At 63.8% G+C, this 57,671-nt stretch carries 35 protein-coding genes (1 of these 35 running past the window's edge); 13 read left to right on the top strand and 22 right to left on the bottom strand.

The genetic code is table 11. From position 1 onward, the window contains the following. The 16 genes from IGS55_RS22165 to IGS55_RS22090 all read right to left on the bottom strand — a co-directional run. Positions 1–3,843, bottom strand: the 5' portion of a protein-coding gene (locus IGS55_RS22165) for a glutamate synthase-related protein (protein WP_230518938.1). It extends 858 nt beyond the left edge of the window; 3,843 of the gene's 4,701 nt are visible here — the first part of the coding sequence; it begins with the start codon at positions 3,841–3,843; its stop codon lies off the left edge, out of view. Positions 3,844–4,037: 194 nt separating this feature from the next. Next, a complete protein-coding gene (locus IGS55_RS22160; protein ID WP_230518939.1) occupies positions 4,038–4,745 on the bottom strand; it encodes a transposase in 708 nt (235 codons plus the stop codon). A gap of 301 nt (positions 4,746–5,046) precedes the next feature. Next, on the bottom strand, positions 5,047–5,727 hold the full coding sequence (locus tag IGS55_RS22155) for a response regulator transcription factor (RefSeq protein WP_034753797.1): 681 nt from the start codon (positions 5,725–5,727) through the stop codon (positions 5,047–5,049). Positions 5,728–5,863: 136 nt separating this feature from the next. Continuing rightward, entirely contained in the window at positions 5,864–6,991 is a 1,128-nt protein-coding gene (locus IGS55_RS22150) for a PAS domain-containing sensor histidine kinase (RefSeq protein ID WP_230518940.1), read from the bottom strand. A gap of 49 nt (positions 6,992–7,040) precedes the next feature. Further along, positions 7,041–10,145 (bottom strand): DEAD/DEAH box helicase, encoded by a 3,105-nt coding sequence (locus IGS55_RS22145; RefSeq protein WP_230518941.1) that lies wholly within the window; start codon positions 10,143–10,145, stop codon positions 7,041–7,043. A gap of 208 nt (positions 10,146–10,353) precedes the next feature. Continuing rightward, the gene (locus tag IGS55_RS22140) at positions 10,354–10,842 is read right to left on the bottom strand and encodes a YbjN domain-containing protein (protein ID WP_230518942.1); all 489 of its coding nucleotides are present in this window, start codon (positions 10,840–10,842) and stop codon (positions 10,354–10,356) included. A 25-nt stretch (positions 10,843–10,867) separates the two neighbouring features. Continuing rightward, positions 10,868–11,545, bottom strand: a complete 678-nt coding sequence (locus tag IGS55_RS22135; protein ID WP_230537283.1) for a hypothetical protein — start codon at positions 11,543–11,545, stop codon at positions 10,868–10,870. A 6-nt stretch (positions 11,546–11,551) separates the two neighbouring features. After that, positions 11,552–13,258, bottom strand: a complete 1,707-nt coding sequence (locus tag IGS55_RS22130) for a putative porin (RefSeq protein ID WP_230518944.1) — start codon at positions 13,256–13,258, stop codon at positions 11,552–11,554. Positions 13,259–13,326: 68 nt separating this feature from the next. Next, on the bottom strand, positions 13,327–14,043 hold the full coding sequence (locus IGS55_RS22125) for an energy transducer TonB family protein (protein ID WP_230518945.1): 717 nt from the start codon (positions 14,041–14,043) through the stop codon (positions 13,327–13,329). A gap of 10 nt (positions 14,044–14,053) precedes the next feature. Further along, positions 14,054–14,464: an ExbD/TolR family protein gene (locus IGS55_RS22120; protein ID WP_230518946.1), complete on the bottom strand. Its 411-nt coding sequence runs from the start codon at positions 14,462–14,464 to the stop codon at positions 14,054–14,056. 13 nt (positions 14,465–14,477) lie between these two features. Next, positions 14,478–16,259: a DUF2341 domain-containing protein gene (locus tag IGS55_RS22115; RefSeq protein ID WP_230518947.1), complete on the bottom strand. Its 1,782-nt coding sequence runs from the start codon at positions 16,257–16,259 to the stop codon at positions 14,478–14,480. A gap of 56 nt (positions 16,260–16,315) precedes the next feature. After that, positions 16,316–17,953 (bottom strand): ShlB/FhaC/HecB family hemolysin secretion/activation protein, encoded by a 1,638-nt coding sequence (locus IGS55_RS22110; RefSeq protein WP_230518948.1) that lies wholly within the window; start codon positions 17,951–17,953, stop codon positions 16,316–16,318. A 141-nt stretch (positions 17,954–18,094) separates the two neighbouring features. Next, on the bottom strand, positions 18,095–31,732 hold the full coding sequence (locus IGS55_RS22105) for a filamentous haemagglutinin family protein (protein WP_230518949.1): 13,638 nt from the start codon (positions 31,730–31,732) through the stop codon (positions 18,095–18,097). A gap of 174 nt (positions 31,733–31,906) precedes the next feature. Beyond that, positions 31,907–32,854, bottom strand: a complete 948-nt coding sequence (locus IGS55_RS22100) for a FecR family protein (protein ID WP_230518950.1) — start codon at positions 32,852–32,854, stop codon at positions 31,907–31,909. Further along, positions 32,847–33,404, bottom strand: coding sequence for an RNA polymerase sigma factor (locus IGS55_RS22095; protein ID WP_034753775.1), 558 nt, complete (start codon positions 33,402–33,404; stop codon positions 32,847–32,849). Before IGS55_RS22095 ends, IGS55_RS22100 begins: the two co-directional genes overlap by 8 nt. A 2-nt stretch (positions 33,405–33,406) precedes the next feature. After that, complete coding sequence (locus IGS55_RS22090; protein WP_230518951.1) at positions 33,407–34,069, bottom strand: secretin and TonB N-terminal domain-containing protein; 663 nt, start codon at positions 34,067–34,069, stop codon at positions 33,407–33,409. Positions 34,070–34,329: 260 nt separating this feature from the next. Between IGS55_RS22090 and IGS55_RS22085 the strand changes: the two genes are divergently transcribed. From IGS55_RS22085 to IGS55_RS22065, 5 genes are all read left to right on the top strand, one after another. Then, positions 34,330–34,695 (top strand): hypothetical protein, encoded by a 366-nt coding sequence (locus IGS55_RS22085; RefSeq protein WP_230518952.1) that lies wholly within the window; start codon positions 34,330–34,332, stop codon positions 34,693–34,695. A gap of 94 nt (positions 34,696–34,789) precedes the next feature. Further along, positions 34,790–37,138, top strand: coding sequence for a Tex family protein (locus tag IGS55_RS22080; RefSeq protein WP_070221739.1), 2,349 nt, complete (start codon positions 34,790–34,792; stop codon positions 37,136–37,138). A 4-nt stretch (positions 37,139–37,142) separates the two neighbouring features. Then, positions 37,143–37,613 (top strand): GNAT family N-acetyltransferase, encoded by a 471-nt coding sequence (locus tag IGS55_RS22075; protein WP_230518953.1) that lies wholly within the window; start codon positions 37,143–37,145, stop codon positions 37,611–37,613. A gap of 106 nt (positions 37,614–37,719) precedes the next feature. After that, on the top strand, positions 37,720–38,031 hold the full coding sequence (gene grxD, locus IGS55_RS22070) for a Grx4 family monothiol glutaredoxin (RefSeq protein ID WP_034753766.1): 312 nt from the start codon (positions 37,720–37,722) through the stop codon (positions 38,029–38,031). After that, entirely contained in the window at positions 38,024–38,626 is a 603-nt protein-coding gene (locus IGS55_RS22065; protein ID WP_230518954.1) for a UbiX family flavin prenyltransferase, read from the top strand. The genes grxD and IGS55_RS22065 overlap by 8 nt, the downstream gene beginning before the upstream one ends. A 184-nt stretch (positions 38,627–38,810) precedes the next feature. On the opposite strand, the gene IGS55_RS22060 is transcribed toward IGS55_RS22065, so the two are convergent. Then, entirely contained in the window at positions 38,811–39,137 is a 327-nt protein-coding gene (locus tag IGS55_RS22060) for a hypothetical protein (RefSeq protein ID WP_230518966.1), read from the bottom strand. An 89-nt stretch (positions 39,138–39,226) separates the two neighbouring features. Then, positions 39,227–39,634, bottom strand: a complete 408-nt coding sequence (locus tag IGS55_RS22055; RefSeq protein ID WP_034753756.1) for a hypothetical protein — start codon at positions 39,632–39,634, stop codon at positions 39,227–39,229. A gap of 712 nt (positions 39,635–40,346) precedes the next feature. Here IGS55_RS22055 and IGS55_RS22050 point away from each other — a divergent pair. From IGS55_RS22050 to IGS55_RS22025, 6 genes are all read left to right on the top strand, one after another. Then, entirely contained in the window at positions 40,347–40,751 is a 405-nt protein-coding gene (locus IGS55_RS22050; protein ID WP_046683171.1) for a MerR family transcriptional regulator, read from the top strand. A gap of 126 nt (positions 40,752–40,877) precedes the next feature. After that, positions 40,878–42,062 carry an isovaleryl-CoA dehydrogenase gene (locus tag IGS55_RS22045; protein WP_034753750.1) on the top strand — a complete coding sequence of 395 codons (1,185 nt, stop codon included), beginning with the start codon at positions 40,878–40,880 and terminating at the stop codon, positions 42,060–42,062. Between the two features lie 53 nt (positions 42,063–42,115). Further along, positions 42,116–43,915 (top strand): bifunctional isocitrate dehydrogenase kinase/phosphatase, encoded by a 1,800-nt coding sequence (gene aceK, locus IGS55_RS22040; protein WP_230518955.1) that lies wholly within the window; start codon positions 42,116–42,118, stop codon positions 43,913–43,915. Then, the gene (locus IGS55_RS22035) at positions 43,912–45,108 is read left to right on the top strand and encodes an acetyl-CoA C-acyltransferase (RefSeq protein WP_230518956.1); all 1,197 of its coding nucleotides are present in this window, start codon (positions 43,912–43,914) and stop codon (positions 45,106–45,108) included. The genes aceK and IGS55_RS22035 overlap by 4 nt, the downstream gene beginning before the upstream one ends. A gap of 83 nt (positions 45,109–45,191) precedes the next feature. Beyond that, entirely contained in the window at positions 45,192–45,860 is a 669-nt protein-coding gene (locus IGS55_RS22030; RefSeq protein WP_230518957.1) for an SDR family oxidoreductase, read from the top strand. 39 nt (positions 45,861–45,899) lie between these two features. Then, positions 45,900–47,027, top strand: coding sequence for an acyl-CoA dehydrogenase family protein (locus IGS55_RS22025; protein ID WP_230518958.1), 1,128 nt, complete (start codon positions 45,900–45,902; stop codon positions 47,025–47,027). Between the two features lie 475 nt (positions 47,028–47,502). Here IGS55_RS22025 and IGS55_RS22020 read toward each other — a convergent pair whose 3' ends face one another. From IGS55_RS22020 to IGS55_RS22005, 4 genes are all read right to left on the bottom strand, one after another. Continuing rightward, positions 47,503–48,396, bottom strand: a complete 894-nt coding sequence (locus tag IGS55_RS22020) for a YihY/virulence factor BrkB family protein (RefSeq protein WP_034753736.1) — start codon at positions 48,394–48,396, stop codon at positions 47,503–47,505. Between the two features lie 88 nt (positions 48,397–48,484). After that, on the bottom strand, positions 48,485–49,564 hold the full coding sequence (locus tag IGS55_RS22015) for a S66 peptidase family protein (RefSeq protein ID WP_230518959.1): 1,080 nt from the start codon (positions 49,562–49,564) through the stop codon (positions 48,485–48,487). 88 nt (positions 49,565–49,652) lie between these two features. Continuing rightward, complete coding sequence (locus IGS55_RS22010; RefSeq protein WP_230518960.1) at positions 49,653–52,406, bottom strand: TonB-dependent receptor; 2,754 nt, start codon at positions 52,404–52,406, stop codon at positions 49,653–49,655. 217 nt (positions 52,407–52,623) lie between these two features. Continuing rightward, the gene (locus IGS55_RS22005; RefSeq protein WP_442908199.1) at positions 52,624–54,429 is read right to left on the bottom strand and encodes an ABC transporter substrate-binding protein; all 1,806 of its coding nucleotides are present in this window, start codon (positions 54,427–54,429) and stop codon (positions 52,624–52,626) included. A gap of 215 nt (positions 54,430–54,644) precedes the next feature. On the opposite strand from IGS55_RS22005, the gene IGS55_RS22000 reads away from it, so the two are divergent. Continuing rightward, positions 54,645–55,883: a nucleoside recognition domain-containing protein gene (locus IGS55_RS22000; RefSeq protein WP_034753725.1), complete on the top strand. Its 1,239-nt coding sequence runs from the start codon at positions 54,645–54,647 to the stop codon at positions 55,881–55,883. Between the two features lie 8 nt (positions 55,884–55,891). After that, complete coding sequence (gene dacB / locus IGS55_RS21995; RefSeq protein WP_230518961.1) at positions 55,892–57,394, top strand: D-alanyl-D-alanine carboxypeptidase/D-alanyl-D-alanine endopeptidase; 1,503 nt, start codon at positions 55,892–55,894, stop codon at positions 57,392–57,394. Positions 57,395–57,671 lie beyond the last annotated feature (277 nt).

Genomic DNA, 57,671 nt, shown 5'->3' with positions numbered 1-57,671 from the left:
CGCGATCAGCTTGTGGTCGAGCGCTTTCTCCAGCGCATGGTCCTGGAATTCCACGTGGCGGCAGGCTTGGCCATCTGGCGTTTCCGGCTTGTGGAAGATGGCCGAGAAGTCCAGGCCCTGCGCCTTCCAGTGCGAAATCGCCTTCGATTTATCGAGCAAGTCGACCCGGCCGATCAGTTCGTCATACGTACGGATGCCCAGCTGCGCCATCAATTGACGGGCTTCCTCGGCAACGAAGAAGAAGTAATTGACGACATACTCGGGTTTGCCCGAGAACTTGGCGCGCAGCACCGGATCTTGCGTGGCCACGCCCACCGGACAGGTGTTCAGATGGCATTTGCGCATCATGATGCAGCCTTCGACCACCAGCGGCGCCGTGGCGAAACCGATCTCGTCGGCGCCCAGCAGGGCGGCGATGACCACGTCGCGGCCCGTTTTCATCTGGCCGTCGGCCTGCACGCGGATGCGGCTGCGCAAGCCGTTCAAGACCAGCGTTTGTTGCGTTTCAGCCAGACCCAGCTCCCATGGCGTGCCCGCATGCTTCACGGACGACAGTGGCGACGCGCCCGTGCCGCCATCGTGGCCGGCAACAACGACGTGGTCGGCTTTCGCCTTGGTGACGCCGGCGGCGACCGTGCCGATACCCACTTCCGACACCAGCTTCACGGAGATCGACGCGCGCGGATTGGCGTTCTTCAAGTCATGGATCAGCTGCGCCAGGTCTTCGATCGAATAGATATCGTGGTGCGGCGGCGGCGAAATCAGGCCCACGCCCGGCACGGAAAAGCGCAGGCTGGCGATGTATTCCGACACTTTATGGCCTGGCAACTGGCCGCCTTCGCCCGGTTTCGCGCCTTGCGCCATCTTGATCTGGATCTGGTCGGCCGAGTTCAGGTAGGCGGCCGTGACGCCGAAACGTCCGGACGCCACCTGCTTGATGCGCGAACGCATGGAATCGCCTTCCTGCAGCGGAATGTCGACGACGATCTGCTCGGCGCCCACGACGGAGGCCATGGTGTCGCCCTGGCGGATCGGGATGCCCTTCAATTCCTGCGTGTAGCGGTTCGGATCTTCGCCGCCCTCGCCCGTGTTCGACTTGCCGCCGATGCGGTTCATGGCCACTGCCAGGGTCGCGTGCGCTTCCGTGCTGATGGAACCGAGCGACATGGCGCCCGTGGCGAAACGCTTGACGATTTCCTTGGCCGGTTCCACTTCATCGAGCGGGATCGCCTTGGTCGGGTCGAGCTTGAACTCGAACAGGCCGCGCAAGGTCAGGTGGCGACGGCTCTGGTCGTTGATGATTTGCGCGTACTCTTTATAGCTGGAGAAATTGTTGCTGCGCGTGGAATGCTGCAGCTTGGCAATCGCGTCCGGCGTCCACATATGGTCTTCACCGCGTACGCGGAACGCATACTCGCCGCCCGCGTCGAGCTTGTCGGACAGCACGGGGTCGTTGCCGAAGGCCAGCGCGTGCAGGCGCAGCGCTTCTTCCGCCACTTCAAACACGCCGATGCCTTCCACGTTGGACGCCGTGCCCTTGAAGTATTTGTCGACCAGCGACTTGTTCAAGCCAATCGCTTCGAAGATTTGCGCGCCGCAGTAGGACATGTAGGTCGAAATACCCATCTTCGACATGACCTTCATCAAGCCCTTGCCGACGGCCTTGGTGTAGTTATAGATGGCTTTGTCGCCCGACAAATCGCCCGGCAAGCCATGCGCCATATCGGCCAGGGTTTCCATGGCCAGATACGGGTGGACGGCTTCCGCGCCATAGCCAGCGAGCAAGGCGAAGTGGTGGGTTTCGCGGGCCGAGCCCGTTTCCACGACGAGGCCCGTGGAGGCGCGCAAGCCCTTGCTCACCAGGTGCTGGTGCACGGTGGAGGTGGCCAGCAGCGCAGGGATCGCCACCTGGTCGGCGCAAATGGCGCGGTCCGAGACGATCAGGATATTGTGGCCGGATTTCACGGCGTCGACGGCTTCCGCGCACAGCGAGGCCAGGCATGCTTCCACGCCTTCCTTGCCCCAGGCCAGCGGGTAGCAGATATCGAGTTCGTACGACTTGAACTTGCCGCCCGTGTGGGCGCTGATGTTGCGCAGACGGGCCATGTCGTCAAAGCCCAGCACGGGCTGCGCCACTTCCAGGCGCATCGGCGGATTGACGTTGTTGGTATCGAGCAAGTTCGGTTTCGGGCCGATAAAGGACACGAGCGACATCACCATCGCCTCGCGGATCGGGTCGATCGGTGGGTTCGTCACTTGCGCGAACAGCTGCTTGAAGTAGTTATACAGCGGTTTGAGCTTGTTCGACATGACGGCCAGCGGCGAGTCATTGCCCATCGAGCCCGTCGCTTCTTCGCCGGCCACGGCCATTGGCGCCATGAGGAATTTCAAGTCTTCCTGCGTATAGCCGAACGCCTGCTGGCGGTCGAGCAAGGACGGCTGGGCTTTTTCGCCCTGCGCGCGGTCCTGTTTCGCCTGGCCTTCGGCCAGCTTGATCTCGTCGAGCTTGATGCGCACGGAGTTGATCCACGCCTTATAGGGCTTGGCGTTGGCGTAGGTGTTTTTCAATTCCTGGTCGTCGATGATGCGGCCCGCTTCCAGGTCGATCAGGAACATTTTGCCAGGTTGCAAGCGCCATTTCTGGATGATTTTCGACTCGGGAATCGGCAGCACGCCCGATTCCGACGCCATCACCACGAGGTCGTCGTCCGTGACGATGTAGCGGGCCGGGCGCAAGCCATTGCGGTCCAGCGTGCCGCCGATATGGCGGCCGTCCGTAAACGCCATGGCGGCCGGGCCGTCCCACGGTTCCATCATCGCCGCGTGGTATTCATAGAAGGCGCGGCGGTTGTCATCCATCGTCGTGTGGTTTTCCCACGCTTCCGGAATCATCATCATCATCGCCTGGGCGATCGGATAACCTGCCATCAGCAGCAGCTCGAGCGCATTGTCGAAGCAGGCCGTGTCGGACTGGCCTTCATAAATCAGGGGGAACAGCTTTTGCAGGTCGTCGCCCAGCACGGCAGACTTCATCACGCCTTCGCGCGCGCGCATCCAGTTGAAGTTGCCTTTGACGGTGTTGATCTCGCCGTTGTGGGCGATCAGGCGGTACGGGTGGGCCAGCGGCCATTCGGGGAAGGTATTCGTCGAGAAACGCTGGTGGACCAGGGCCAGGGCCGAGATGCAGCGCGCGTCCTGCAAGTCCTTGTAGTACACGCCCACCTGGTCGGCCAGCAGCAAACCTTTATAGACAATCGTGCGCGCCGACATCGACGGCACGAAGAATTCTTTGCCGTGCAACAGTTTCAAGGCCTGGATGGCGTGACCCGACGATTTGCGGATCACATACAGTTTGCGCTCGAGCGCGTCGGTGACCATGATGTCCGGGCCGCGGCCGATGAAGATCTGGCGGATGACGGGTTCCTTGGCGCGCACGGTGGGCGACATCGGCATGTCCGTATCGATGGGCACGTTGCGCCAGCCCAGTACGACCTGGCCCTCGATGCGCACGGCGCGTTCGATTTCCTGTTCGCAAGCGATGCGCGATGCGTGTTCCTTCGGCAGGAAAACCATGCCCACGCCGTATTCGCCAGGCGGCGGCAATTCCACGCCCTGCTTGGCCATTTCTTCGCGGTAGTACTGGTCGGGAATCTGGATCAGGATGCCGGCGCCATCGCCCATCAGCGCATCGGCGCCCACGGCGCCCCGGTGATCGAGGTTTTTCAGTATCAGCAAACCCTGTTCGACGATCGAATGGGTCTTGTTGCCCTTGATATGGGCGACGAAACCGACGCCGCAGGCATCGTGTTCATTGGCTGGGTCGTACAGGCCTTGCGCTTTCATGGGCTTCTCCGCTGCATATGACTATCGAAAAACTAGAGTAGTGCAACGCAACAAAAAACTCAACCAGAACAATTAGGGTCGGAGTCGAATTAAATTCGATTCCGTCGCTCTAAAAATTTAATAGGGACACAGTCGAAGCCATTTCAATAAAACGTCAGAAAGAAACCATTTTTTGTTTTAAATGCGAATACCTTTCAATTGGAGGCGGACTCGGCCACCGTTTTGCGGGGACGGCCCCGCTTGGCCGGCAGCACTTGCCGCTGCATTTTCTGCTCCAGCGCCTGCTTGAAAGCGTCGGAACCGAGCGGCCAGCCCTTCAATACAGCCTGTTCCACGGTGTTTACCTGGCTGCTGCCCAGTCCCTGCTCGAACAGGCGCAGATACGCCGCCTCGCGGTCGAACGGCGTATTGCCCAGCGCCCAGTACAGCGCGTGGTCGGTGATGACGGGATCGGGCCGCACACCGGCGTGGTGGGCATAGCTGGACCAGCTGTAATCGAGCGCCTGGCCCGCCAGCCCCGTTTGCACGGGCACGCATTCGAGGTAGCGGCAGCAAGTGAGGAAGAAATTGTCGGGATCAATGACGGAAGTTTTGTAGCGTCCCTGCCACAATGCCCCTTCGCGGCCGTATTTTTGGTTGAAATACGGCACGTAATAGCGTCCCAGCCACTGCATCAGCTGCCCCAGGCCCGTCGCATCGCTGGGCGTGGCCAACAAATGTAGCTGATCAGGCAATAAAACGTAGGCGTGGATGGCCACCTTGAACATTTTCGCGCCCGTTTTCAGCCAGGACAAAAATTGCGCATAATCGGCCGCGTCCTGGAACACGGGCTGGCGGTTGCTGCCGCGCTGGATCACGTAATGGGGCAGCGCTGGAATGATGAGGCGGGGCAAACGGGCCATGGCGGAAATCATAAAATAAAGGCTAAGGCCTTGATTTTACACACTTGCGAGCGCAGGACGCGACTCTGACCCTGTTTTATTTGAAATCTTGAAAAAAGCGATTGACTCTGTCCCTGAATTGTCCTGCAGGAGACTATGCACCTTCGCAGGCGGCAAGTTGGTAGTCCCAACGACCACCATGATCGAGGCAACTATCAATTTTCCACTCCTTGCGCAGCCAGAGAGCGGTACTGGCCAGTGCAACGATCAACAACAGGCCAGATAGGAATCGCCGTTTCATGCTACTGGCCGCCTCTGGCGGTCAGGACAGGTTAAAACTGGCCGACAGGCTGTAGCCCTCGCCATACGCGCTGCGCAGCGGCAAGTCCTGGCCCAGGCCCGTCTTGGCTTTCTTGCGCAGCCGGTACACGAGCATGTCGACCCGGCGGCCCGCATCGGGATCTTCGCCGCCCATGCCGGCCACGATGACGTCGCGCGGCACGGGGCGGGTATTGATGGTCAGCAGGTGCAGGAAGTTGAATTCCTTTTCCGTCAGGGCGATGACGGCGCCCATCAATTCAAGTTGGCGAGCGCTTACTTTCAAGGTCCACTTGCCTGGCTCGGGCACGGGATCTTGCGGGCCGACGCGGCGGTCGAGCGCCTCGATGTGCGCAGCCAGTTCGGGGAATTTGATCGGCTTGGTCAGATAATGGTCGGCACCGAGGCGCAAGCCGAGGATGCGGCTGTCGAAGGCGACACGCCCCGTCAGCACCAGCACGCCGATCTGCGGATACAGCTGGCGCATGCGGGGGATGACGTTGAAGCCGTCCTCATCGGGCAAGCCCAGGTCCAGCACGACCACCCCGACATTGCCATGGCTCAACGCCGTCCACATCCCGCCAGCGGAGCTGGTGATATGCACTTCGTGTTCGAGCTCAACGAGAAACTCCGCCATGTCTTCGGCGTAGTCCAGATTGTCTTCGACGATCAGTATTTTCGTCATTGCAACGCCATTCTTCCATTAGTGAGCTACCGTGGGCAAACCATGCCATTCACTTCTGCACCATGATGGACGGCACAATAGGTTTACGTCAAGGAATTATCACGGTTGCCTTCAGCGGAAGCAACTTTTTTCTAGTCTAGCCAGGAAGCGGCAGCCAAATGCGGAAAATAGCCCCGCCTTCGGGCAGATTATGCCCCTGTAAACTCCCGCCATGCACGTCCACCACGGCGCGCGCCATGTACAGGCCCAGGCCCGCACCGGCATGCGTTGCATCGGTTCCACGGAAACCTTTTTCAAACAATTGCGCCATTTCTTCTTCCCGCAAGCCAGGTCCCGCATCGCGCACACACAGCGTCACGCCGCCTTCGGGCACCAGCTTGCCCGACACGGTGATGCTGCTGCCCGGCGGGCTGAACTTGACCGCGTTGTCGAGCAGGATTTTCAGGCACAGGGCCATGCCGGGCACGTCGCAGCGCAGCCGGGCCGGCAAGTCTTCATCGAGTTCCAGCTGTACGCGGTGGCTGGCCGGCACGGTGGCGGCCGCCTGCTGCAACAAGGCCAGCGGCGCGATACCGTCGGCCGCCCGTTCGCGGCCGATGGCCGCCATGCGTTCGGGCGACAAATAGTCGTCGATCATGGCCAACAAACGGTCGACGGCCGTCTGGATTTTCACGTAGCGCTTGCGCGTAGCCTCGTCGGCGTCTCGGGATGTCGAGACGAGGCGCTGGATGGCGCCGTCAATGGTGGCCAGCGGCGTGCGGAATTCATGCGACAGCATCGAGGCGAAGCGCTTTTGCTCCTTTTCCCGCTCGGCTTCCTGCGCGTGGGCGGCGCTGACGTCGCGCACCGTGCCTACCACGGTGACGCCCCGCCCGGCCGCCGCGGGCACGATGGTCGAACTGATTTCCAGCGCCAGCAGGCGGCCCTCGGCGTGCGGCAATTCCACTTCGCGCAGCAGGGTGAGACGGCTGGTGTCGCCATCACACCAGCGCTGCAGCCGGGCCGGCACGTCCGCCGCCAGGCGCGCCGCGTGTTCGCGCAAGGCTGCCTGGTCGTAACCGGTCAGGCGTTGCGCGGCGGGGCTGATGTAGAGCAATTCCAGGGTCGCGGCGTCGAGCAGGAAAGCCGCGTCGCGGCCATGCTCGGCCAGCAGGCGGAACGTCGCTTCACCGGCCCGCGCGCGCAGCAGGGCGCGGCGCAACTGGACGAAACGCAGCGCCATGAGGATGACGCCGGCAAGCAGCAGAAGGAGAAAGGGCAGCATGCGTTATACCTGGCAAGAAAGAATTGCCAAGTATAAGCGTGCGCTGCCCTTAATCTTCCAGCGGGGCGAAAATCTGCTGCAAGTCTTCCTGCGTGAGGGCCATCTTCTGCGATTCGCCTTCGGCCAGGATCGATTGCGCCAGCTCCGATTTCTTTTGCTGCAGCAGCTGGATTTTTTCTTCCAGGGTGCCCTTCGCAATCAATTTGTAGACGAACACGGGCTTGTCCTGGCCGATGCGCCAGGCGCGGTCCGTGGCCTGGTTTTCCGCCGCCGGATTCCACCACGGGTCGTAATGGATCACCGTGTCGGCCGCCGTCAGGTTCAGGCCCACGCCGCCCGCTTTCAGGCTGATCAGGAAGATGGGCACGGCGCCCTGCTGGAAGGCCGCCACCTGTGCGCCCCGGTCCTTCGTTTCGCCCGTCAGCAGCGCGTACGGGATATCGCGCGATTCGAGCTCTTCCTCGATCAATTCCAGCATGCTGGTAAATTGCGAGAAAACGAGGATCTTGCGCCCTTCGTCGAGCAAGTCTTCCACCATCTGCATCAGGTCGAGCAGCTTGGCCGAACCGGCCGACTGCTTCTTCGCCGGCAAGGATTTCACCAGGCGGGGATCGCAACACACCTGCCGCAGTTTCAGCAGCGCTTCGAGGATGACGATCTGGCTGCGCGCCACGCCCTTCTTGTCGATTTCTTCGCGTACTTTTTGATCCATCGCAAGACGCACGGTTTCATACAGGTCGCGCTGCGGCCCCGTCAATTCCACCTTGCGCACCATTTCCGTTTTCGGCGGCAGCTCCTTGGCCACATTGTCCTTCGTGCGGCGCAGCAGGAACGGTTTGATGCGGCGGTTCAGCAGCATGCGGCGCAGCGGGTCGTCCTGGCGCTCGATCGGATGACGGAACTGCGTGTTGAAGGTCTTTTCGTCGCCCAGCAAGCCCGGCAGCAAGAAGTGGAATTGCGACCACAGTTCGCCCAAATGATTTTCCAGCGGCGTGCCGGACAAGCACAGGCGGTGGCGCGCGCGCAGCAGGCCCGCGCTTTGCGCCGCCTTGCTGCGCGTATTCTTGATGTAATGCGATTCGTCGAGGATGACCAGGTGGAAATCATGCTCGCGCAAGGTTTCCTCGTCGCGCGGCAACAGCGCGTACGTCGTCAGCACCAGGTCGCACTGGTCGATCTGGTCGAATTGCTGGGCGCGGTCCTTGCCTTGCAGCAGCAACACCTTCAGGCTGGGCGCGAACTTGGCCGCCTCGTCCTGCCAGTTGCCCATCAAGCTCGTCGGTGCGATGACGAGGGCCGGATGCGTGAGACGGCCCGCTTCCTTTTCCACGAGGATATGCGCCAGGGTTTGCACCGTTTTACCTAAGCCCATGTCATCGGCCAGGATGCCCGCCAGGTCATGGTCGCGCAGGAATTGCATCCACGCCAGGCCGTCGGCCTGGTAATCGCGCAAGGTTGCCTGCAGGCCCGCGGGCGCCGCCACTTTTTGCACGGAACCGAACTGGCTCAGCTTGCGGCCCATGGCGCGCAGCTGCTCGCCGCCCGTCCATTGCATGTCCAGGCCCCGCGCCAGCTCTTCCAGGCGCGCCGCATCGAGCGTCGACATGCGCACGGCACGCTTGATCTTGTCGCTGAAATACAGTTCGCCCAGCGTGTTCAAAATCGGACGCACGCGGCCCCACGGCAGGGCGACGCGCGTGCCGTCCGGCAAGGTTGCCAGCATCTGGTCATCGTCCGCATGTGCTTCGATGACTTTCGGATTGAAATCGTTGGGCGCGTTGCGGATCAGCTGCACCAGCACGGGCAGCAGCGGCACGCGCTCGTGGTTGACGACGATGCCCAGTTCCAGCTCGAACCAGGCGTTGCCGCTGTCCGGGTCCTGGTCGTCGATTTCCGCGTACCAGTCGCCCACGTCGCTCACGTCGTAGCGGTACTTGGCCGTCTTTTCCACGATCCAGCCCTGCTCCAGCAAGGCGTCGATGCCGGACTCGGCAAAACGCAGCCATTCCGCCTGGGAAGGCAGTTGCAAGGCGCCCTTCAAACCGCTCAAGGGGGCCGAGCCCGGCTTCTTGAATTGCAGTTCGGCCAGGGCGGCCAGCGCGCGCGCTTCATCGACCGTGTTTCTCTGGATGATTTCCGTCACGTCGCCCACTTGCCGCACCACGCGCTGCGACGGGTCGAACGAGACGCGCTCGCCATCGTAGTCGTAGGACAGTACGGCAAAATCGCTCCAGCGCTGGATGCTGCCATCGGCCAGCATGGCGCTATCGAGCAGCAAGACCGGTTGCGCGGGCACGTCCTTGCGCAAGCGCTGCGGCAACGGCTGCGGCAGCGGCATCAAATGCTGCAAGCCCTGCGCCAGCAGCAGTTGCGACACGCGCACCTTGTCGTTCGCGTTCAGGGGCGGCGCCTGCGCCACCAGCGCCTGCAGGTCGGCCAGGGAAATGTCGGAGCCGCCCTGGTTCAGTTCCAGCACGCCGCACGACAGATTGTCGATGTACCACGGCGGGTCGGTCGGCAGCATGTAGTCGATCTGGTCGGCGCCATGGTGCTTCGCGCCTTCCGGCGGGTCCACTTGCCAGCCCAGGCGCATGGTCTTGCCCTCGTCGCGCCAGAACAGGCGGGCGGGACGCACGGGACCTTCCTTCAACGGGTACACGAGGCCATTGCCGACATCGGCCCAGGAATTGGCCCACAACAATTTATCCTGCTCGGCCAGCATTTTCAGCAGGGCCGCGCCCACCTTGCCCTTCGGCTCCGTGGCGCTGCCCGTCTGCGAATTCTGCCCGCTGCGCATGGCCACGAAGAAACGCACGAGGTCTTCGTCGGCCGGCGTCAAAAACGTGGGCGGCGCGGACAGCAGCGAGAAGATTTCGCTGATGGGCGACGCCGCCGCCACGTCGCCGTTCGGCCGCAGCCGCGCCTTGTACAGGCACAGGGCCACATGGCGGCCGCCGCTGGTGGGCGCCAGCACGTAGATCAGGCGGTGCTGGTTGAGTTTGGGATCAGGCTCGGCAATCGTCAGCACGGCCTTCGGATGGGCGGCAGCCTCCACCCGCTGCAGCCAGGTGGCGACGGCATACGGCAAAGGCGCTCCCGGCGCGCTGGCCGGGGCAACTGGGGTTTCACTGGTTTCGTCGCGGGTAAAATCCATGGGGCGCATTTTTGTGTAAAGGTCGTATCCAAATCGGCAACAGGCAATATTATCCGCCATACAGCCGTTGCTGGCTTGATTCACACACGCTCTTTGAGCAGTTTTAATGCGCGATGCCTAAAAAATAAGTATTTAATACGACACTTGAGGCCCGCAGATGGCAAAAATGGCCCGTCGCGGGCCATTTTTGCCATCACTGGACGGCTTATCAGGCCGGCACAGTTTCTTCTTCTGCCACGCTGGCGGCCTCGACTACCGGTGCGCTGCTCGTATCGGCCGGCGTAAAGTTGCGCAAAAACAAGAAGAACTGGCCCATCATCTGCGTCCACAGTTGCAGATTGATATTCAGGTAGTCCTTGCTGACGCCGCCGGCGACCAGCACATCCATTTCCAGCACAACGAAATCGCCATGCTGGGCCACGCGGGCGAAACGCTTGCTGCGGTGCCATTCGGCCAGCAAGCCGGCCGGCAAGTCGCCGCCCTGCACGCGCAGCGGGCAGCTCAGGGTCAGATCGGCGTACTGGCCAGGCGCGGCTTCATTGCCCCACAGCACCTGGAAGCCGATGCCATGGCTGGCGCTGTGCAGGCGCACGACACCGTCGTGTTCAATGCTGGTCACGGCGCAGCCGGCTGCCTTGATGGCGTCGGCCGTTTGTTCCGCATTCAGGGTGGTCAGCAAGGTGTTGGTGTTTTCCATCGTTATTCCATCCATTTCAAAAAAATTATTGGGGGGCCGGCGCTTCTGTTTGACGCGCATCAAAGCGGCCCTGGTACAGCTGGTCGCCGTATTGCTGCGCGATTTGCTCGAGTTTCACCCGGCTTTGCGCGGCGAACGGCTGGCGCGCCTTCATGACGTCCAGCACGCCGAGACCTTCATACGCTTGCAGGATGTCCTGCCCGGCCGCATACAGCTGGGCATTTTTGCTTTCGCAGCGCGCCAGGGCACCGCGCTGGGCCGTCACTTCGCCGTCCAGGCGCGCACGCTCCGCTTCCAGCCGCTTGCCCGTGGCGGTCAATTGCTCGCTGGCCTGGCGGTACTGCGCCAGGCTGGCGGCCGCCTCTTGCGCGGCGGCCGTGCCGCGCTGTTGCTCGGCTGCCAGTTTTTCCCGCTGCGCGCGCTCCTGCGCCAGCTGCGACTGGCTGCGCGCCAGCTCCTTTTTCAAGCCATCGCTGGCAGGTTCGGCCGCAACGGGCGCCGCCTTCGCGGCAGGCACGACCTTGGCTTTCAGCATTTCCAGCTCGCCGCGCGTCTGCTGCAATTGCGCCGTGACGTTACGCAACTCGGCCCGCAAGCGCTCTTCCATGCTTTGCCCCTTTTGTGCCTGCGCCTGGGCCGTGCCGGCGGCCAGCAAGCTCAGCAGCAATAAAGGCAGGCGCATTTTGTTGGATATCAACATCATGGCTCCTTAGAAACGCGCGTTCAATTCGATTTGCAGGGTGTCGATCGCCAGTGCCGAACCGAACACTTCGCGGCTCGACGTCCAGCGGCCGTTCAGCCAGGTATTCTTGTCGAGCGCATACGCGCCGCCCAGGTAGTAGCCGCGCGCATTCGTGCCGCCCAGGTGGAAAGTCGAATCGTTGTAGGCGTCAGGCAAGGCATCGGGTTCGATGCGCTTGTAGCCCAGCAGCACGTTCCAGTCGCCGCGCGCGGCCGGGCTGGCCTTGCCCAAGGTCGCTTGCAGCATGTAGGCATTGCCGCCGCTCTTGAAATCGGCTTGCGACACGCCGCCCGTGCCGCCGAAATTGTTCATGATGCCGCCCTTGGCGCGCGCCCACATCTCGTTCTTGTCATAGGCCATGTTGCGCACATAATCGCCTTCGATGCGCAAGTCCGTGCCGCCGGCCACCTTGCTATCCCAGCGCGCATTCAGGTTGGCCAGGCGGAACTTCGACGCCAGGCCCACGAATTGCGGCTGCGGCGTATTCGCCGGGTCCAACGGGTTCAGGGCGATATTGCGCAGCAACATCAAGCTATTGCCTTTTTGCATGCTCGATGGGCGCGACCAGTCCGTGCCGCAGCCATCGGCGCCCGCGTACAAGGCGCACGGCTGTGAATACTCGCCGCTGATGTTGCGGAAGTTGTAGTAGGCCAAGGCGCCACGCAATTGATGGTCGCTATTGATCTTCCACGACGCGCCCACTTGCGCGCCCAGCAGCCATTTGTTTTCGCTGGCCATTTTTGCCTGGCTGCGGCTAGGCGCATTGTCGGACGAATACTCGAGCGGAATCAGGCCCAGGGTACCGAAGACGGTGACGTCCTTGCTCTCGCCGACCGGCTGCCGCACCGTGGCGGCGATGCCGTCGAAATTGAGTTCGCTGGAAAACAGTTCGTCGCCGGAGACGAAAGGATTGTCGAAGCGGCCCGCCGTCAGTTTCAGCCAGGAAGCGGGCTGGTACGACAGCCAGGCCTGGTCCAGCCAGATGTTTTTCTTGCCCAGGCCGCCACCGAGGGTTTGCGTGGTGGACACAGGGCTGTCGTCATTGCCGCTGGCCAGGCGGATGCCCGCTTGCGTGCTGTCGGAAATATCGGCCAGGATGCCCAGGCGGGCACGCGCGCGCAGCAAATGCTTGCGGTCTTCGCGCGTGTTCAGCAACGCCGGCAGGGCCAGGTTGGTGTTCGAATTGACGTCGTAGCCGCTGCCGCTGTTGAGCGAACGCCAGTCGATCTCGATATTGCTGTTGGCCATGTCGTAATAGCGCGATTCGTAGCGCGCGCGCACGTCGCCTTCCAGGCGGATGCGCTTGGTCCAGGCCGGCGTTTCATTCGGCGCCGCCCAGCCGCCCGCCTTCGCTTCAGCCATGACCTGGCCCTTGATCTCGTCGCGGATCTGTTCGCGCACGGTTTGCGAAATATACGGCACGCGCACGTCGCCCGGCTGCACTTGCGCCAGCGCGGCCGGCGCGGCGGCCGGACGGGCCTGCGCTTGTGCCAGCGCTTCGCTCTGCGCCTGCGCCAGCAGCGCTTCGCCGGCATCCTTGTTCAGGGCGCCGCTCTGGATCAGGCCGCGGATCAGCTTGACCATGGTGCTGTCGGCCGGTGCCGTCTGGGCTTGTACCGCGCCTGCCGCCACACTCAGGGCCAGGGCAGCCAGCGCCAGCGGAAGGCGGCGCATGCGCTGTGAGGGAGAGAATAAGGAATTCATTGTTTCTTTCGGAAAAAATTAATATGAATTTGGGGACGCTATGGCCGGCGGCCCTTAATGGAAACGCGGGCCGGGAAACGCAGGGACGCCGGTGGCCGTTCATCGGCGCGGAAGTCGCGCACCATGGCCAGCACCTGCTCATCCGTCTGCGCATTGCCCGTGCCTTGCACCAGCTGCACTTTCGTCGTCCTGCCTTCCGCATCGAGCCACAGGTCGACGCGGATATCGCTAAACGCCAGCTGGCGCGTGCGCGGGTCGCGGGCAAAGGCCAGCTGCAGCGCGTTGGCGACATAGCGGCCATACGATCCCGCGCCGAGTCCGCCGCCACCGCCGCCGCCCGTCATGCCGCCGCCGCGTCCGGCCTGGATGCCGAAGGCGTCGCTGCCGGCCTGCGCCGCGCCATCGATGGTGACGGGGTCGCCCTTGTCCGGCGACGGGCTTTCCGGCGCGTCATCCATGGGCTTGTCGGCCGGCGTCGGTTCCGGCTCCGACACTTCCGGCACCACCTTGTCCGGTGTCGGTTCCGGCAGTTTTTCCGGTTCCGGCGGCGGTGGCGGCGGAGGGGGCAGCATCAGCATCGGCGGGGCCGCCACTTCGCGCTTGGTGGCGGCCGTGTCCGACAGCAAATACCAGACCAGCGCGGCCAGCGCAGCGGCCAGCAGCACGCCGCCGGCCACGCCGCCCCAGCGGCGCCACCACTGCGCCGCACCCGACGATTCCGGGCCGGCCATCTTCATCATGTCGTCACGCTTCACCTTGCGCTCCTCATGCCGGCTTGCCGGTCACCAGGCCAACCTGGTTCAGGTCGATGCGGCGCAGCAAATCGAGCACTTCGACCACTTTCGCGTATTGCACGGCGGCGTCGCCGCGCACGATCACGGGGAAGTCGGGCGTCAGGGCCTTTTCCGTGCGCAAGCGCTCTTCCAGCTCGGGCAAGGTGACGGGATAGGCGTCGAGGAAGACCTGGCCCGCGTTATCGATGGTGACGGCCTTGGTCTTCGGTTTTTCCAGCGCCGTGGCCGAGCTGGCCTTGGGCAGGTCGACCTTGATGCCGGGAATGCTGGCGTTGCTGGTCAAAATGAAGATCACCAGCACCACCAGCAGCACGTCGACGAAGGGGGTGATGTTGATGCCGCCGCTACGCTTGCGGGGGGTAAACTTGGCGGAGGTGGCCATGGTTATGCGCCCCTCACGCCTGTTGCAGCACGGGACGCATCTGGCGTCCGTCGCCCTGCTCTTCCGCCAGGCGCGTGGCGAACTCGTCGACAAACACGGCCATGTCGGCAACGATGGCGTCCGAACGCGAGGACAGCCAGTTGTAGCCGAACAGGGCGGGAATCGCCACGCCCAGGCCGGCGGCCGTACACAGCAGCGCAGCCGCCATGCCCGGCGCCACCGAGTTGATGTCCACGGCGCCGGCCATGGCCGCCACGACGAACACCAGCATGATGCCGATCACGGTGCCGAACAGGCCGACGTACGGCGCGCCTTCGATGGTGGTCGACAGCCAGATCATGCGTTTGGACATGCGTTCGCTTTCGCGCACCATCACGCCATCCATGGCGGCGCGGATGGCGCCGATGGTCGCGTTCGAGACGGCGTTCAAGTCGTAGCCGCGGTCGTGGCGGCGGCGCATCTCGTCGATGGCCACGTCATACAAACGCCACAGCGAGGAATCCGTCTTCACGGAAGCATTGAGCTTGCCGTTGCGCGCCAGGTGGTCGAGCGGCGCGCCGGCAGCCTCGTGGAACGACTGCATGAATTGCGCATTCGCGCGCGCAATGGCGCCATAGCTGCGGCCCTTGCCGATCATGATGATCCACGACAAGACCATCATCAGGCCCAGCACGCCGACGACGATCCAGGCGTCGAGCGGCATGGCGGCGATGATGAAGCCGAAATGGCTTTTGCCGGCCTGCTGTTCGTCGGCGCCAAACACGGCCAGGCGCGATTCGGAACCTTGCGAGACGGCGTCGGCCAGCAGCAGGGCGTCGGGACGGGCCGTACGCGACAGGCGCAGCTCGTCGATGGCGCCCGTGAAGCTGTTCAGGGTGAAGGCACCGGAAGCGACCGGCGGCGCATCGGTGCCGACCGAGGCTGCCGTGCTGAACGCTGGCAGCGCGGTGGCCAGCGAGACGGCCGGACGGCCGCCCACGTACAGGGCAACGTTGGCTTTGTCAGCCTTGACGGCCAGGTGCGACCATTGCGCGGCCTGGATAGGCTGGCCCGGCTTGCTGCGCTGGCCATTCACCTGCACGAAGGGCACGCCCTGGTCCACGCCGATCAGCAATTCATTGGCGCCGTCGCGGCGCGCATACAGCACTTGCTGCGCACCCAGGCTGTCGGGACGCACCCAGGCGGAAAACGTGAACGGCGCACCGGCGGCCAGCGCCAGCGATGGCGAGGCGGGCAGCATCAACGGCGTGGTGCCCAGGCGGGCGCCGGCGCCGATGACGGAACCGTCGAGCGACGGCACGGCCGTCTGCGCATGGTTGCCGTAGGCGGTGCTGTCGCGCGAGGGCACGCCAGGCTCGCTGAAGTGGTACACAAGGCTGTAGTCGGGATCAAAAGTGCGCTGGCCGTTGCCGGAAGCGGGCGCCTTTGGATTGCCGTAGTACATCCACAACTGCTGCGGCGTACCGGCCGTCAGGGCCGGCACGTCGACCCAGATCAGGGCGATGCCCAGCAGCGGATTGAACTGTTCGATCTGGTGGTTCAGCACCGTTTTATCGTCGCCCGCCACGAAGCGCAGGTCGGCGCCGTTGTCGCTGACGCCTTCGAAGTTGAAATTGCCCGAATGCAAGCGCAGCAGCACGGGGATGCGGCCGGGATCGCCGCCCACCGCGCCCGCCTTCGGGCCGGCGTCGACGGTGACGGGTTTGCGGTAAGCCCAATCGGGCTGCCACCAGGCATGCGCAAGGCCGGGAACGAGCGTGCCCAGGATCGTGAGCAGAAAAAGAAAACGTTGCATGACAGTGATTCTCCGAAGAAAAGTCTAAAAAAGTGCGGTGCTGTTGAGCTGGCCCGTCAGTAGCTGGCCGACAGGTTGAAATTGATGCGGCGCACGTGTTTGTGCGTGCGCGGGCCATCGCGCAGCGGATACGAAAAATCGATGCGGCCATTCAGGTAGCGCAGGAACTGGAAGCTGCTGCCCACGCCCACGGACGCCAGGCCGAACAGGTCTTTCTGCTCGATCATCGGATCGCGCAGGCGCAGGCGCGCGCCATCGGCAAAGGCGAACAGGCGCCAGTTTTCCAGGCGGCTGAAATACGTCAGCTGAGGCGTGCGCCATTCGACGGTGCCGGACACGCCATAGTCGCCCGTCGCTTCGGCCGACAGGTAGCCGCGCACGGAATTGGCGCCGCCGGCGGCCATCTGTTCGCCCGACACGAGCGCCGCATCGGCCAGCTGGCCCGACATGCGCCCATGCAGCTGCGCGCCGCTGCCCAGGGTGGTGGTGGCGTTGGCGTCGCCCTTGAGCACGAGGAAGCTGGGCGAAGCCTTGTAGCGCTTGTTGTCGTAGGCGGCGCTGTCGCTGCCATAGCCGAACGAAGCGCGCGTGCCGGCCACCAGCGACAGGCCCAGGCCATACGTCGCCGCCTCCGTCTGCGCAAAGCCGTTATACGACACGCTGAGCGGCACATATTTCAGGGGAACGCTGCTGCCCGTGCCATTGAGCTTGAGCGCTTCCTGGTTATCCTTGAAATCGATGCCGCCGCTAAAGCTGTGCCACCAGATGCCGCTGTTGGGCACCGTGTAGTTGACTTTCATGCCCAGCGCATGGCCCTTGCCCAGCACGCTGGTGCCGCCCGTGCTGGCCACGTTGCTGTTCGACCGGTAGCCGGTCGCTTCCACGCTCCAGCCCTGCGTGCCGATCGGCGCCACGTACGAGGCGGACCACACCTTGGTCTGGTTCAGGTCGCCCGGCGTGCCGAAAAAGCTGATGGTGGCGCTATGCCCGAGCTGCCACAGGTTGTCGTGGCCGACCGAAATGCTGCTGCGCAGCTTCTTGGTATCGGCGCTGTAATCGTTGTTCAAGCCCACGCTGGCGCGCCACGGGCTGCTGTCGTCCACTTTCAGGTCCACGTCCATGGTGCCGGGCAGGCTGCCCTGCTTGACCAAGGGCATCACCTGGCGCTTGGGCCCGCGGTTCAGGGCCGTCAGTTCCACTTGCGCCTGGGTAAAGTCGGGCACCTTGCCTTCCGTCAGGGCCGGCACTTGCTGGCGCACGTCGAGCGGCGAGTTGTATTGCGCGCCGACCACGCGCAAGCGGCCCACCTTCGTTTCGCTCACCTGAAGCACCACCACGCCCTGCTCCACCTGCTGCTCCGGCAAGTCCACGTAGACGGACTGGTAGCCCCGGGCTTGATATGCCGCAACGAGGGCGTCGCGCGCCCCTTCCACGTCCTTCAGGGTGCGGCCCGGTCCCAGGAAGGGCGTGACCGCCGCTTCGATGGCGCGGGCGTCGAGCACGGTATTGCCGCGCACCAGGTATTCCTCGATCGTCACCTGCCGTTCCGGCGCGGCCACGGGGGCCGCCGCCGGCACGGCGTCCTGCGCGCGCGCCATGCCGGGCAGCGCCAGCATGGCCAGGCACAGCATCGTCAAGGCCCTCGCAGGCGCCGCTGGCGGCACGCCCCTGCCCTTGGTTGTCATTTCACGCATCTTCCATTCACCTTAAAATCAAACGGTTGCCCTGTGTTGCGGCGCTGGGCCGGCGTTTTTTTGTTGCTGATGTTCATCTACTGATGCCTAGACAGCCGCCGCGCGCGACGACTGCCGAATGTCATCAAATGTTCATAAAACTCACGGTTGCAGTCCGCGCCGCTCGTTCGGCGTGAGCGCCTGCAGCTGCGGCGCCGTCAACGGTCCCGCGCCCAGCACCTGCACCACGCCGGCCGGCTGGTAGCTGGACGCGTGCGGCTCGCCGCCCTGCTGCTTGCCCGCGCCGCCCTCATCCGCCTGCTCGTTGCCAAAGCCCAGCACCTTCACGGTGAACAGCGACGGCAGCGCCTGGCGCGTGGCGGCCCGTTCGCGCTGCAGCACGTCCTGCGCCGCCGTCACGGCCTGTGTCGCGGCCGCGCTGGCATTGCTCAGTGCTCCCACGTTCACCGAGGCGACGGTTGGCACGCCTGTGGATTTGCCCTGCACCTGAATGTTTTCCGCATTCACCACCTGCAGGGCGGCCAGATTGACGTTGCCCGAGACGCGGATGCCCGCCTCGCCCGCATCGATGCTGCCCAGCGGGGCGATCAGGTCGATGTCGCCGGGCGGTACCTCCGGGATCGGGTTCAGCGTGGCGATGCCGGCGCCCGTCGTCGGCGTGCTCGGCGACAGGCTGACGAGGCCGATGCTGTCGTAGGCGCGGCGCTGCGGCGTGTAGACGACGGTGGACTTGGTGCCGCGGCCCGCATTGATGTCGCCCGTGGCCGACCAGGCCAGGATGTTGCCGCCGAACGTGGTGAAGATGCGGCTCTGGCCCAGCAGGATGCTGTCTTTCGCATACATCTGGATGTCGCCCTGTCCCTGCGTCAGCACGCCCGAGCCTTCGCCCGGCGCATAGCCGCCGTCGACGCCGATCAGCGCGCGGCCGCCCGGCACCGTGATGCCGATGTCGCCGCCGAAATCCGTGTGGATGCCGGCATCGTTGACGGTCACGTAAGGCACGTTGTAGTCGGGACGGCCCGCCTCGGCCCATTCCTGCGGGCTCAGGTAGCGCACGCCCGCGACGGGACGCTTGGTGAACACGCCGCCGTATCCGTTGACGGTGTACAGCGCGCTGCTGAACATCGTCAGATCGCCCTTGTACTCGATCGTCTTGCCCGCCTTGTCCTGCGCCGGGAAGAGGGTGGCGATGGCTACACGGCCGCGCAGATAGCTGCCGCGGCGCGCGCCGTCCGCATCGTTGTACTCGCGTCCGGCCGCCTTCAGCTCGGCAAAGTAGACATTGCTCAGGTACACCTGCTGCTGTTCCTTCGGCAAGGCGGCAAAGAAGCTGCGCGCATCGGTGGCCGGGTCGTAGCGGATGCCCAGGCCGCTGTCGCCGCCAAAGCGCGTCGTCAGCCAGTTCACCAGGTGCAGCTGGCTGACCTGCGCGTATTCGCGCGCCAGGTCGCGCCGCACGCCGCCCGTCTGCGCCCCTGCCTTTTCCAGTTCGGCCTGCTTGGTGCCGAGGAAGGCGGCAGCGCCCGCCTCGTCGCCGCTGTAGGCAAACTGGCCGCGCAGCCAGTCGGCCAGGGTCAGCTTGCCGCCGTAGACATACACGGCGCTGCCGGCCTGGTCGGCCAGCGGCTTGCCCGGGTCGGCCAGCTTGGCCGGGTCCAGGTAGCGCGCCGCGAAGGCCGCATAGTCGGGACCGTTGCGGCCCACGCCGGCGGCCACGCTGATACCGGCGCCATCGCCGCGCTTGTCCTGGCCGACATTGACGATGGAGCCGAGGCTGCGCAATTCCGCCTTGTCGGCCATGTACAGGTCGCGCCCGGCGCTCACATTGAGCTGGCCCGGCCCCGCCACATAGAAGGTGCTGTAGCGGATATCGCGCCCGGCGCTGACGACGGAAACGTCATCGGCATGGCGGTGCACGAACAGATTGCCGCGCGCCGACGAGCTGCCGAAGACGACCGGCTTTTCCGGCAGCTCGGGACTGTTGGCAAAGGGCTGGCCGGTCCATCCCGCCGCGCCGTCCGGCACGCTCTCGACGCTGCCGAGCGGCGTGCCGGAGTTGACGATGTCGCGTCCGGCCCGCACGGCCACGGCGCCGCCGCCTTCGTACCACACGCCCAGCGGACCCGTTTCACCCTTCAGCTTGCCCCGGTACACGATGCCGCCCGTGCGCAGGCCGACGATGTCGCCGTTGTTGGCATAGAAGTGCGCAGGCAACTGGCCTGCCGGCACATAGTCGGAAACCGTCGGCGGCGTCATGCTGAACAGCGGATACACTTGCTGATTGGCATCGCTGGCGCCATTCGACGTCGTACCAAACCATTTCAATGCCCCCGGCGCCAGCGCATCGGCGCTGACGTTATGCAGCGGCAGCAGGCCGAACCAGACCTTGTCCAGGGCGCCGACAAAGCCCGGATTGAACGGATTCGGCAGCAGGCGCGGGTCGGCGCCCGATGGCGTGATCGGATAACCAGCCGCATGGATGGAGTCGGCGGCCAGCATTTCCAGCTGGCCCGCGCCCGTCCTGACAAATTGCGGCGCCACCGGCGAGGGTGCCAGGATCACGCCGTTTTGCGGCATGTCCACCTTGCCGCCATCTCCCAGCCTGCCCAGGCTGGCATTGCCGTAGTACAAGCTGCCGCTGGCGGCCACGGCGCGCAGCACGGACGGCATGACGAAGCGTCCGTCCGTCGGCGCATGGTTGTCGCCGGCCATCGCATTGATCCAGGACGAGGTGGGCGTCAGGTTGCCGCCCGCGCTGAACAGGTCGATGGCCGTGGCCGGCGTCCACAGCGAGAACCAGCTCCAGCCTTCGCCGGTGCGCTCCACGCCCAGGTAGCTGAACGGCGAACCATAGCCCAGTTGCTTCACGCGGCCCGCATCGGCCACGCCGCCCAGCACCACGTCGCCGCGCGCATCGATGCGCACACCGCTGTCGCCCGGCACCAGGATGGGCCCGCCGCTGGCGATCGCCGTGCCCGCCGTGTAGGTTTCGTACGGCCGCGATTCCGTCGGATCGGCGCGGTCGAAGCGCAATTCGATGCCGCCCACGGCGCCCGCTTCCAGGCGCAGCGCGCCGCGCAGGTTGGTGAGCGTGCTGTTCAGGCCAGGGATCTGGCGTTCGAAACGCGTGTTCGGGTTAGGACGGTCGCTATTGCTGTCGAAGCTGCGCACCTCGGCCACGGGGTTCAGCCCGCCGCCGATGCGGATATCGAGATCGCCGCCGCCCGTCAGCAGCAGCTTGCCGTCCGGCGTCACCCTGCCCGTGCTGCCCACGGCCACGTTCAGGCCCTGGCTGCGCGGCGCGAACTCGCCGCCCGGATCGGCGCGCGAGGCCAGCATGCCGGCGTCGCCGCCCGCCTGCAGCAGCAGATTGCCGCCGCCCAGGGTGCCGATGCCCGTGAAGCCCGACAGCCCCGGCAAGCCCGAGAACAGGTCGACGCCTTCGGGACGCGCGACATAGGTGCCGAAATTGATCCACCATGCCGTCGGCACGCCGCCCCCCGTGCTGCCGCTGCCCTGGCGCCACAGCCAGGTGCCGATGTCGCTGGTGTCCTGCTGCGCGCGCAGCCAGCCGATGGCATCCTCGCGGCGCTGGGTGGAGCTGCCCAGCGTATCGCCCTTGACGTCGCCCTGGGCGCGCAGCAGCAGATTGCCGCCATGCTCGGGATACCAGGCGCGGTACAGGCTCTGGCTGCCGCCATCGACAAACGGCGTAAAGTCCGTGCCCAGCGCACCGAGCAGCTGGCCCTTGGCGTTCAGGCCGCGCGGCAGGTTGAACAGGTCCTTGCCGCCGACCAGCGGCGAGGCCGACTGCGTGCCCGCCGTGTAGACGCCATACAGCGAACGCATGTCGAAGTCGCCCGCGGCGAGCAGATCGAGGTCGCCCGTGCCCGTGCGCAGCACGCTGAACAGGGGCTGGCGCGCCGGCTCCACGGTCGTCACGTAGTCGGGCGGCGTGCCGTCGGCTACCTTGACCACCAGATAGCCATAGCTTTCCAGCATGTTTGCCTCGTCGCCAAACCAGCTAATGTCAACCTCGCCTTCCGGCCATCCTTCGGCAATCGCCGCCTCGCTGAAGATATATTTGTTTGGCAAACCCGTGCCCGGCACGACGGTTTTCACCGTGCCCATGCCGTAATGCGCATCGGCCAGCATCAGATGGGCGTCCTGCGCATGCGGTTTCAACGCGCGCGTGTCGGCCGCCGCCGTATCGGCGCCGCCCACCAGGCGCAGCGACCACGCTTGCGAACCTTGGGCCAGCATGGGCGCCAGCGCCAGGTTGCGGCCCTGGCTTCCGCTGCCATCCGCGCTGCGCAGCGACACCATGGTGACGTCGCCCGGCAGCCTGACCACGGTGCCGGCGGGCAGCACGCTGCCCTTGTCCAGCGCCAGCGCCGAGGCCAGCACCACGCCATTGACGGCATTCGTGCCATCGGCAACGTCCCACGGCCGGCCTTCCGGGAAGGGCAGGGCCACGTTCGCCGGCCACACCATGGCCTCCACCTGGGCCGCGCCAGGCAGGCGCAGGCCGGCATCGAGCTGCATCCCGCTCGATAAGGTCAACGCCTTGGGCAAGACCGTGCCGGCCGCGTACAGCACGCTGCCGTCGGCATTGCGCACGGCGCCGCCCAGCACGCTGCCTGCAGGCAAGTTCAACTCTGCCGTCAAGGTGGCGCGCGCCGCCAGCAAGGTACCGCTGCGCAACTCCATGGCTTTCATCGGCACGGCGAAATTGACGCTCGTGCCCGATTTGAAATAGGTGTTTTCGGCCAGGGTCACCAGGCCCGCTTGTGGCACGACGACCTCGCCGCCCCACGGCAGCCGGCCTTTCACCAGTTGCCAGCCCTTGTCATCCATCGTGACGGGCAGGACGCTGGTATCGAAACCATCGGTGATGCTGCCAAAGACGCTGAGCTTGCCGCCGGCGCGCAGCACCAGCGCACCGGCCTCGCCCGAACCGTACACGCCGCTCAGGCGCGCCAGCGGATTGACGCCGTCGTAGCGGTGGCCGGACAGGTCGATGTCGCTATCGATATGCAGGTCGCCGCCCGGCGTAGCGCTGACGATCTCGACACCGGGACGCAGGTGGAAGGCATTGGCGTCGCCGCGCAAGCCGCGCAGCTTGTTGTTCATCAAGTTGCCGTTCGCCAGCGCATTAGCCATGAAGGCCTGGCTGTCCGCGTGTTTCTCGTTCAGGTAAGCCTGGTTGATGCCCTGGTAGCTGCGGCCGTCCGCATCCTTGCCCGTGCCCGCTGGCGCATCCTTGTATTGCCAGAAGGCATTGACGTTGATCGTGCGCGCGCCGGCGATGTTCAGCGCACCGGCTGCGTCGATGTCGATGTCGTCGCCCGTGGCGCCGCCCAGGCGGCGCGCGTTCAGGTCGATGCTGCCGTAGTTGCCGCCCTTGTCTCCGCTGCGCAGGTCGAAACGCGCGCCGTTTTCCAGGGTCAGGCGGCCGCCAGGCGCGGCCAGTTCGATCACGGCGCGGTTCGGCGCCTCGATCACCTGGCCATAGCTGTCCGCGCGCAGCACCGTGCCGTGCGCATCGAGCACGGCGCCGGATTGGATGGTGACGCCGTCGCGGCCGGCCAGGCGGATGCTGCCCACCTGTTCGCCGCTGGCGTCGATGCGGCCATTCACCGTCAGGCTGCCGGCATCGACGGAGACGCTCACTTCGCGCGCCTTGAGCTCGTCGCCGATGGTCAGATTGCCCTGTTTGAGCTGGAAGCTGCGGCTGCCGAATACCTTGCCCGTGTTCAGGCGCTGGTTCAGGCCGGCGAAGTCGCCGACATGCTGGGCGCGCAGCTCCAGGCCGCCCGCCGCGTAGGCGACCTGAGTGCCGCCCGCGTCATAGCTGCCGCTGGCGCCTCCCAGCAGGCTGCCGCGCAAGTCGGCCGTGCCCGCCGCCTCGCCCGCAGCGATTACGCTGAGCTTGCCGGCGCGGTTGTTCACGGCCGACACGTCGATCACGGAAGCGGCCGCCTGACGCACGTCGCCCTCGCGGCTGTCGAGGATCACGTCGCCGCCCCAGCTGTACTTGCTGGTGTCGTAGAAATCGATCTTGCGGCCCGCCAGGTCCAGCTTGGCCTTGTCACCCAGCAATACATCGCGCTCGGCCGACAGGGTCAATTTTCCGCTCGGCAAGACCACCGCCGTATCCACGCTGACGCTGTTACCGCTGAGGGCCACTTCGGCGCCCAGGGCACCGGCCAGCGCCGCGTTCGTCGGCGTGGCGGCGGCGGCACCGGCCGGTGCGCTCACCTTGACGGCGCCGCCCGCCGTGATGCGGTTGACGGAACCGGCCGCGCCCGTCAACAGCGGCGTGTTGATCAGCAAATCGCCGCCGCTGTAGCGGTAGCCATTGGTGGCCGTATCCCACGCGCTTTGCGACTGATAGACGGACAGGCCGCCCTTGTTGTTGGCCGTCAGCTGTTCGCTGGCATTGAGCGCCACCTGGCCGAAGCCCAGCACCAGACGGTCCAGCTTGTGGATGGTGTCGGGACGGCTGTCCGGCGTGAAGCCGAATTCGATGCGCCTGGCGTCGACCTGCAGGCGGCCGCTGCCCGTGCCGGGGCCATTGGCGACGACGGCGCCGGGCGCATTCGTCGCGCCCTGCCACACGAGGGTGTCCGTGTGGATGCGCGCCAGCGCGTCCGTGCCGCCATAGCCGTAGATGGCGGGCGTGTTGAGCACCAGGCGCGACAGCGACGACTTGCCCGTAGCCGCATCGATGGTCGACAGCTGCGACGAATCATAGAAATTGAAGGAATTGCGCGCCGTCAAACCCAGGTTTTCCAGCGCCGGTGCGCCCGTGCTGGTGTCGCCGCGCAGCAGGCGGTCGAGCACGCCCTGGTTCAGCGCCAGGCCGTCCGGCAGGGCGCCGCGCGCGCTGGCGTCGGCCAGCGACGCCTCGCTGCCGACATTGATCGCCCCCATCGCCAGCACCAGGTTGCGCGTGCCGTAGCGCACGTTGTCGCGCAGGGTAAACGCGCGCTCCGTCACGGCGGCGATGGTGCCCTCGGAATACAGCGAGGTGCTGCCGCCGCAGGCGCCGCCCGCCTTCGCACACGCGCCGATATCGATGATGCCGGGGCCATACGATTCGGACGACGGCGGCGCGGCCGGCAGCATGTCCAGCCAGCCGTTCGAGACGGCCAGCACGCTGCCCATCGGCTCGTACACATAGCCGTCGCGGGAATCCCAGGCGGCCTTGCCGCGGCCCAGCGTATTGATGCCGGAACCCTGCTCCAGGACGATGCCGTCGTCTTTTCTTGCCGTCACCAGAAACACTTCGGCCGCCTTCAGCACGGCGCCGTCGCGCAGCACGATGCCGCCCGCCGATTCCTTGATGGCGGCGATATTGGCGCGCTGGTTGCTGCCCGTGCCAAATTCGCTGTAGGTCACGCGCGGCAAGCCGCCGATGCCCACGCGCTGGGCGCCGAAGGCATTGATCTGCGAGGCATGCACGGAGACGCCATTGAAATCGGCCAGCGGCGCCGTGCCGTCGGCCAGCACCTCGTAGCGCGTCGACGCATGGTTGCCCGTGCCCAGCAGCAGGGAGCCGCCGAAGCCGCCCTCGGCCGGCGCATACAGGGCGTTGCCATCCATCATCAACGGCGTATGGTTGTCCTTGACGCTGTGCACGGACGGGGCGATCAGCTGCACGCGCACGCCCTTGGCATCGCGCTCCAGCATGGCGCGCGGCACGCCGTCGCGCGTGGCCTGCGCCACGGCGAAGGCGGCATAGCCCGTCTCGTTGTATTGGGAATAGGTGCGCAGCACGTCGGCCGGCGTGAGGATGGCTTGTTGCGCCACCACGTCGCGGATCGCCGTGCCGGCCACGCCCGTCTGCGCCGCCGTCGCATACGAGCCATTGCGCATGGCCACCGTGCCGCCCGCCTCGACGGCGCCGGCCAGGCCATTCAGTTCCACGCGGAAAGCACCGGGCAGCAGGGCGAAATTCGACGGCAGCAGGGTGTAGGTGCCGGCCGCCAGGCCGGGCACGCCCGCGGCTATGGTGATCTGGCGTCCCACGGCGGGCTTGCCCGCGCCTTGCTCGGCCGTCAAAGGCGCCACGTCGGGCTGCACGCTGGGAACGATGGCGTACACGGGGTTGGTGTTCAGGCCGGGCAAGGTGAAACCGCCGTTCGGCTTCATCTGCACCAGCGGATTGAGGCGCGCGTCGGTGGAGCCGCCGCGTCCGGCCAGGAAGGCCGCGCCCGTCAAGGTGCCGCCGCCCGACATGTCGAGCACGGCGCCTTGTTGCACGTCGATGGCGGCGCCCGTCAAGGCGATCTCCGGGCCGTTGCCCACGCCCTTGAACACGACATCGTTGCCGTCATACAGGTAGCTCAAGCCATCGAGCGTGCCGCCGTAGGGCATCGTCAAGCCTTTCGCGCTGACGGACGTCAGGCTGCCAGGCAACAGATTGACGCGGCCCGTATTGGCTTCAAAGCCTTCGGCGCCCAGGTTGATCTGGCCCAGCGGCGCGCGCAGCACGCCATGCTGGTTGATGGTGGGCGCTACCAGGCTCAGGGTGCCGAACACGGAGAACGGCTGGTTCGGCGTGGCGCCGTCGCCGCTGCGCCCGATATTGAGCGTGCGCAGGGGGTCGAGCGTGACGCGGATATTGCCGTATTCGTCTATGCCGCTCTTCTGGCCCACCGTGACCATGCCGCTGTCGCCCATGGCCGGGTAGATCTGCGCGGCCACCAGGGTGGCATTGCCGGGCTGATACAGGGCGGCGCTGTTCGACAGGCGCATGTCGCCGCGGCTGCTCAGGGTCAGCTGCTCGAAGGCGTCGCGTTCGACCACCAGGTCGGCGCCGCTGCTCTGCGCGATGGTGCCGCGCGTACCCATGTTGACCTCGCCCGCGATATCGAGCATGCCCGCATCGATCTGCAGCAGGGAATCCTCGGCCACCAGCGGCACGCCCAGCATGCCGCGTCCCTTGCCCAGGTTCTTCGAGCCTTTCACGGCATTGGGCACGATGTAGTCATCCTTCTGCGCACGCGCGACCGTCCCCAGGCGCACATACGGCGCCGCCAGATGCACCTGGCTGGCGAGGCTGCCCGCCTTGTCTTCGCCATCGGGCAAAGGCTGCTGCGCCAGTCCCAGCGAACTGGCACTCAGGCGCAGGCTTTGGCCCAGCGACAGATTGACGTCGCCGTCAAAACTGAGCATGCCGTTCACGTGCAGGGCCAGGTTGTCGAAACCGCCCGCCAGCACGCGATCGGCGCCCAGGCGCGCGCTGCCGTAGCGCAGCGCCGCATCCTGCTGGCCGGCGCGCAAGTCGTCGGGCAAGGCGCTCTCGCCCTGCACCTGCGCCAGCTGCATTTCGCGCGGCACGCGCACCGCGTTGTCCACGTTGTCGCCTTGCAAGTTGTAGCGGTTGACCTTGCCATAATTGGGCGTGTCCAGCGCCAGCGCCAGGGTGCCGCCGGCCGCCCCGGCGCCACCGGCCGCCGCCCGCAGGGTACCGTCGGCGAAGATGCCGTTATACGAACTGAGCGAGATCAAACCGCCGTTGCCGGCCACGTTGACGGTGCCCTGCTGCGGCAAATCCAGCGTGGCGTGCGCGCCGCTGGCGTCGAGCAGCGCGCCCGGACGCACGACGACAAAGGCATCGGCCGCGTCGACGCTGGCCGCATCGGCCTTGTAGCGGGCGCCGATTTCGATGCTGCCGCCCTGGTCGGCACGGCCATAGCGCCCGCCGCGCATGTCGGTGGCGACCGTGGCGCGGCCGGCCACGTCGAGCACGGCCTTGTCGCCGATCCAGATCGAGGTGGCTTGTCCCTTGCCGTTCGGCACATCCACCTCATTGCCCGTGCCAAACGTGCCCGGCAGGACGGCGATCTTACCGCCCCAGGCGTCGAGGCGGCCGTCAATGGTGATCTGGTCATTGCCCGTCAGGCTGATCTGGCGGCCCGGATCGACCTTGATGGCGGCGCCTTCCTGCACCGCCAGGGCGCCCTTCACGTAGGAGCTGCCGGCCGTCAGCGACAGGTCGGCGCCGGTACGCTGCGTCAAGCGGGCCTTGCGCGCATCTTCCTGGTACAGCTGCGGCGTCCACAGTTCCAGCGCGGCGCCCGGGTCGGTGCCGCCTGCCACCGTGTGGCCGGTGGCGGGATTAAAGCGCAGCACGGGCATGGTGACGTCGATGTGCGCGTCCTTGACCACCACCACGCCATCGCGGCCCGTGACGGCATAGTCGGCAAAGCCGCTCTGGAACAGGCTGGCGTCCAGCGCCAGCAGCGGCTTGACGGTCACGTCGCGCCCCAGCATGGTGCCGGCCGGCAGCAGCATGCCGCGCGGCGCGCGCAGGTCGTCGGCGGCGATGCTGCCGGCCGCATACTGCGTCGTCACCGGCGGGATCGGCAAGCCGTTCGGAAAGATCGCCGCCGAGACCACGAAGCCGACCGGCAGGTTGTTGACGGCTGTCAGCACGCTGCCGGCGGGGGCGATGGAACCCTGGTAGACAGACGTGCCGCCGGCGGTGACGACATAGGCGCCTGGCGGCACCAGCAGGTCGGCTCCCAGCACCAGCGGTTTCTGCGCCGACACGTCCGCCGTCACGGGTTTGCTCAAAACCTGGCCCGGCTTGATCAGGCTGGTACTGAGCGCAAAATCGAAGGGGATCTTCTCGCCCTGGGCGATCAGGAATTCATCGGCCAGGCGCAGGCCGACGGGCGCGCTGCTTCCTCCTCGCAGCACGTCGCCGCCCTGCAGCTTGCCGCCGATGCTGACGGCCGCCCCGCTGTCGATCACCAGGCGCCCGCCGCCCTTCACGCCATGGCCGCGCAACTCGCCGTCGAGCTTGAGCAAGGCGCCCGTCGGCGTTTTTTCACGTGGCAAGTCGACGGCCAGGGTGATGTCGCCGCCCCGCCCGCCCTGCAGGCTGCCATTGCCCATCAGGGCGGCGCCGGACGAGACGTCGATGACGCTGCCGCCCGTCAGGTCGATGCCGCCGGAGCTCTTCAGGGTAACCTTGCCGCCATTCACATACGGCAAACCGGCGACCGCGCCCGGGTCGAGTTCCAGGTTGCTCCACAGGCCGCGCGCATCGAGACGCACGCCGGGCGCCACGCGCACGCCGGCCGTTCCCGTGGGATGGTTGTCCGGCACCAGCTTGCCTTCAGCCCATACGTCGCCCGCCCCCGCCAGGTAGCGCGAAACGATGTCGCCGGCGGCGATGCTGCCGCCGCGCGCGCTGACATTCGCCTTGATGGCCACGTCGGTGGCGTGCAGGGCGACATCGCCGCCATCGGCCACGCGCACGTCGGCATTGACGTCGAGCTTGTCGTAGGCGTAGATATTCAGGGCACCCAATTCCAGCCCGTTGAGCCAGTCCGCATCGAGCTGCAAGGTCTTGCCGCGCGCGGCCGGCAAGGCTTCGCTCAGCAGCTGGCCATCGGCGATGCCCGCCACCTTGCCGATCTCGACCTTTTCCAGCACGGCTTGCGGGCTGTCGCGCAGCTGGCCCGCCTTCGGATCGAAGACGGGCGTCATTTTGCCGACGATTAATTGACCGGCACGCGCCGCCGCCGTCTGCGCCTGCTTGTAGCTGTCCATGCCGTCATCGCGCTTGCGCTGCTGGCGCTCGCCCTGGAAGACGGAGGTGTCGATATCGCCTTCGAGCACGGCGGCGCCCGTGGACACGATCAGGCGGCCCGCGTCGCGGCCCACCGTATAGCCGTTTTCCAGGCGTTCGCGCGGGCCGATCAGGGCATTCGCGTACGTTTCCGTCGTGTTCGCGCCCCAGCGCGCATGCGTGCTTTCATAGCCGCGGTACAAGCCCGTGTACAGGTTGTCGCCGGGCGCCGTGCTGAGCTTGTACATCGCGCCATCGGCGCCCTTCAGCCACGTCTGCTTGACCATGCCCGTCTGCACGTCCAGCGAACCGCCGGCGATGTTGATGCGCGAACCGGCCTGCGTCACCACTTCGCCGCCGCCAAAGCCGACGGTGCCGCCCTGGGCCGCCCATTCGCCGATGCCGTGGCCGCTGGTGTTCAGGTAGCCGCTCACTTCCAGCAAGCCGCCGGCCGTGTACCAGCGGTCCGTGGCGTAGCCGTTGGTGCCGGCCGGCACCAGCACCAGGTCGCGGCGGTCAACCCACACGTCGCTGTTGTTCAGGTATTTCGCGTCGCGGCTGCCCGGTGCGTCACGCTGTTCGTTGCCTTGCACGTTGATCAGCACATTGTTGCTGCTCATGTCGACCTTCACGCCGACGGCGCCGGAGACGTCGATGGCGGCGTCGCGCGCCACGTGGCTGCGGCGGGCCGCATCGGCCAGCACCTGGCCGCCCGTGGCCAGGGTCAGCGAATCGCCTTCGAACTCGATGTTGCCGGCGGAAACGATGCGCACCAGCGACTGGTCGCGCCGGTCCTGCGGCGTATCCGTGCCCTTGCCCGTGTCCTTCAGCAAGGTATCGCGCTGCACGTCGAGCGCCGTGGCGCCGTTGTCGTCGATGACAATGGCGCTGACGCTGCCGCGCGCCAGGGTGACGCCGGCATTCTCGCCCGCCGCCGCCAGATGGATGCTGCCGCGCCCGTTGACGCTGGTGCTCGACAGCAGCACGCCATCCTGGCGCAGCGTGTTGCCGCTCAGCGTGATGTCGCCGCCGGCCGCCTGGATCAGCCCGTTGTTGACGACGCTGCCCGCCTTGCTGTCCGCCACGCGCAGCATATCGACTTCATTGCCGCGCGTGCTCGAATACTGGTTCTTGTCCGTGCCCTGGCCCGGGCGCACGATGATGGCGTCGCCGGCGGCCAGGGTGGTCTGGCCGTTCGGCGTGGTGATGGCGCCCGCATTGTCGACGCCGCGGCCGGCCAGCAGCACATAGCCGCCGCCTTCCGTCACCGTCTGCGGCTTGCGCGTGTCGATGCGCGCGCCGGCGGCGACGATGACGTCCGCCTCGGCCTTGCCATGCGTGGAGGTATTCTGGCCCAGCAGCAAGTCATTCGCGAAGGTCGGCACGGCGCCCGTGCCCTGCGCCTTGCCGTACAGGCCGCTTTTGAACTGGCTGTCGCTCATGCCCATGGCGGCCGCCGCCAGGTTGCGCGTATCGACCTGGCTGCTGCCCGTAAACACGATGCCGTTGCGGTTGACGATCATCACCGTGCCGTCGGCCTTGATCTGGCCCTGGATCTGGCTGGGGCGCGCCAGCGGATCATTGACCCGGTTTAATACGGACCAGTTCGATTTCTGGTCGAATTGCAAGCTGGTGTTCTTGCCGACGTTAAAACTTTCCCAGTTCAGTATCGCCTTGTCATCCGTCTGCACGACCTTCACGACGGTCTTGCCGTCGGCCTGGGTCTGCACGGGGCCCTGGGCATTGAGCCAGCCGGCCGTCAGGCTGTTCGTGTCGACCTGCAAGCCGCCCTTGACCAGGCCATCGGGCGCGCCGCCGGCGGCCAGCGCCGCCTGGCGCGCGGCCGCCTGTACCGCCTGTTCGGCGGCGATGCCGCGCGCGGCCAGCAACAGGTTATTCAGCGATTGCTGCAGCTTGCCTTCGGCCTTTTGCTGCTGCAGCAGGGGATTGTTCAGCGAGGTAGCCGGCTGGCCATTCGGCAAGCGCCCCGTGGCGGCGGCCGTGCCCTGCTGCGCGCCCTTGCCCGCGAACCAGGCGCCGCTGAATGGCTGCTGCGCCTGCGCGCCGCCCGCCTGCAGCAGCATGGCGACGGCCAGCGCCAGCGGTTTCAAGCGCACCGGGCGCCCGTTGTGGCTGCCCGCCATGGCGGAGGAGGATGCGTGTTTCGTGACCGACTTGCTTCGCTGCATGGCGACATTCCCTTTTCATGTTCCGTTGCTGACCGATATCGCGAGGCGGCGCGCGGCACGCACGGGGGCGGGCGGCAGGCACTGATTCGCGGCTTCCAGCAGCATTGACAGGGAACAAGGTCCGGGACTGCAAAAGGTCATGAAAATGTCATAATTGGCGCCAGGCCTTTGCGCTCAACCAAACAGCACGATGCCGCCAGGCAGCCGCGTCACGCGTGCGCCATACGCGTCCTGGATCAGGGCGATCACGTCGTCGAGGCGATCGAGCGAAAAGCTCGCTTGCACGCGCGTGTGTTTCAAGGTGTCGCCATTGAGGATCAGCTTGCCGGGGCGGTAGCGGTTCACTTCATCCACCACCTCGGCCAGGGTGCTTTGTTTGAAGACCAGCAGCCGCTGGCGCCATGCGCTGACGTCGCCCTTGGCCACGGCGCGGGCGATGCCGAAATGCTCGGGCCGGTAACGCAGCTGCTGGCCCGCCGCCAGTTCCGCGTCGTTGCCCGCCTGCGCCACGCGCAGGCGGCCCGCCAGGCACGTCACGCACACTTCCTGGCCGAACAGGCGGATATTGAAACGCGCGCTGCCGGCCGACACGGTGCCGTCGCCCGCCTGCACGCGCACGCTGGCCGCGCCGCGCAAGCCGGCCTGGAATTCCGCCTCGCCGGCCAGCAGCACCAGCGCCGCGGCGCCGTCCTGCACGGGCGCCACGTCGAGCCGCGTCTGCGTATTCATCTGCACCAGCACGCCGCCATCGAGCGCCACTTCGCGCTGCTCGCCCGTGCCCGTGGCGTAGTCGGCGGCCAGACCCGCCACGGCCGGCCACAGGTCCGTCGGCGGACGCAACACCAGCAAGCCCAGCGAGGCGGCCACTGCGCCACCGAGCCAGGCGCGCCGCGCCACGTTGACAGGCGCCTGCGCCCGCTTGACGGCGCGCGCGGCCGGCGCCATGGCGCCCCACACGGCGCGCGCCTCGGCAAAGGCCGTCGCATGCTTGCGGCTGCGCGCGCACCAGTGACGGAACACTTGCGCGTCGCGCTCGCTGACCTGGCCCGAGGCCAGGCGCACGACCCACGCCTGCGCTTCCTTCTGGATGACACCCATGTCGTCTTCCGTTTGTTCAATCATGATGTTTAGACGTTTTTCCCGCGCCGGGACCGAAGCGCTGGATGAAATCGCGTCCCATGCGTTCGCAACAATGTTCGAGTCCGGCGCGCAATTCCTTCTCCACCGTGCGGGCGGAAATGCCGAAGCGCTCGGCGATGTCGCGGTGCGGCAACTGGTCGACGCGGGCGGCGATGACGATGGCGCGCCGGCGTTTCGGCAACTCCTGTAGGGCCCGTTCCAGTTCTTCCAGTTCGGCGCGCGCGCTGAAGGTGCGGGCCGGGTCGGCCAGCTCGTCAGCCATCTCGTACAGATCGTCGATATCGGGCAGGCTGAGCAGGCGCGCATTGTCGCGGCGTTGATCTTCCGCAATGTTGATGGCGATGCGCATCAGATAGGCGGACGGATAGCTGATCGCCTCGGGCGCCGTCATCCGCTCCACCCGCAAATACGTTTCATGCAGCGCGTCATTGGCCAGGTCTTCCGAGCCCAGGCGGCGCTGCAAATGGCGGCGAAACTGTCCGTAGCGCTCCAGGAACAGCTTGCGCAAAGTGGCTTTCAGCAAATCCGACATGGTCAAAGCACCCCAGGCAAGAGGTAGGGCGCGCAATCGGCATCCGGGTCGGGCCGCGGCGTCAGTAAAATCGTCAGCGGCTGCGGCAAGCCCGCCGGCGGCGCGCCATCCATCAGCAGGCTGCGCAAGCGCTGCAGCACGGCACGGTCGCGCTGTTCCACGCCGCTCGGTTCGAGCACGTGCACGGCGCGCACTTTGCCCCGCTCGTCGAGCCACAGCTGGAAGGCCAGGCGGTAGCGGCCGAAGGCGTCCGGATGCAGACGGCACAGGGCGCGCGTGAGCGAGCGCTGCAGGACGGCCGCATAGCCTTGCAATGGTACGGCGGCGGGGGCGGCTTCGGCCGGCACGGGCGCCGGCGCCACGGATGCATCGGCCAGCGCCAGCAAGGTAAACGCGTTGCTGCCGCTGAAGCGTGCGCCCAGTTGCGTACCCGCCAACAGGCGCTGCAGCGCTTCGGCCGGCGTGTAGTCGCCGCGCACGGGCGAGGCCACTCTGCCGGCCGCCAGCTGACTGCTGACGAGCACGGAATACCCGGTCACTTCGCCAAACGCCACCAGGGCCGCATCGAGCGGCTGGGCGGGCAAGTCGAAGCGCAGGGTTGCGTGCGCGGCGGCGTCAGCACCGTCCGCGCCCGCAGCCGGCCGCACGAATGTCATCAACGTCATCAATGTCATCAGCAAGCAGGCGGACAGGGCATTGCCCTTTGCGGCGCGGCGGTGGCTTAGTGTCATTTTCCAGGGGACGCAACGAAAAGTCCTGCTCATGAAGTGTCTTGACTGCAATAGTTCAAGCAGAATGGCAGGATGGTAGCTTCATAAAATGACAACTGCATGACATGGCATCAGCCCGCACCCCGGCCTGTGTCATCGCCGCGACACATGACCTTGCTATGCTGGACGCTGATTCCACCGTTCCGGGAGCCGCCATGGCACGCCTGTTCTTGAGTGTTTTATTCGCTTGCGCCACCCTGCCCGCGCAGGCGGACGAGCACACCGTCGTCGTGAAGGCCGCCGCGCCGCAGAAGGGCTGCGTGGAAGTGGAAGTCAATGGCCAGCGCACACAATCGATGTCTTGCCTGAATGAAAAATTATTGCCGGATAGCAACACCATGAACCGGCAGCCACCCACCCTGTCCGGCGCCGAAGCGGTCATGCAGCGTCCGTCGAACCAGCTGGGCCTGTACAACCGCGCCGCCCTCGAACACCGCATGGGCAATGCCTTTGGCAAGTCCGTCACGCCGCAGAGGCCGCCGGCTCCCGCGCCCGCCAGCCCGCTGCTGCCGCCCCGTTGAAGCGCTTGTCAACGCACAGTCCATTTGCGCTGTCAAGATTGCGCAATCGCGCCGATTGCGTATCATTCCAGGCTTGATCGCTCTGGAAACAACCATGCTGCCCACTATCGAACAACGCCTTGCCCTTGAACTTGCCGCCAAACCGGTGCAGGTTGCCGCCGCCATCGAACTGCTCGACGAAGGCGCCACCGTGCCCTTCATCGCCCGTTACCGCAAGGAAGCGACCGGCGGCCTCGACGATATCCAGCTGCGCCTGCTCGAAGAGCGCCTGCGCTACCTGCGCGAGCTGGAAGAGCGGCGCGCCGCCATCGTGGCCTCGATCACGGAACAGAACAAGATGACGCCCGAGCTGCTGGACGCCGTCATGCACGCGGAAGACAAGACGCGCCTGGAAGACCTGTATTTGCCATACAAGCAGAAGCGCCGCACGAAGGCGCAGATCGCCATCGAAGCGGGCTTGATGCCGCTGGCCGACGGCTTGCTGGAGAACCCGGAACTGACGCCGGAAATGGAAGCGGGTAAGTTCCTGCGCGACGCGTTTACTAGTGCCGATGGCAACAACCCGGGCGTGGCCGACACCAAGGCGGCCCTCGACGGCGCGCGCCAGATTCTGATGGAGCGCTTCGCCGAAGACGCGACCCTGCTGCAAACCTTGCGCGAATACGTGCAGGAACACGGCATCGTCGAATCGAAAGTGGTGGAAGGCAAGCAGGACGAAGGCGAAAAATTCGCCGATTATTTTGATTACTCGGAAACCATTTCCACCGTGCCATCGCACCGCGCGCTGGCGCTGCTGCGCGGCCGCCGCGAAGGCATCCTCGACGTCACCCTGCGCCTCGACACAGAAGCGGAAAAACCGAAATGGGATGCGCCGCACAATCCGTGCGAAGGCCGCATCGCCGCCCGCTTCGGCATCAAGCAGCAAGGCCGCCCGGCCGACAAATGGCTGGCGGACACGGCGCGCTGGACCTGGCGCGTGAAAAGCTTCATGCACCTGGAAACGGAACTGATGGGCGCGCTGCGCGAACGCTCGGAACTCGACGCGATCAACGTCTTCGCCACCAATCTGAAAGCGCTGCTGCTGGCCGCGCCGGCCGGCCAGCGCGCCACCATGGGCCTCGATCCTGGCCTGCGCACGGGCGTCAAGGTCGCCGTGGTCGATGCCACCGGCAAAGTGGTCGACACGGCCGTGATCTACCCGCACCAGCCGAAGAACGACTGGGACGGCTCGCTGCATACCCTGGGCCGTCTTGCCGCCAAGCACAATGTGTCCTTGATTTCGATTGGCAACGGCACGGCCTCGCGCGAGACCGATAAACTGGCGCAGGATTTGATCAAGCAGCACCCGGAAGCGAAGATGACGAAGATCGTCGTCTCGGAAGCGGGCGCGTCGGTGTATTCGGCGTCCGAATTCGCTTCGAAAGAGTTGCCGGACATGGACGTGTCCCTGCGTGGCGCCGTCTCGATCGCGCGCCGCCTGCAAGACCCGCTGGCCGAACTGGTCAAGATCGACCCGAAATCGATCGGCGTGGGCCAATACCAGCATGACGTGAGTCAAAGCCAGCTGGCCCGCTCGCTCGATGCCGTGGTGGAAGATTGCGTGAATGCCGTCGGCGTGGACGTCAACACGGCGTCCGCGCCCCTGCTGGCGCGCGTGTCCGGCCTGTCGGCCAGCGTGGCGCAAAGTATCGTCACCTACCGCGACATGAAGGGCGCGTTCACCTCGCGCGCAGCCTTGAAGGCCGTGCCGCGTCTGGGCGACAAGACCTACGAACAGGCGGCCGGCTTCCTGCGCGTGATGGGCGGAGAGAACCCGCTGGACGCCTCGGCCGTCCACCCGGAATCGTACCCGCTGGTGGAAAAGATTCTGGCGGACATCAAGAAGGATATCAAGGCCGTCATCGGTGAGACCGCCTTGCTGAAAACCCTCAGCCCGGCAAAATACGCGGATGAAACCTTCGGCGTGCCGACCATTTCCGACATCCTGAAGGAACTGGAAAAGCCGGGCCGCGACCCGCGTCCGGAATTTACCACCGCCACCTTCAAGGAAGGCGTGGAAGAAATCCGCGACTTGCGCCCGGACATGATACTCGAGGGCGTGGTCACCAACGTGGCCGCCTTTGGCGCCTTCGTCGATATCGGCGTGCACCAGGATGGCCTCGTGCACATTTCCGCCCTGTCGAACACGTTTGTGAAAGATCCGCACACGGTGGTCAAAGCTGGCCAGGTCGTGCGCGTGAAAGTGCTGGAAGTCGACGAGAAGCGCAAGCGCATCGCGCTGACCATGCGTTTGACGGACAGCGCGCCGCAAGCGGGCAGCAAACCCGAGCAGCGTGGCGACCGCAACGACCGCCGCAGCATGGCGCAGCACCAGTCGCAGTCGCGCAACGCGCCCGAGCCGGCCGGCAGCATGGCCGCCGCGTTCGCCAAGCTGCGCGGCTAAGCCCATGGCCGCCAGGCATGACCTTGTCATCCTGGCGGTGGACGCCGCCAGCCCGGATGCGCAATTGCTGCTCGATGCTTTGTCAGAGGCATTGCTGCGCATCAACGGCGACAGCGGCCGCTCTTCCTTCGATGTCGAAGCGGCAACCTTGCGCGGCGGCTTTTACCTGGCCCGCGATGCGGCTGGAGGACTGCTGGGCTGCGCCGCCCTGCGCCCGCTGGGCGAAGCGGACAGCGCCGTAGGCGAACTCAAGCGTATGTATGCGCGCCCGGGTTCGACTGGCGTGGGCGCGGCCCTGCTGGCCCATGTCGAGGCGCAGGCGCGCCGGCATGGCTACCAGGCCCTGCACCTTTCCACGCGCGTGGCGAATACGCGCGCCGTGGCGTTTTATGCCAAACACGGCTATGTGCCGGTCATTGCCTGGGGAAAATATGTAGGTGCGGCACAATCGGCCTGCCTGGGCAAGACCTTATAAGCGTCAACGTGGCTGACTTGCCCGATTTATGACTTGAGCGCATACCCGTGCCGGCGTTTTCTTATAAAATGACGGCATCTATTTATTTACCCCATCAGAGGCAGCTATGAGCGACGTACAAACCTGGATCAAAGAAACCGTGACGAACACGCCGGTCGTGCTGTTCATGAAGGGCACGGCCCAGTTCCCGCAGTGCGGCTTTTCCGGCCGCGCCATCCAGATCCTGAAAGCGTGCGGCGTGGAAAACATCGCCACCGTCAACGTGCTGGATGACCCGGAAGTTCGCCAGGGCATCAAGGATTACTCGAACTGGCCAACCATTCCACAGCTGTATGTCAAAGGCGAGTTCATCGGTGGTTCCGATATCATGAATGAAATGTTTGAATCGGGCGAACTGAAGTCCCTGCTGGATGCCTGATAGCCAAACGCAGCGGCCGCGTCGTATCGTCGTGGCCATCACGGGCGCCACGGGCGCCGTGTATGGCTTGCGGCTGCTGCAATTGCTAGGCGCCACTCCCGGCGTCGAAACGCATCTGGTCCTGTCGGATGCGGCCGTATTGACCCTGCACCAGGAAACGGGCGTGGGGCGCAAGGACGTCGAAGCGCAGGCGCACGTGGTGCACAAGCTGCGCGACATCGGCGCGTCGATCGCCAGCGGCTCGTTTCAATCGGATGGCATGGTCGTCGCGCCGTGCTCGATGAAGACGCTGGCGGCCGTCGCGCATGGCTTGTCGGATAATTTGATCACGCGGGCCGCCGATGTGGTGCTCAAGGAGCGCCGCCGCCTGATCCTGATGGTGCGCGAAACGCCGTTCAACCTGGCGCACCTGCGCAATATGACGGCCGTGACCGAAATGGGCGGCATCATCTTCCCGCCCTTACCGAGCTTCTATCACCACCCGCAGAGCATTGCGCAGATGGTCGACCATACGGTGGCGAGGGTCATCGACCTGCTCGGCATCGAGCACGTCCTGGCACCGCGCTGGAATGGCCTTAAAGCGTCAGAAACCTGACATCACCAACGCAATCAACTTATAAGCGGGGAAACCCCTGCCAAGTCACGCTGCCTGACAAAAGCGTAGCGAGCGGCAGTGAGGCTCGGCGCCCCCTTGTGGCCAAGAAGCGCAACCGTGCTCCAGCACGGTGAGCATCGCCGGCCGCAAAGCGCGACGCGCAGTAGCTTTGGTCAGGCATCCCTCACCGCTTGTCGAACTGATGAGCACTTGCCTGCTTCAAATCCCTGGCTTCTTCAACCATCCTGCGGTGGGCGATCCGTTTGCGCATCACTTCCGCATGTTGCGCGGCAGTCATGGGGGGCACGGTCATCAAGTCCTTCAGCTGCGCGGTATTGCTGTAGTTACTTTTCATAAGACGGCTCAAATGCTCGGCTCCGTAGTGGATGAACTGGCTGCTTCCGATGTGATTATGCGCTGGTATTGGCCGCTGCGCCGCCGCACGCGGGATTATTGTCAAATAATTCCGCTGCAGCGCAACATGCGAGGTCTTATTGTGCGGCAAAATCATGTCTCCAGTATGACCTTGCGCAAATAAAAGGACAGGGGGAGCACCGCCAGCGAAAGGCGGACGGTGCCGGCCGGGGAGGGCCTGGATGCTTACTTTTGGTAGTTGACTCGGACCAGCATGCGAATAAATTCTCGCGCGATTTGACGATGATGTTCATCTAATCTTTGCAAATCGGCAATCAATTTCACATCGGCGGACTCAAATCGCGACAAAGCGCTGCCCGCTTCGCCATTCGGCGTGGCGCTTTCCGGGCCGCCAAAACGCAACCATTCCGCCGGAACGCCCAACCATTGGGCAATCATGCGCAATTTCTCTTGCGTCGGAATTGCTTCACCTACTAACCATTTCCTAGCTGCATGCACGGTAATCGGGCGCCCGTCGAAACGGATATTGAATTCCCGGGCCAGTCTGGTCGGGCTGTCTGGAGAATAATGGGCGTTTTTGAGAGCCAACTGAAGTCGCTGGCTGAAGCTTTCGCGTTCGTTAGAAGAATTCATAGGTGTACTATTTCATGTTGTAACATGAAAGTCAGTTTCTTGAATGACCATACAGATTGTTACATTTGAAAATAGCATCAATTAACAATTAACACTCCGGCCGGGCTTTCCAAGTCAAAAAGTGGGCCGAATTTTCTCTTGCGATTCTGCGTGGCTTCGGGTCAAATTCGCGGCTAGCCTTGATTTTCGCACTGCAGCACGATTCAAAGCCTCGGTTTGGCATTACAACGTACGGTATCGGATAATGCCCTCCTCTACCGATACATGCAATGCCCATGTCATACAATTTCTTGTAGACAAAGTTTTCAGAAGGGCCATTTTGTTTCCAATATAGAAACGACATCAACAACGTGCTCATGGTGAAACGTTGTTTTTTGACCGTGCTTATTGGAAAGAATCTGCGCCTAAAAATTCTACTGCCATCGCAGCGAAAAGAATGTCGCCGTTATGCCAGGAAAGCTCTTTTTGGTGTCATCTTGGCCACCAACTCTCGATCTTAAGCGCGTTTGTGCGAGAAGAATCAATTTATTTTCAGTAATTGTTGCCTGATTCGCCAAATTCTCCCGTTCACGCCTTCTTTTTTCTTTGTTGCAGCACGGGCAGGGCACGCTACAATAGTATTGACGTTGACGTAAACGGCACTTTGCCACCCATTGTCTCTCAGCACTCTTCCAGCGACCGACCACCCATGCAACCGACACCGCCCGCACCCATGACGACCTATACGATTACCGAACTGGCGCGGGAATTCGACATCACGGCGCGCGCCATCCGTTTCTATGAAGACCAGGGCTTGCTCAGCCCGAAACGCGAAGGCGCTGGCGGACGCAGCCGCGTCTACACGCCGCGCGACCGCACCCGCCTGAAACTGACCCTGCGCGGCAAGCGCCTGGGCCTGGCGTTGTCGGAGATCAAGAGCCTGGTCGATATGTACGAGTCGCCGAAGGACACGCGCGCGCAGATGGACCGCTTCCTGGGCGTGCTGGCGCAGCACCGGCAGACCCTGGAGCAGCAGCGCATCGATATCGAAATGGCGCTGGCGGAAATCAGCGCGCATGAAGACGCGTGCGCGCGCATGCTGGCGGACTTGAACCTTGATAAGGCGCAAACCAGCTAAAGGCGCAGGCAGCGGACAACTGCCGCGCGTATTACTTTACGTTTACGTAAACGTCACAACTGAGTATCATAGCTTCACTGACCCGGCACCCATGACCGCCACACTTATAACGACGACGAGGACGACATGCTCCATCTCCCAGGCTTGACCTTTGACCACGGCGACGACATCGCCTCCTTGCGCGAAGCGATCCAACAATTTGCCGCCGCCGAAATCGCGCCGCGCGCGGCCGAAATCGACCGTACGGACCAGTTCCCCATGGACCTGTGGCGCAAGATGGGCGACATGGGCTTGCTCGGCATCACCGTCAGCGAAGAATACGGCGGCGCCGGCATGGGTTACCTGGCGCACATCATCGCCATGGAAGAGATCTCGCGCGCCTCGGCTTCCGTCGGCCTGTCCTACGGCGCCCACTCGAACCTGTGCGTGAACCAGATCAAGCGCAACGGCACGGCCGAGCAGAAAGCCAAGTACCTGCCGAAACTGATCACGGGCGAACACATCGGCGCCCTGGCCATGTCGGAACCGAACGCGGGCTCCGACGTCGTCAGCATGAAGCTGCGCGCCGACTTCAAGGGCGACCGCTGGGTCTTGAACGGCACCAAGATGTGGATCACCAACGGCCCCGACGCGGACGTGCTGGTGGTGTACGCGAAAAACGACCTGGAAGCGGGTCCGCGCGGCATGACGGCTTTCCTGATCGAAAAGAATTTCAAAGGCTTTTCCATCGCACAAAAGCTCGACAAGCTGGGCATGCGCGGCTCGCACACGGGCGAACTGGTGTTCCAGGATTGCGAAGTGCCTGCCGAAAACGTGCTGGGCGGCCTGGGCAAGGGCGTCAACGTGCTGATGTCGGGCCTCGATTTCGAGCGCACCGTGCTGTCCGGCGGCCCGCTGGGCATCATGCAAGCCTGTATGGACCTGGTCGTGCCCTACGTACATGACCGCAAGCAATTCGGCCAGGCCATCGGTGAATTCCAGTTGATGCAAGGTAAGCTGGCCGATATGTATTCGACCATGATGGCGTGCAAGGCCTATGTCTACGCCGTGGGCCAGGCCTGCGACCGCGCCACCACGCCGGAAGCCGTGCGCCAGTTGCGCAAGGATGCGGCCGGCGCCATTCTGTATAGTGCGGAGAAGGCAACCTGGATGGCGGGTGAAGCGATCCAGGCCCTGGGCGGCAACGGCTACATCAACGAGTATCCGGCCGGCCGCCTGTGGCGCGATGCCAAGCTGTATGAAATCGGCGCCGGGACCAGCGAAATCCGCCGCATGCTGATAGGCCGCGAACTGTTTGCGGAAACCAAGTAAGCACGGGCGCGCGACGATCGACTGGGTGATGAGCCATTCATGCGAGCACAACTATGACGCACATTGCCTTCCCCAAATTGCTCTCTTCCCAGATTGCATTCGATATCGCGCGCACCATCCGCGACGGCTTCGACAAGCATTACCGTTTGTTCCGCGAAACGAGCCAGCAAGCCAAGCAATATTTCGAGCAAGGCGCCTGGGCCGCGGCGCAGACGGCGGCCCGCGAACGCATCGATTTTTATGACAAGCGCGTGCAGGAATGCGTGCAGATGCTCGAAGATGAATACGAAGAGTCGGAGTTGAGCGACGAAGTGTGGCGCGAACTGAAGCTCCACTACATCGGCATGCTGACGGAACACAAGCAGCCGGAGCTGGCGGAAACCTTCTTCAATTCCGTCTGCTGCAACATCCTGCACCGCACGTATTTCAATAACGACTATATTTTCGTGCGCCCCGTCGTTTCCACCGAATACATCGAAACGCAGGATCCCGTCCCCACCTACCGCGTGTATTACCCGGGCCAGGATGGCTTGCGCCATACCCTGACGCGCATGGTGAGCAACTTCCAGCTGGACTGCGCATTTGCCAACCTCGAGCGCGACGTGGCCCAGGTGGAAGCGCGGCTGCAGCAGCTGTTCGGCGGCGATCGGATCGAGCCGAACCACCAGATCCAGGTCCTGACCAGCTTGTTCTACCGCAACAAGGGCGCCTACCTGGTCGGCAAGGGCATCAACGGCAACCGCGAATATCCGTTTGTCGTGCCCATCCTGCACAACCGCCACGGCAAGCTCGTGCTCGATACGGTGCTGTTCGAGCAGCAGCAGATCGCCGTGCTGTTTTCATTTACGCGTGCCTACTTCCTGGTCGATATGGAAGTGCCGTCGGCCTATGTGCAATTTCTGCGCAGCTTGTTGCCGCGCAAACCGCGCAGCGAAATCTATACGATACTGGGCCTGCAAAAACAGGGCAAGACCTTGTTTTACCGCGACTATCTGCAGCACCTGAAACACTCGTCGGACCACTTCGAGAGCGCGCCCGGCATTCGCGGCCTGGTGATGCTGGTGTTCGCCCTGCCGTCGTTTCCGTATGTCTTCAAGGTGATCAAGGATTTTTTCCCGCCGCCCAAGGAAACCACGCGCGCGCAAGTCCAGCAAAAGTATTTGCTGGTGAAACACCACGACCGCGTGGGCCGCATGGCCGACACGCTCGAGTATTCCAACGTGGCCTTTCCCCGCGCCCGTTTTGCCGAGGAACTGCTGGCGGAACTCAAGCAGTTCGCCCCCTCGCTGATCGAAGAAGACCACGAGCAGATCATCATCCGCCACCTGTACATCGAGCGGCGCATGGTGCCGCTGAACATGTGGCTGAGCAATGCCGAAAAGGAAGGCCGCGACGACCTGGTCGAACACGCCATCGTCGAGTACGGCAACGCCATCAAGGAATTGGTGGCGGCGAATATTTTTCCGGGCGACATGCTGTATAAAAACTTTGGCGTGACCCGTCATCAGCGCGTCGTTTTTTACGATTACGATGAAATCGAGTACATCACCGATTGCCAGTTCCGCATCATCCCCGAGGCGCGCACGGAGGAGGAAGAAATGTCGGCCGAACCGTGGTATCCCATCGGCAAGCACGACGTGTTTCCCGAACAATTCGGCACCTTCCTGCTGGGCAATCCCCGCATCCGCCGCTATTTCATGCAGCACCATGCCGACCTGCTGACGGCGCAATATTGGCAGGCGCGCAAACAGCGCATCGAAGACGGCCATATCGAGGACGTCTTCCCGTATCCGCAGCACCTGCGTTTTTGTATGCAGTCACCCTCCCCACCCTTAACCGGAGATCCAACATGAATGATCCAGTCGTAATCGTCGGTGCCGCGCGCACCCCCATGGGCGCCTTCCAGGGCGACTTCGCCAACGTCACCGCCAGCGACCTGGGCGCCGTGGCCATCCGCGCCGCCGTCGAGCGGGCCGGCGTGGCGCCGGACGCCGTTGAACACGTGTTTTTCGGCAATTGCCTGATGGCCGGCCAGGGCCAGGCGCCCGCGCGCCAGGCCTTGCGCAAGGCCGGCTTGCCCGATTCCACGGGCGCCGTGACCCTGTCGAAAATGTGCGGCTCGGCCATGCAGACGACCATGTTCGCGCATGACACCTTGCTGGCCGGCAGCGCCGACGTGGTGGTGGCGGGCGGCATGGAATCGATGACCAACGCCCCTTACCTGGTGCCGAAGGCGCGCGGCGGCTACCGCATCGGCCATGGCATGATCTATGACCACATGATGATGGATGGCCTGGAAGACGCCTACAGCCGCGATGAAAAGGGCAATGCCCGCTCGATGGGCACGTTTGCCGAAGAGTGCGCCAGCCAGTATCACTTCACGCGCGAAGCGCAGGATGCGTTCGCCATCGAATCCGTGAAACGCGCGCAAGCCGCTACCAAGGATGGCAGTTTCGAATGGGAAATCGCTCCAGTCACCGTTTCCGGCCGCGGCGGCGACACCGTCGTCAGCATCGATGAAGGCCCGCAAAAAGCCCGCCTGGAAAAAATCCCGACCTTGAAGGCGGCGTTCAAAAAGGATGGCACGATCACGGCCGCCTCGTCTTCATCGATCAACGATGGCGCGGCAGCCCTGGTGCTGATGCGTGAATCGACGGCGGAAAAACTCGGCTGCACCGTCATCGCGAAAATCCACGGCCACGCCACGCACGCGCAGGCGCCGAACGAATTCACGACGGCCCCCATCGGCGCGGTGAAAAAACTGTATGCCAAGACGGGCTGGAGCAGCGGCAATGTCGACTTGTTCGAGATTAATGAAGCGTTCGCGGCCGTGCCGATGGCCGCCATGCACGACCTCGACATTCCGCACAGCAAGATCAACATCCACGGCGGCGCGTGCGCGCTGGGCCACCCGATCGGCGCCTCGGGCGCGCGCATCATCGTCACCCTGCTGGGCGCCTTGAAAAAAACCGGCGGCAAGCGCGGCGTGGCGGCCCTGTGCATCGGCGGCGGCGAAGCGACGGCAATGGCGATCGAACTGGTATAAGCTGCTCTGTTGACGACAGGCGCGCGCGGCGTGGACACGTTCGCCGCGCGCCTTTTCATTGATTGCATCGAGGGAGAAAACACATGCCTACCGCATTGATCATTGGCGCCTCGCGCGGCATCGGCCACGAAATCGTCCGTCAATACCGCCACGATGGCTGGCGAGTGATTGCCACGGCGCGCACGCAAGACGCTTGCGACGCCCTCACGCAACTGGGTGTGGAAGCGCACCGGCTCGACGTGACGGACGTGGACGGCTGTGCCGGTCTGGGCTGGAAGCTCGACGATGAAAAGCTCGACGTGGCCATTCTCAACGCGGGCGTGTATGGCTCGCGCCAAGATGGTACCCCTACGCAAGAAGATTTCGATGCCGTCATGCACACGAACGTGCTGGCGGCCATGCGGCTGCTGCCGATCCTGGCACCGCTGGTGGCCAATGCCAAAGGTAAACTGGCCGTGCTGTCCTCGCACATGGGCTCCTTGAGCGAACGGGGCAACCCCAGCGGTTCGCTGTACCGCGCCAGCAAGGCGGCCTTGAATTCCGTGCTGATCGACACGTCCCTTGTGCATGGCCCGCAAGGCGTCAGCTGCGTCGCCTTCCACCCGGGCTGGGTGCGCACGGACATGGGCGGCGCCGGTGCCGATATTTCGCCAGAGGAAAGCGCTGCCGGCATCCGCGCCACCCTGGCCAGCTTGCCGGCCACGGAGAAGGCCGTGTTCCGCAACTACGATGGCAAGCCGATCGGCTGGTAATTCCCCCACACACCATCAAAACAAACGAGACGACGTCCCATGATACTCAATGAAGAACAGACCATGATCCAGGAAGCGCTGCGCAGTTTTTCGCGCGAGCGCCTGGCGCCCAACGCGGCCCGCTGGGACAAGGAACATCATTTCCCGAAAGAAGAATTGCAGGAACTGGCCGCGCTGGGCGCCTTTGGCGTGGCCGTGCCGGAAGCGCTCGGTGGCGCCGGCCTCGACTATGTATCGCTGGCCCTGGTGCTGGAAGAAATCGCCGCCGGCGATGGCGGCACCTCGACCATCATTTCCGTCAACAATTGCCCCGTGTGCAGCATCGCCATGATGTACGCCAACGATGCGCAAAAGGAACAATGGCTGCGTCCGCTGGCGCAAGGCACGATGCTCGGTGCGTTTTGCCTGACGGAACCACACACGGGCAGCGACGCCTCGGCCCTGCGTACGACGGCCACCCGCGATGGCAATACATATGTAATCAACGGCACGAAACAATTCATTACCAGCGGCAAGTATGCGGACGTGGCCATCGTCATGGCCGTCACCGACAAGGCGGCCGGCAAGCGCGGCATCAGCGCCTTCTGGGTGCCGACGAACACGCCGGGCTATATCGTGGCGGGCCTGGAACAGAAGATGGGCCAGCATTCGTCGGACACGGCGCAAATCCTGTTCGAGAATTGCCGCATCCCTGCGGAAAATTTGATAGGCGAAGAAGGACAAGGCTACAAGATCGCCCTGTCCGGCCTGGAAGGCGGACGCATCGGCATCGCCTCGCAAGCCGTGGGCATGGCGCGCGCCGCATATGAGGCGGCCCTGAGCTATGCGCGCGACCGGGAAAGTTTCGGCAAGCCCATCTATGAACACCAGGCCGTGCAATTCCGCCTGGCCGACATGGCGACACAGATCGAAGCGGCACGGCAACTGATACGCCACGCGGCGGCCATGAAAGATGCAGGCTTGCCCTGCCTGAAGGAAGCGGCGATGGCCAAGCTGTTTGCGTCGGAAATGGCGGAAAAAGTGTGCTCGGACGCCATCCAGGTGCACGGCGGCTATGGTTATGTGTCCGACTTCCCCGTCGAGCGCATCTACCGCGACGTGCGCGTGTGCCAGATTTATGAGGGCACCAGCGATATTCAGAAAATCCTGATCGCCAGGGCCTTGTAAAAATATTTGGAAGTAACAGTCTCGGCGCTTTTAGAAACCGTAGCGAGCAAGCCCGATATCGGATTGAGTAACGCAGCCGTACTTCGGTACGGCGAGTAACGCCGATTCGAGAGCGGGCTGCGCAGTAGGTTTATAAAAGCGCCCACCAGACGAAAAAAAAGCCCGCTAGCGCGGGCTTCGTTCCAATGTATTACCAATGCTTTAATCGTGTCATGGACGCCAGTGCTATCTGCAAAGTGCCTCCTGATTTTCGGACTCCCATGCTATCTGCATGGTGACTCCAAGTGTAAATCGACCATCGTATCCGGAATTACAAAATCCATTTCTTCGCACTGTCACGCCATCGACATTACACCTGTCGGTCGCCGCGCTGAAACTGGATGGTGAGATAATTTGCTGCCAAATCTCAATCACTGAACGGAGTATAGCACAGCTTTTTGTGCAGTGCAATAACGAATTGAAACCATACGTTAAATCAAGTCCTTAGCGCCAGCGGCTTGTCCTCTTCGCCGCCACGGGCCACTCTCTCGTATTCGGAAATCACTTGCGCGCCCAGCAGCAGCAAGGTGGCGCCGATTTCCAGGCTGAACATGACGACGATGGCCGTCGTCATCGAGCCATACACGATATTGACCTGCGACAAGGTGGAGAAATACCAGACCAGCACGTGTCGCGCGATTTCCCACAACAGGGCCGCCGTGACGCCGCCGATCAACGCATGCGTGATCGACAATCGCCCCACCGGCATGACCAGGTAGATCGAACTGAGCACGAGGATTTCGCCCGCCAGCCCCAGCAAATACAGCAGCACGCCGGACACGCCTTCCAGGCCCCAGTCGTGGCGCAGGAAACGCACGCTTTCCTCCCCCATCACTTGCAAGCTGCCCGCCACCAGGGTGATCAGCAAAATACCGATACCGAGGCACAGGATGTAGCAATACGGCAGCACGGCGGAAATGAGGAAATGGCGGCGGCGGATGGCGACGCGGTGGATGAAGATCACGCTCATGGCGTTTTCCAGCACGGTAAACGCCAAGGAACTGAAAAACAGCATGGTCAGCAGCAGCAGCCAGCCGATCACGCCCCGGTTGTTGAGGAAATGCGCGACCTCGGCCACGATGGCCTTCGATTGCCCGGGCACCAGCCATTCCAGGTAATGGCCTATGGTTTGCAGCAATTCGTCCTGCGCGATCACGTGCGACAGGGCCACCACCACCAGCATCAGCAGGGGCACGATGGACAGCAGCGAGTAATACGCGACGGCGCCCGCCAGCAGCAAGCCCTGATTGGCGCGGAAACCCTTCAGCACTTGCAGCACGAAGGCCAGCGGGTGGCTGAGAATGTAGGTACTGGCGTGGCGGTTGATCATGTCGGGTGCGGTGAAGAAAGGCGGCGCGGCCTCGTGCCACGCCTGCAATCACACTAGCATACTGACAAGCGCCCCGCTGCACCGTACGCTAACAGACGGCCGGCTCCAATAAGGTCAAGGTTTGCCGGTCCGCATCCAGGGTGGCGAGGATGCCCATCGGTATCGTGAACTGGTGGCGGATGTGGCCAAACGAGTAGCCGCTGACGGCCGGCACGCGCAAGGGCTGCAAATGCTGGTCCACGGTGGCATCGAGGGTCAGCGCGGTATCGCCTTCGGCCGCCTCGCAATGCTCGAAGATGCCCAGCATCAAGGCCGCCGCCTTGTTGAACCCCACGGACAGGTCGAGCTGGCACAGCATGCGGTCGATGCGGTACGGCACTTCATTGATTTCTTCAAGGAACAAAATATGCTCGCGGAAATCAGCCGCATACGGCGTGCCGGCCAGCGCGCTGACCATGCACAGATTGCCGCCCGTCAAGCGCCCCGTCGCCTGGCCGCCGTGCACGGTGCGGATGGCGAAGTTCGGCTGCGTCTGCGCGCGGCGGTGGTTGTCCAGCGCCATCGGTATCGTATAACTGTCTTGCGGCGTCATCAGCACATTGCGCAGCTGCGTCACCGTGTAGTCGGAAAACGTGGACGAGGCCACGGGGCCATGGAAAGTCACCAGCCCCGTCTGGCTGGCGATGGCCAGGTGCAGGGCCGTGATGTCGGAATAGCCGATCAGCACTTTCGGGTTACGGCGGAGCAAGGCGTAGTCGAGCAGCGCCAGCAGCGAAATGCAGCCGGAGCCGCCACGGATGGCCCACACCGCCTTGACTTCCGGGTCGCGGAACGCCGCGTGCAAATCGTCGAGGCGCTGCCGCACCGTGCCCGCGTAGTTGCCGTGCACGGCGCGGATATTCGCGCCCAGGCTGGCGCGCAAGCCCAGCGATTCGATATTGCGCACGGCCTTGGCGATGGCGTCTTCATCCGTAAAACCGCCCGGCGCGATGATGGCGACCAGGTCGCCCTGGCGCAAACGCGCCGGCTTGATCAATGCGTGTTGCTGTTGCATGCGTTTGCCCTTCCCTTGCGCGGCCGCCGCCCATGCCGGTGTGCCTGCCGCCCCCAAGGTGGCGGCCAGCAAGCCGCCGAAGTGGCGCCGGCTGAGATTGGTCTGACTGGACATGCGGCCCTTTCCTGAAATAAAAACGGCGACGCCAGGCGCCGCCGCACGAGGTTAGCATGCCGACGGGATCGCCGCCGGCCTGACCGCCTTACATGAACTTGTACTTCAGCTGGAACGACAGCGAGCGGCCGCGCGGGTCGGCTACGCGCGGGTCCCAGCCGGCGCCCACCACTTCATCCACGTTGTGCGCGGTGAATGGGGGATCGCGGTCGAACAAGTTCTGGATGCCCACGGTGATGGTGGTATTTTTGAAGCCCGTGTACGTGCCCGACAGGTTATACGTGGTGTAGCTGGACACGTCCGGCTTGAAGCCCGGCGGCGGCGTACCCTTGCCGCCATTCGGCAGCTGGTCCTTGTAGCCCGACGAAAAACTCTGCACCAGCAAGCCGCTCCAGTCGCCGCGCGACACGCCGAAACTGGCATTGTGTTTCCAGCGCAGGTACAAATCGCGCGTATAGAACTTGCCGACCAGTTCCTGGTATTCCTGGCCTTGATATTCCGCAAACTTGAAGCTGTCCATATACGTGCCATCCAGGGTCGCCGTCCATTTCGCGTCCCGGATCTTGCCTTCGCCGCGCAAGCCCACGTCGAGGCCGCGCACGCGGCTGCCTGCCGCATTGATCCAGCCCGCCTGCACGTACTCGATGGTGCCGTCCGGATTGCGGTGGATGTACTGGTTCAGCGCCTGGTAGTTGGCCAGCACGATTTGCGGCGTGCGGTTCAGGATGCGGTCCTTGGTATTGATGGCCCAGTAGTCGAACGAGGCGGAATAGCCCTTGACCGGCTCGATGACAAAACCGACGCTGCCCTGCTTCGACGTTTCCGGCTTCAAATTCGTGTTGCCGCCCGTCCTGTAATCGAGGCGGTCGATGGCGCAATACTCGGGTACGCCCGGATGCTTGGCGCAGCCTTCCTGGTCGACCACGCCGTTCGGCAATTCCTGGCTCAGCGAACCGGAATACAGCTGCTGGAAGCTCGGTGCGAGGAAACCCTTGCTGGCCGAACCACGGAACAGCAGGAAGTCGGCCGGCTGATAGCGGAAGGCCACCTTCGGATTCGTCGTCGCACCCACCAGGCTGTAATCGTCGCGGCGGATGGCCAGTTGCATTTCCAGATCCTTCGTGACCGGCACCAGCAACTCGGCATACACGGCCTTGACGGTACGGCTGGCATCTTTTAATGCGGCATTGCCTGGCGACAGCAAAATCTGCGTGGCATCGACGTCTTGCGCAAAGCTGTAACCTTCGCGGCGCAAGTCAAAACCGGCCGCCATGGCCAAGGCACCGGCCGGCAGCTGGAACAGCTCGCCCGAGACGGAACCATCGATCTGCGTGAGGGTCGTCTTACCGTGCTGGAAGTCACCACGGAACTTGGTCGATTCGATCAATTGCTTGGCCGCTTCCGTCTGGCTCTGGCCCGCGCCCACCCATGGGTTGATGATGCCGCTGGCCAAGGCCGCGTACAGCTTGTCCGTGTAGGAATAGCCGTCCGTCAGCTTGGTCTTGGTGTTGCTCTCAGCGCGTGAAATGCCGGCCTTGTAATCCCACTTGCCGAAGTTCCCTTCAAAGCCCACCAGCACGCGGGCATTGTCGGTGGTGTTTTCCTGCGTGCGGTTGCCCACGTCATTGGCGCGCCATTTGTAGGAAATCGGCTTGGTGTTGTCGAACGAAGGGATGTAGGCCGACAGATCCTGGTAATAAGCGCCACCGACCGGATACAAATTCTTGTTGGCGACAGTCGCCTGCACCTGCATCGGCGTCAAAATGGCCGTGGCCTTGGTGCGCGAACCGAGCACTTCGACAAACATGCGATGGTCGGGCGCCAGCTGGAACGTACCGCGCGACAACAGATTGGCCCGTTCGACGGGGAATTGCAGCACATAGTCGGCGCCATAGTCATACGCGCAGGAATACGTGGTGCGCAGCGGCGAGGTCACGTCTTTCCACAGTGCCGTCTGGTACTGCGACATGCCGGCGATGGTGTCGCACTTGCCCTGGAAGCTCAGCGGATTGGCTTGCAGGTATTTATTCGCGTCGCCTGGCAGCTGGAACGAGGTGCCCAGCGCCGTTCCGGTACCCGCCATCTGATTGGCGAACGGCGTGCCCGTGGTATCGGGCGACAGGCCGCGGCCCGGCTGATAGCCGTTGACGAAAGAGCGGTCGCGGCCATTGAGCTGCTGCGCCTTATCGACGGTCAGGCTGGCCATGATGTTGTAGCGGTCCGACTCCAGCGAGCCCGTGCCTGCCAGCAAGGAGGCGCGGCGCGTGGCGCCACCGCCGGCCTGCGTGTCGTTGGTGGAGACGGACGCTTCCACGCCGCTGTAATTGGTTTTCAGAATGAAATTGATCACGCCGCCGATGGCGTCCGTGCCGTAGATGGCCGAGGCGCCATCCTTGAGGATTTCCACGCGCGAAATCGCGCCCAGCGGGATCGAGTTCAGGTCGACCGACTTGCCGCTGGCGCCGTGCGTGGCGATGCGGCGGCCGTTCAACAGCACCAAGGTGCTCGACGGTCCCAGGCCGCGCAGCGAGGCGAACGAAGCGCCACCGCTGACCCGGTCCGCATCGGCGCCAAACACGTTATTGCCCGAAGTCATGTTATCGGCGCCCGTGCCATTCGCTGACAGGGTACGCACCAGTTGCTCGGTCGTCGTGATGCCCTGTTTTTCGATCTGGTCAAACGAGATAACTTGCACGGGCAGCGCGCCTTCCTTGGCCACCCGCTTGATGCTGCTGCCCGTCACTTCGACCCGTTGCATTGCTGGGGCCGCCGCTTCCTGTGCGACGACCGGCCCCACCACCCCCATCAATGCCACCAACTGCGCTAGCTTTTTCAATTTCACAGGTCTTCTCCTTGTTGGGCAATCGAAACTTGAGTCATCAAGTCAGGCTGTATAGATATGTCGCAACGTCTGTCTCGCAGTACATTTTTTTATGACAATTGCGCATGACTTTATTTGTTTTCATTTTCAGAGTAGCGCGATGCATCCGCGGCCAGCCAATGAAAAATGCTTTCCTAACCATAACTTTTTGGAATGAATGCCCTTTTCAGCGACATGGTCACTTGCCTGCGGGGCTACCCTTGGCCTTATCCACGTCCAGATAGCGCCAGGACGTGAATTCCACGGGGTGGCGCCTGTAGTTTTTTAGCCACGGTTGTTGCAGGTCGGCAGAGATGGGATGCGTCAGCAGCACCCACGGCGTGTAAGCGTGGATCAGCTGAAACAGGTCGAAGTACAGACTGCGTCGGCGCGGCGTATCGGATAGCAGGCGCGCCTCCTCATAGCGTTTATTGTAATCGGGCAAGTTGAAGCGGGCATAGTTGGCGCGGCCAACGTTGCCACCATACAACAATTGCATAAAGTTATCGCCGTCGGGGAAGTCGGCGATCCAGTTGGTCTCGAACATCTGCACCTTGCCCAGGCGCGAGGCCTTGATGATTTCCGTCTTCTTGTCGCTTTTAAATTCCACGCGCACGCCGATGGCGTTCAGGTTGCGGCGCCACAATTCATCACGCAAGCGGCCCACCGTGCTCGGCTCCGTATGCATGGTCAGGATCAGGGGCGTGCCGTCCGGCTGGGTGCGGAAACCGTCTGGCCCCGCCTTGTAGCCGAAGCGGTCGAGCAGGGCGCGCGCCAGGGCCGGATCGTAGCCGACGGGGCTGCGGTAATGCTTGTCGTAACCGAGCACATTGGGCGGCAGCGGCGACTGGGCCGGCAAGGCCAGGCCTTTCTTTAATAACGCGATATCTTCGCGGCTGTTGTAGCTGAGGGCGATGGCGCGCCGCAGGGCCAGCTTGTCCTTGCTCATGCCGCCCAGCACAGGATCGTCCATATTCATCCACATGTAATACGTCTGCAGCACGGGAAAGCGCGTCAGCTGCAAACCCTTGGCGGCCAGCGCCGGTTTCAGGGCGCCGTTTTCCAGCACCATGTCCGTCATCGATTCCGGCACTTGCTCCAGGTAATCGAATTCGCCTTTCAGAAAGCCCAGCATGCGCGATTGATATTCCTCGACGATGCGCACCTCGATGCGCTCGACCAGGGGCAAGCGTTGTCCCTCCAGCGCGCTGGCGATGGCGCGCGCGTCGGCCGGCAAGGCGGCCAGCGCCTTGGCTTGCGTATGGAACACGGTGGGGCGGAAAGTCGGATTGGCCTGCAGCACGATCTTGTCGCTGCGCTTCCACTCTTTTACCAGAAACGGCCCCGTGCCCACGGGATGGTTGCCGATCTGCCCTGCCGCCGGGTACGCTTCTGCCACTTCGCGCGCCACCACAGCGGTCGCCGGCATGGCCAGGTAAAACAGGAAGTTCGGGTCGACGCCATTCAGGCGGATGCGCAGGGTGTATTTGTCCAGTGCCTGCAAGCCCGCGATCGGCGTGTCGTAGCTGAATTTGGCTTTCAGGGCCGCGTCGCCCACCAGCTTGTCTTCCAGCAGGAACAGCCATGGCGACTTCAGGCTGGGGTCATACAGGCGCGTCAGGCTATACACATAATCCTGCGCCGTCACTTCGCGCGGCTTGCCTTTGAAGGCGGGATCGGGCGTAAAAAAAATGCCGGGCTGTAAGTGAAAAGTATACGTGCGCCCGCCATCTTCCACCGTCGGCATGGCGCGCGCCGTATTGCCCTGCAGCTGCACGGGGCGCGCCAGGTAGTCATAGCGCAAGAGCGGATCGAAGATGTTTTCCATCAAGTTCAAGCTGGCCAGGTCGGATGCCACGGCCGGGTCCAGGCCCGTCTCGCTGGTGCTGAGGAATAAGTGCAGGGTCTTGTTCGCGCGGGCATCGTTGGCGGCATGGCCAGGCGCGGCGAAGAGCGTCAACAGGGCCAGGCCAGCGGCGCAGGCGGTTTTACGTAAAAACATCATCAGTGATCCAGTGCAGACAGGGGCAACAAACAAACGTGAAGAACAGGCATCACCGAGACTACTCGGGCACAGTACGGGGCGCCAATGAAAACAGGCTGCCAGCTTATAACTTTTTGGCATGCGATTGCTGCATTCTTTCATCAACTCGTATCGGGCTGCCTCTATACTTTGCTTGCAGCACCTTTTCACCTCCCGTCACACAGAACTGATCGCATATGGCACTTAATTACATCTGGTCCGGCTTTTTCCTCGTTGGCTTCCTCGCCGCAGTGCTGCAGTGGCTTTTTCTCGGCGATACCGATATCTTCAAGCGCATCATCGACGGCACGTTCGAGACGGCGCGCATGGGCGTGATGGATATCGCCCTGCCGCTGGCGGGCGTGATGACCTTGTGGCTCGGCATCATGAACATCGGTGAAAAGGCGGGCATCGTCGGCTGGCTGGCGAAAGTGATCGCACCGTTCTTTTCGCGCATCTTCCCGGAAATTCCCAAGGACCATCCAGCCACGGGCCACATGGTGATGAATTTCTCGGCCAACCTGCTGGGCCTGGACAATGCGGCCACGCCGTTCGGTTTAAAGGCCATGGAAAGCCTGCAAACCTTGAACCCGAACAAGGAAGAAGCGACGAATGCGCAAATCATGTTTTTGGTGCTGCACACCTCGGGCCTGACCCTGATTCCGCTGGCCATCATGGCGCAGCGCTCGATTCTCGGCGCGGCCGATCCGTCCGACATCTTTATCCCGTGCATGATCGCCACCTATGTGGCCACCATGGTCGGCATCATCACGGTGTCCATCAAGCAACGCATCAACCTGCTCAACCGGGTCGTGCTGGGCTGGATGGGCGGCATGACGAGCGCCATCGTCGCCATGATCTGGTACTTCACGCAATACCTGACGAAACAGGAAATCGAGCTGGTCTCGAAGGTTGTCAGCAACCTGGTCCTGATCAGCGTCATCGCCATCTTCATCATCGGCGCCCTGCGCAAGAAAGTGAACGTATATGACGCCTTCATCGAGGGGGCAAAAGGCGGCATCCAGACCTCGATCACCGTGATTCCCTACCTGGTCGGCATGCTGGTGGCCATCAGCGTGATCCGCAACGCGGGCGTGTTCAATTTCCTGATGAGCGGCATGAACTGGTTCTTCGCCAATCTCGGCATTAATACGGACTTCGTGCCCGCCCTGCCGACGGCCATGATGAAGCCGCTCAGCGGTTCCGGTTCGAAGGCGATGATGATCGACGCCATGAATACCTACGGCGTCGACTCCTTCGTCGGCCGCCTGGCTTGCGTCTTCCAAGGCTCGGCCGACACCACCTTCTATATCGTGGCCCTGTACTTCGGCTCGGTGGGCATCCGCAAGACGCGCTATGCCATCACGGCCGGCCTGATCGCGGATCTGGCTGGCGTGATCACCGCCGTCTTTGTTGCCTACGTCTTTTTCCACTAAGGAGCACCATGTTACGTCCTGTTCTGATGGCGGCACTGTTGGCGGGTCTTGGCCTGCCGACTGCCCAGGCGCAATTGCCCGAATCCGTCAGCCTGCTGTTGCGCAGCGCGAATATTCCCGAAGACGCCATGGGCGCCATCGTCTTGCGCGGCAACACCACCGTGCTGTCGCATGGGGCCGAACGCAGCATGCAGCCGGCGTCCACCATGAAACTGGTGACGACGGCCGTGGGCCTGGAGCAGCTGGGCCCCATCTTTCGCGGCCGCACGGAGTTGCGCACCAGCGCCGACGTCATCAATGGCGTACTGAAGGGCGACTTGATCCTGCGCGGCGGCGCCGACACGGACTTTAATGCGGACGTGCTGGCACACATGCTGCAAACCCTGCGCAACCAGGGCATCGTGAAAATCAAGGGCGACCTGATCCTTGACCGCCAACTGTTCCAGCCGGCCCGGCCCGATATCGGTGCGCCGCCCTTCGACGAATCGGCCGAGTTCCGCTACAACGTCATCCCCGATGCCTTGCTGCTGAACACCAATTTGCTCGATATCAATATGAACTCGACGGAGCGGCAATTGAGCATCCTGATGCAGCCGGCGCTCGAGAACGTCAGCATCACGAGCGACATGAAACTCATCAAGGGCAGTTGCGCCAGATGGGAAGATGGCTGGCGCCCACCCGAATACCGGCGCGATGCGAGCGGCAAGCTGCAGGTAATCCTGCACGGCACCTTCCCGCAAAATTGCAGCAAGGCCACCAGCATCAATGTGCTCGACCGCAATGATTATGCGGACCGCTTGTTCCGTGCGACCTGGAAGCGTTTGGGTGGCACGATCACGGGCACGGTGCGCGAAGCGCCGGCAACAGGCTTGCCGCCGACGGCCGAACCGGTCGGCACGCGCATGCTGGCCGACCACGTGGCGCGCGCCTTGCCGGAAGTGCTACGCGATATCAACAAGACCTCCGACAACACCCTGGCCCGCACCCTGTTCCTGAGTCTGGGCAGCTTGCAAAGCGATGGCTGGCTGGGCAGCCGCCCCGTCGCCATGGCCGCGCCGGAAGACACGGCCACGCGTGCGCGGCAAGTCATACAGGAATGGTTCCAGCGGCACCAGATCGACACCCAGGGCATGCTGGTCGACAACGGTTCCGGTTTGTCGCGCACGGGACGCATTGCGCCGGCGCAAATGGCCGGCGTCTTGCAGGCCATGCAGCAAAGCCCGTGGGCACCCGAGTTCCAGTCCAGCTTGCCCATCGTGGCGCTGGACGGCACGATGCGCAAGCGCCTGTTGAACAGCCCGGCTGCCGCGCGGGCCCGCATCAAGACGGGAACCTTGAAGAATGTGGTGGCCATCGCCGGCTATGTCCCCGACGCCAACAACCAGCTGTGCGTGGTGGTCGCCATGATCAATAGCGACCTGGCCGGTAACGGCAACGGCCGCGCCGCCGTTGATGCCTTGATCGAATGGGTCGCCAGGAGCGGCGCCACGCCGGCGGTTGCCGGTCAATAAAGGGAAGCAAAGACAAAAAGGCAGCGCACAGCGCTGCCTTTTTTTGTCTGTTGCATTGGCTGCTAAGTTGTCGGATTACGCTACGCTCATCCGACCTACCCGGCATCCTATGGACGTAGGTCGGCTTAGCGCAGCGTAAGCCGACACCACCCGCGGCATATCAAACCGCCAGACGAAAAAAAACCCGACCATTGCTGATCGGGTTTTTCTCTACTGCGAATAACAAGCCTGACGATAACCTACTTTCACACTGGTTGCAGCACTATCATCGGCGCAA

The organism is Janthinobacterium sp. EB271-G4-3-2, from assembly GCF_020858035.1.
Lineage (GTDB): Bacteria > Pseudomonadota > Gammaproteobacteria > Burkholderiales > Burkholderiaceae_D > Janthinobacterium > Janthinobacterium aestuarii.
Note: the sequence above shows the minus strand (reverse complement) of the source record. Positions and strands in the feature narration are given on the sequence as shown.

What these genes read in the sequence shown, in the direction of transcription:
- IGS55_RS22160 (WP_230518939.1), bottom strand. Translation starts at nt 4,745, where the DNA reads ATGGCCCGTTTGCCCCGCCTCATCATTCCAGCGCTGCCCCATTACGTG.
- IGS55_RS22155 (WP_034753797.1), bottom strand. Translation starts at nt 5,727, where the DNA reads ATGACGAAAATACTGATCGTCGAAGACAATCTGGACTACGCCGAAGAC.
- IGS55_RS22150 (WP_230518940.1), bottom strand. Translation starts at nt 6,991, where the DNA reads ATGCTGCCCTTTCTCCTTCTGCTGCTTGCCGGCGTCATCCTCATGGCG.
- IGS55_RS22145 (WP_230518941.1), bottom strand. Translation starts at nt 10,145, where the DNA reads ATGGATTTTACCCGCGACGAAACCAGTGAAACCCCAGTTGCCCCGGCC.
- IGS55_RS22140 (WP_230518942.1), bottom strand. Translation starts at nt 10,842, where the DNA reads ATGGAAAACACCAACACCTTGCTGACCACCCTGAATGCGGAACAAACG.
- IGS55_RS22135 (WP_230537283.1), bottom strand. Translation starts at nt 11,545, where the DNA reads ATGATGTTGATATCCAACAAAATGCGCCTGCCTTTATTGCTGCTGAGC.
- IGS55_RS22130 (WP_230518944.1), bottom strand. Translation starts at nt 13,258, where the DNA reads ATGCGCCGCCTTCCGCTGGCGCTGGCTGCCCTGGCCCTGAGTGTGGCG.
- IGS55_RS22120 (WP_230518946.1), bottom strand. Translation starts at nt 14,464, where the DNA reads ATGGCCACCTCCGCCAAGTTTACCCCCCGCAAGCGTAGCGGCGGCATC.
- IGS55_RS22115 (WP_230518947.1), bottom strand. Translation starts at nt 16,259, where the DNA reads ATGCAACGTTTTCTTTTTCTGCTCACGATCCTGGGCACGCTCGTTCCC.
- IGS55_RS22110 (WP_230518948.1), bottom strand. Translation starts at nt 17,953, where the DNA reads ATGCGTGAAATGACAACCAAGGGCAGGGGCGTGCCGCCAGCGGCGCCT.
- IGS55_RS22105 (WP_230518949.1), bottom strand. Translation starts at nt 31,732, where the DNA reads ATGCAGCGAAGCAAGTCGGTCACGAAACACGCATCCTCCTCCGCCATG.
- IGS55_RS22100 (WP_230518950.1), bottom strand. Translation starts at nt 32,854, where the DNA reads ATGATTGAACAAACGGAAGACGACATGGGTGTCATCCAGAAGGAAGCG.
- IGS55_RS22095 (WP_034753775.1), bottom strand. Translation starts at nt 33,404, where the DNA reads ATGTCGGATTTGCTGAAAGCCACTTTGCGCAAGCTGTTCCTGGAGCGC.
- IGS55_RS22090 (WP_230518951.1), bottom strand. Translation starts at nt 34,069, where the DNA reads ATGACGTTGATGACATTCGTGCGGCCGGCTGCGGGCGCGGACGGTGCT.
- IGS55_RS22085 (WP_230518952.1), top strand. Translation starts at nt 34,330, where the DNA reads ATGGCACGCCTGTTCTTGAGTGTTTTATTCGCTTGCGCCACCCTGCCC.
- IGS55_RS22080 (WP_070221739.1), top strand. Translation starts at nt 34,790, where the DNA reads ATGCTGCCCACTATCGAACAACGCCTTGCCCTTGAACTTGCCGCCAAA.
- IGS55_RS22075 (WP_230518953.1), top strand. Translation starts at nt 37,143, where the DNA reads ATGGCCGCCAGGCATGACCTTGTCATCCTGGCGGTGGACGCCGCCAGC.
- grxD (WP_034753766.1), top strand. Translation starts at nt 37,720, where the DNA reads ATGAGCGACGTACAAACCTGGATCAAAGAAACCGTGACGAACACGCCG.
- IGS55_RS22065 (WP_230518954.1), top strand. Translation starts at nt 38,024, where the DNA reads ATGCCTGATAGCCAAACGCAGCGGCCGCGTCGTATCGTCGTGGCCATC.
- IGS55_RS22060 (WP_230518966.1), bottom strand. Translation starts at nt 39,137, where the DNA reads ATGATTTTGCCGCACAATAAGACCTCGCATGTTGCGCTGCAGCGGAAT.
- IGS55_RS22055 (WP_034753756.1), bottom strand. Translation starts at nt 39,634, where the DNA reads ATGAATTCTTCTAACGAACGCGAAAGCTTCAGCCAGCGACTTCAGTTG.
- IGS55_RS22050 (WP_046683171.1), top strand. Translation starts at nt 40,347, where the DNA reads ATGACGACCTATACGATTACCGAACTGGCGCGGGAATTCGACATCACG.
- IGS55_RS22045 (WP_034753750.1), top strand. Translation starts at nt 40,878, where the DNA reads ATGCTCCATCTCCCAGGCTTGACCTTTGACCACGGCGACGACATCGCC.
- aceK (WP_230518955.1), top strand. Translation starts at nt 42,116, where the DNA reads ATGACGCACATTGCCTTCCCCAAATTGCTCTCTTCCCAGATTGCATTC.
- IGS55_RS22035 (WP_230518956.1), top strand. Translation starts at nt 43,912, where the DNA reads ATGAATGATCCAGTCGTAATCGTCGGTGCCGCGCGCACCCCCATGGGC.
- IGS55_RS22030 (WP_230518957.1), top strand. Translation starts at nt 45,192, where the DNA reads ATGCCTACCGCATTGATCATTGGCGCCTCGCGCGGCATCGGCCACGAA.
- IGS55_RS22025 (WP_230518958.1), top strand. Translation starts at nt 45,900, where the DNA reads ATGATACTCAATGAAGAACAGACCATGATCCAGGAAGCGCTGCGCAGT.
- IGS55_RS22020 (WP_034753736.1), bottom strand. Translation starts at nt 48,396, where the DNA reads ATGATCAACCGCCACGCCAGTACCTACATTCTCAGCCACCCGCTGGCC.
- IGS55_RS22015 (WP_230518959.1), bottom strand. Translation starts at nt 49,564, where the DNA reads ATGTCCAGTCAGACCAATCTCAGCCGGCGCCACTTCGGCGGCTTGCTG.
- IGS55_RS22005 (WP_442908199.1), bottom strand. Translation starts at nt 54,429, where the DNA reads ATGATGTTTTTACGTAAAACCGCCTGCGCCGCTGGCCTGGCCCTGTTG.
- IGS55_RS22000 (WP_034753725.1), top strand. Translation starts at nt 54,645, where the DNA reads ATGGCACTTAATTACATCTGGTCCGGCTTTTTCCTCGTTGGCTTCCTC.
- dacB (WP_230518961.1), top strand. Translation starts at nt 55,892, where the DNA reads ATGTTACGTCCTGTTCTGATGGCGGCACTGTTGGCGGGTCTTGGCCTG.